Source organism: Enterococcus songbeiensis, from assembly GCF_005405265.1.
In the GTDB taxonomy this organism is placed as follows: domain Bacteria; phylum Bacillota; class Bacilli; order Lactobacillales; family Enterococcaceae; genus Enterococcus_C; species Enterococcus_C songbeiensis.
On the sequence record NZ_BJDS01000003.1, the window covers coordinates 57672 to 113713 of the forward strand.

The following is a 56042-nucleotide window of genomic DNA, read 5'->3' on the forward strand; positions in this document are numbered from 1 at the left end:
TCGACAGTTGGTCCTTCGCCGATATTTACCATGATTTCGGTACAATAACCGAATTTGATGTCTTCTGTTGCTAATTGTCCTTGGACGCTGCGGTGATGCTCGGCATTTACCATTTCATCCATGGCAGCTGGGGAAGGTTCAAATGTTTCATCTGCTTGATACTCTCCTGTCAAAGCAGCCAAAAAGCCTTCATAAATATAAATCAGTCCTTGACCGCCGCTGTCTACTACGCCGACTTCTTTTAAGACCGGCAATAAATCCGGCGTTTTTGCCAAGGCACGTTTGCCTCCGCGTAAAACCGCCGTCATCACTTCGATACAATCATCACTTTCGCTGGCTTTGCGTTCGCCGTATTCCGCCGCCACTCGGGCAACCGTCAAAATCGTTCCCTCAACCGGCTTCATGACAGCTTTATAAGCAGTTTCTACGCCATGACTAAAGGCTTGCGCTAATTCTTGTGGGTTTAATGTCGTGACGTCAGGGATTTGTTTTGAAAATCCGCGAAACAATTGCGACAGGATAACACCGGAATTTCCTCGCGCCCCCATCAATAGTCCTTTAGATAAAACCGTCGCTAAATCGCCGACTTTTTCAGAAGCGGAATCTGCGACCGCTTTGGCACCGCTGGTCATCGATAAATTCATATTCGTTCCAGTATCCCCATCAGGAACCGGGAATACATTCAACGAGTTGACATACTCCGCATTTGCTTGCAGACGATTGGCACCAGCCTGGACCATTTCTTGAAATTGACTCGCGCTGATATTCGTTACTTTCACTGATAATCCTCCTTCGAATCGCTGTAGTTACACAGCATCGCTGCCTAATCAGGCAGTACACGTACACCTTGAACAAACACATTTACTGAATTGGCGGCAACGCCCAGCATTGTTTCAAGATTATATTTGACTTTTTCTTGGACATTTCGCGAAACTTCCGAAATTTTTGTCCCATAGCTTACGATTGTGTAAACATCCACCGCAATGCCGTTTTCTTCTTGACGTACAACGACGCCCCGTGAATAATTTTCTTTTCTTAAAATCTCATTGATGTTATCTTTGATTTGATTTTTGCTTGCCATCCCTACGATACCAAATACATCGGTTGCTGCACCGCCGACGACAGTTGCGATCACTTCATTTGTAATTTCGATAGTTCCTGATGCCGTTTTAATTTTTACAGCCATGATAAGCCTCCTTAACAGGCAATTTTGCCTATTTTCTACTACAATAGTTTATCATAGCTGACCCTTAAATAAAAGAAGGATCTACAGAAACAAAAACAGGCGCACCCTTTCACAACGTTGTATAATTTACATGGTTTGCAGGAAAAAGTCAATGTTTCACAGAAAATAAGCTTGCAAAATTACTGCGTTTATGGTAAATTCGTTTAGTATGAGCCAAATAAGCGCTCCAAGATCAAGGCAAAGGAGGAAATAGTCACATGGCAAAGGTTTGCTACTTTACAGGTCGTAAAACAACAAGTGGAAACAACCGCTCTCACGCAATGAACTCAACAAAGCGTACCGTAAAACCTAATTTACAAAAAGTACGTGTTCTTATTGACGGAAAACCTAAAAAAGTTTGGGTGTCAGCTCGTGCTTTGAAATCAGGAAAAGTTGAGCGCGTTTAATCACACAACTACTCAAACCGTTCGTTCATCGAGCGGTTTTTTGTTTTCTCAAAAATCAAAACAAGGCGGCCTCTTTGAAAAGGATCGCCTTGTTTTTTTCTTAAATTTTCTATGTGCCGCTTCAACAAAAGCGAGGAAATATGTTCTTTTACATCTAATAAAAAACTACATTATTGATAACAAGGTGTCAATACCATAACGATAATTTATCTGATATTGTTTATATTTTACCAAATAAATTAAAAACTAAAAATAACGATGTGAAATAAAACATTAAAAACTTTGGTTATTTTTTAATCAAAGACTTCCTTCTTCTTTTTTCATTGTTTTTGGAACTATGGTAAAATAAAAATCATTATGAAAGAAATTTGGTGGACTTATGTTTTTGACAATCAAACAATTTTGCAAACAACACGCCCGATATATGCTGGCTAGCTTTTTTATCCCACTGGGTATTATGGCCTTCATCTATTTGACGATTGGAATTTTCCCCGGCAGCAGCCGCAGTATTTTAGCCAGTGATGCCTTTTCCCAATTTTCCAATTTCCATGCGAGCTTTCGCAATGCATTACTGGGGAAACAAAGCTTCCTTTACACGTGGAATGCTTCTTTAGGATTGAATTACCTTTCTTTGGTTTCTTATTACCTAGGCGGCCTTTTCACGCCCCTTGTCCTGCTGTTTCCCAATCAATTGATGCCAGATGCCCTATATTTTTTGACCCTGCTGAAAATCGGCAGTGCCGGACTGGCTTTTTGGTTTTATGCTCGACAAACTTTTCATATCGAAAAATGGCAGCACGTGACTCTTGCCGTTTCTTATGCCCTGATGTCTTTTATCACCGCTCATTCTGAAATCATTATGTGGCTGGATGCTTTCGTGTATTTACCTCTTATTATCATGGGTATCGACCGCTTAATCCAACAGCACAAACCGAAGCTGCTGTTTTTCAGCTATCTGCTATTATTTCTCTCCAGCTTTTATATGGGTTTTATGATTGCCATTTTTTCGGCACTGTATTTTTTGGTCCGCTTATTGGACAATTGGCGACAAACAAAAAAAGTGATTGTTCCTTATGGGCTAACGGCTTTGCTGTCAGGCGGCGCTTCCATGATTATCATTTTGCCGGCAATTTTAGATCTGCGGGCAAACGGGGAAGAATTAAGTAAAATCACCACCCTAAAAACCGAAGCAACTGATTTTCTCGATCTTGTCCTAAAAAATCTCGTGGGCGTTTACGATACCACCAAATACGGTTCGATTCCCTTTATTTATGTGGGTTTGCTGCCGTTGGTCCTTTGTCTTTTTTACTTTGTCTCTAAAGCACCCTTGAAACAAAAACTGCTGTATGCCGGCTTTTTTGCCCTGTTGACTGCTAGTTTTTATCTGGTACCTCTGAATTTATTTTGGCACGGTATGCACGCTCCAAATATGTTTTTATTCCGCTATGCCTACCTGTTTTCTTTTCTGGTTATCATGTTGGCAGGTTACGGGTGGGAACGAGTGGATCAAAAATCCAACGGCAAACTACTGGGAGTCATTCTGATTCAAATGGCGTTGTTTTGCTTGGCCTTTGGAATTCGTCCTGCTGGTAGTTATGAATATATCAAATTTTCTTCCTTTGCCGTCAGCATTTTTTTCCTATTGCTCTACTTATTGGCCTTTGGTTTGTACCGACTACGAAGCTATCCTAAGCATTTATTCGTAGTGTTAATTCTGCTTGTAGTAAGTTTTGAAGCCATCGTGAACACCAATGGCATGGTGCGGGGAATTTTGAACGATTGGAATTATGCCTCCCGCAGTTTGTATACCGAACCTTATCCTGCCATCGATGAATTGGTTCAAAAAACCAAATCTGCGGATTTTTCTCGAGTGGAAAATCTTGATCCGGTTTCTTCCAATGACAGCTTTAATTATGGGTACAGCGGTGTCAGCATGTTTTCTTCCATCCGCAACCGCCATTCTTCCAGCTACTTGGATCAGTTGGGCTTTCGTTCACGGGGAACCAATCTAAACATCCGCTACCCCAACAATACGTTGTTGATGGACAGTTTTTTAGGAATCAAATACAATCTCAGCAAAACACCGATTAATAAATACGGCTTTACAGAAACCGCCCGCTCGAAGGATTATCAATTGTACGAAAACGAAAATGCACTGCCTCTGGCTTTTCTAGCGAATCCGGACGCCGCAAAGGTTCCTCAACCGTCAAATGACAATTTGACCAGTCAAACCAATCTAATCAACGGTTTAGCTGATCTGCAACAGACTTATTTTCAATTTTGGCCGCTGACGATTTCAGAAACGGATAACACAACGGTCACCTATGACGGAATGTACACGATTTTTACCGAAGAAAAAGGCAATCTCGCCAAGGAAGTAACATGGAAAGTCGCCGTTCCCGCTCATTCTCAGGCATACCTTAGTTTGTATCCGCAAGATTTTGCACAATTGGAAAGCTCGACAGCCACGATTACTGTCAACGGAGAACAGCGAAAGTCTCAAATCAACATTACGGGGCAATATTACGACCTCGGGTATTACGAACAAGCAACTGAAATTGAATTTACCGCCAGCTTCTATGGCACACAAAAAGTCGGCTTCCAAAATCCACAAGTGGTCACTTTGAACACCGAAGCCTATCAATCCGCCATGGATCAGATCAAGGAACAAGGTGTGAATCTAAATGTCGGCAAACGCTCCGCAGAGGGGCAGGTAACGACGAAAGAAGAACAACTGCTCGTTACGACGATTCCATACGAAAAGGGCTGGCAGGCAACCGTAGACGGCAAAAAAGTCCCTGTCTCCGCCTTTCAAGATGCTTTTGTCAGTTTGACGCTTCCAAAAGGCAAACACACCATTCGCTTGTCCTATTTGCCACAAGGATTTTTACCGGGGGTACTGCTCTTCTTCAGCTGTCTTCTTCTCTTCTTCCTATTTGATTATTTCTACCGCAAACAAAAAAGATAAAAAAATACCGAACAAGCCCTCTGACTTGTTCGGTATTTTTTAGGCTTTTGTTTCATAGCTAACTTTCATTAAGTAGAGCCCTTCTGGATGAGCAGTGGGTCCTGCCAAATCACGATTTTTCGCTTCAATAATTGCTGGAATACTGTCGGCCGGCATCCGACCATTGCCGATTTTCAGCAACGTACCCATCATGATCCGAATCATTTTATACAAAAACCCGTTCCCACGAAAAGTAAACACCAACTCGTCATCTGCTACCTGTTCCACCGTCGCTTCATAAATCGTTCGTACTTTGTCCTCCACTGAACTGCCGCTGGCGCAAAACGATGTAAAATCGTGAGTACCCAAAAAATCTGTCAATGCCCGCCTTATTTTTTCTAAATCTAAAGGATAAGGATAGTAGCTGGCATAATGCCGCAAAAATGGACTACGGGGTTTGCCAATATTCAATCGAAATTGATAGGTTTTTTCCTGTACAAGATAGCGGGCGTGAAACGTGTCATCCACGATTTCCACCGATTTGACCGCAATATCCTCCGGCGATTGGGTATCCAAGGCAAAACGCATTCTTTCTAACGGACGTTCTTGGGGATAATCAAAATGGATGACCTGTCCCACTGCATGGACTCTTGCATCCGTTCTTCCTGAACCATGAACTTCGATAAATTGCCCATTCGCCATTTTTTGTATTGTTTTTTCTAATTCTCCTTGGACTGTCCGGCCAGTTTCCTGTCGTTGAAAGCCATTAAAATTTGTTCCATCGTAAGCAATGATTGCTTTGTAACGCACCACTGAAATTCCCCATTTCCTTCTTTTACTAAAACAAAAAGAAGCAGAAACGCTGCATCGCTGCTTGTTTCTGCCTCACAAAATCAGCTCTTTAAAAAAATCAAGATTGCTGTAACTGCCGCAAAAATCACTACGACCCATGTATCACGGGTATGCCAAGCCAGCTTGCGGTATTTGGTCCGTCCTTCACCGCCAGTATAGCCGCGAGCTTCCATGGCGGTAGCCAGATCCTCCGCCCGATTAAAACTGCTGACAAACAGCGGAATCAGCAAAGGAACCACTGCCTTCATTTTTTGGATCAAACTGCCTTCCCCAAAATCGACCCCGCGAGCTCGTTGTGCGTTCATGATTTTTTCCGTCTCATCCATTAACGTAGGAACGAAACGCAACGCAATTGACAGCATCAATGAAACTTCATGAACCGGAAATCGAACCGCTTTTAACGGTCGCAAAATATATTCGATTGCATCGGATAATTCTAAAGGAGCAGTGGTCAGTGTCAGTAAGGTAGACATGAAAATAATCAAAATAAAACGGCAAAAAATGAAAATCCCATTCATCACGCCAAACTCCGTGATATTAAAAATTCCCCATTGCCAATAAACCGCCCCACCAGTAGTAAACAGGACCTGCAATGCAACGGTAAATAAAATCAGCCAAATCAGCGGCTTGACGCCACGGATAAAGAACTTCAGCGAAACCCCAGACAAAAGAATACTGCCCAAAGTAAAGATACCTAAAAACAAATAGCTTTGCCAATTATTTGCTAAAAAGATAATACCAATAAAATAGAAACTGGCAAGTAATTTTACCCGCGGATCCAGATTGTGAATAATGGAGTCCCCAGGAATATAACGACCAAAAATCAATTTATTCATCATGGGCAATTCCTCCTTGCGCCACGATTTGATTTGCCAATTCATCAGCGGTTATTGGCAACTGCTCAAAGGAAAAGCCCTTTTTCGCTAACTCTAAAGCAAAGGATGTCGCAGTTGGCACACCGATTTTTTTCTCATTTGCCCACTCGACTTCTTGAAAGACCGCTTGCGGTGTTCCGCTTTTAACCAGGTGGCCTTTTTCCAGAATGTACATGAAATCTGCATATTCAGCGACATCATCCATTAAATGAGTTACCAAAATGATGGTCATTTTTTTGTCTCGATGAAGACGATCAAACATTTCCATCATATCCTTGCGGCCTTTAGGGTCCAAGCCGGCTGTTGGTTCGTCTAAAACGAGAACTTCCGGTTCCATTGCCAAAACACCGGCAATCGCCACCCGTCGCATTTGCCCCCCAGATAGATCAAAAGGGGAACGATTCAAATACTGGTCATCTAATCCCACCAAATTCAAATATTCCTTCGCTAAAGCCATCGCTTTTTCTTCCGGTACACCAAAATTCTTTGGTCCAAAGGCAATGTCTTTAGCCACTGTTTCTTCAAACAACTGTGCTTCAGGAAATTGAAAAACAATCCCGACTTTTTTTCGAATGGGTTTCAAATTTTTATTGTCGGTTTCCGGTGTAATGGTGCGTTCACCAATCGTCACTGTTCCATCTGTGGGCTTTAACAAAGCATTCAAATGTTGCAGTAAGGTAGACTTGCCACTGCCGGTATGACCAACAATCGCCGTATAGGTTCCTTCTTTGATAGCTAAATCAATCGCAAACAATGCCCGCTGTTCAAAAGGTGTGTGGGGCTGATAAGTAAAATCTACTTTTTCAAAACGGATGTCCATAACCAGTCCACCATCCTTTCTTCAGTCAAGTACTCACTTGGCACCGTAATGCCCCGTGCTTTCAATGCCGCCTTTAATTTTTCAGGAAAAGGCAAATCCAAGCCCAGTTCGATCAATTTCGGTCCCGCAGAAAAAATCTTCTCCGGTGTTCCTTCATCCACCAATTGTCCCTGACGCATAACCAAGACACGATTGGCATTGGCAGCTTCATCAATATCGTGAGTGATGGATAAAACAGTCAAATTATTTTGTTCCTTGATTTTTTTGATAGTAGCCAATACTTCTTCCCGACCTTCCGGGTCCAGCATGCTGGTGGCCTCATCCAAAATAATGATATCCGGACGCAATGCAACGATACCGGCAATTGCTACCCGTTGTTTTTGTCCACCAGAAAGACGGGCAGGTTCCCGTTTCTTGAATTCCGACATTCTTACCTGTTCTAATGCCTCTTGTACCCGAACCAGCATATCTTCCCGGGGGACGCCCTGATTCTCCATACCAAAGGCAACATCATCTTCCACTGTTGATCCGACAAACTGATTGTCAGGATTCTGAAAGACCATGCCCACCATTTTTCGGATATTCCAAACGTTTTCTTCATTTAATGCCAGCTCACCGACAGAAACGGTTCCTTCTTGAGGTAAAATCAATCCATTGATGGTCTTAGCCAAGGTGGATTTCCCCGAACCATTATGACCAACGATCGCCACCCATTCCCCTTTCTCAATCGAAAAAGAAATGTCATTTAAAGCCGGTTGCGGTTCATCTGGATCATAGCTGAACTTGATATTGTTTAATTCAATAATTGGCTTCATGTTTGCTCCCTATCTCTGTTTTCATTCTTACTAAATCTATCAAAAAAACTTAGAGATTTCAATCATTCTTATCCTTTGTTTTTCTTTTACGCGCCATCAACTGTCAAGACAGTTGATCGAGGGTAAAAAAAAAGCACTTTATGATGAGTGCTTGCACCCCGAAAGAATCGGGATGCAGCGCTGAGCTAGACTCGGAAGTTGCCCTCCAACATCATAACACTCTTAAAAGAACATCTATAAAGTGATGAAAAGTGTGATTTTAAACAAGTTCTAGGATAACCATTGGTGCAGCATCTCCGCGTCTTGGTTCTGTTTTCAAGATACGAGTGTAGCCACCTTGGCGATCTGCATAACGAGGTGCGATATCACTGAACAACTTTTGTAAAGCTGATTCAACGACAACTTCTTCGTTTTCTTCACGAACACTTGCTACTTCGTTACGAACGAAAGCTGCAGCTTGACGACGTGCATGTAGATCTCCGCGTTTTCCTAAAGTGATCATTTTTTCAGTAGTTGAACGAACTTCTTTCGCACGTGCTTCAGTCGTCACGATACGCTCGTTAATGATTAAATCAGTTGTTAAATCACGCAACATCGCTTTACGTTGGCTAGATGTACGTCCTAATTTACGGTAACTCACGTGGGTTTCCCTCCTTCGTTTTCACTCCGTATACAGTTTATCCTTTGAAAAGGGCAAACTAGCATCCTTCGTAAACAATCTTAATCGTCTTTGCGTAAGCCCAAACCAAGATCATGTAATTTTGCCTTCACTTCTTCAAGTGATTTACGGCCCAAGTTACGTACTTTGATCATTTCTGGTTCAGATTTATTTGTCAATTCTTGTACAGTATTAATACCTGCACGTTTTAGACAGTTGTATGAACGAACAGATAAGTCTAATTCTTCGATTGTCATTTCCAACATTTTTTCTTTTTGTGTTTCTTCTTTTTCAATCATGATTTCCGCGTTTTTCGCTTCATCCGTCAGATTCACAAAAATATCCAAATGTTCAGTCATGATTTTCGCAGCTAAACTCATTGCTTCCAATGGTAAAATGGAACCATCTGTCCAAATTTCCATTGTTAGTTTATCGAAATCATCTCGACGACCGACACGAGTGTTTTCTACTTGGTAGTTAACACGGCGAACAGGCGTATAGATTGAATCAACTGGAAGAACACCGATCGGCATGTCTTCTTTTTTGTTTTCATCCGCTTGAACATATCCACGGCCAGGTTTTACAGTTAAACGAGCATGGAATGTCGCACCTTCAGAAACATTGCAGATGTACATATCTTTATTCAAGATTTCTACATCGCTGTCAACAATAATGTCGCCAGCTGTTACATTGGCTGGACCGGTAATATCGATTTCAAGGGTTTTTTCTTCTTGCGTGTACATCTTTAATGCAAGACCTTTAATATTCAAGATAATTTGAGCAACATCTTCTCGCACACCTTTAATGGTTGAGAATTCGTGTAACACACCATCGATTTGAATACTAGTGATCGCTGCACCAGGTAAAGAAGATAACAAAATACGACGTAGGGAATTCCCTAAAGTAGTCCCGTAGCCTCTTTCAAGAGGTTCGACGATGAACTTGCCATAATCTTTTTCTTCATCAATTTTTACGATTCTTGGTTTTTCGAATTCAATCATTCTTATCTTTTACCCCTTTCAAAACGAAAAGTGTCTTGTTCAATGACGTAATTGTAAAACTCAAAATGAGCAGCACTCATTAAACACGACGGCGTTTTGGAGGGCGGCATCCATTATGAGGAACTGGAGTCACGTCACGAATTGCAGTCACTTCTAAACCTGTTGCTTGTAAGGAACGAATTGCTGCTTCACGTCCGGAACCAGGTCCTTTAACTGTTACTTCAACAGTTCTCAATCCGTGTTCCATTGCTACTTTTGTTGCAGTTTCTGCTGCCATTTGAGCGGCAAAAGGTGTTGATTTTTTGCTTCCTTTGAAACCTAATGCACCAGCTGATGACCATGATAAAGCATTCCCATGAGTATCAGTGATCATTACGATTGTATTGTTGAATGTTGAATGGATATGCGCGATACCCGCTTCAATATTCTTTTTCACACGGCGTTTACGACTCACTTTTTTTGCTGCCATGAAGTTTTAACCTCCTTCACTTAGGAATTATTTTTTCTTGCCTGCCACTGTTTTAGACGGGCCTTTACGAGTACGTGCATTGTTCTTTGTGTTTTGTCCGCGAACAGGCAAGCCACGACGATGACGGATGCCACGGTAAGAACCGATTTCCATCAAACGTTTGATGTTCAGGTTGACTTCACGACGAAGGTCACCTTCAACTTTTAATCTATCTACTTCCGCACGGATCGCGTCTGTTTGTTCATTCGTTAAATCACGAACGCGAACTTCTTCAGAAACGCCAGCGTTTGCTAAAATCTTTTGAGCAGTCGTGTTACCAATACCATAGATATAAGTAAGTGAAACGACTACTCGTTTATCACGAGGAATATCTACTCCTGCAATACGAGCCATATTTTGTTACACCTCCGATTATCCTTGACGTTGTTTGTGTTTTGGATTTGCTGGGCAAATCACCATAACGCGCCCTTTACGACGAATTACTTTACAATGTTCGCACATTGGTTTTACTGATGGTCTTACTTTCATGATAATACCTCCTGTGGTTTTACGGAGTACAATTATTTAAAGCGATACGTGATACGGCCACGAGTTAAATCATAGGGAGATAACTCAACGGTTACTTTATCGCCAGGTAAGATACGGATGTAATGCATACGAATTTTACCTGATACGGTAGCAAGAACTTGGTGTCCGTTTTCTAGTTCGACTTTAAACATTGCATTCGGCAAAGTTTCGACGACTGTACCTTCGACTTCAATCATATCTTCTTTTGCCACGCACAGTACCTCCTTGTACTTGTGATTTTCACACGATAAAACGGCGGAAACTGTCTGTTCCCACCTAAGTTTCTCAAAAAATGCTTCTAGGTGAAAGCCTAAAAGTCGGACTGACACATTTTATCATAATTTGTCATACTTAGCAAGAGAAAGTTTCAGCGCTGCAAGTCGGTTACGGGCAATCATTTCGTTACTCGATGATTTTCTTAACATCTGAAAATACAGCATCGATCTCACGATTACCATCAATAGACTGCAGCAAACCTTTTTCTTTATAGTAAGCTAAAATTGGTTCACTACCTTTTACATTGACAGCTAGACGATTTTTGACCGTCTCAGGCTTATCATCTTCTCGTTGGTAAAATTCGTGTCCGCCACAGCGATCACAAGTTCCTTCAACTGTAGTTGGGTTGAAGATTTTATGATACGTTGCACCGCAATTGCGGCAGATAAAGCGACCAGCTAAACGTTCAACGAGTATTTCTTCAGGGACATGGATTTCAACAACGTGATCCAATTTCTTTCCAAGTTCATTAAGCATTTGGTCCAGCGCTTTGGCTTGTTCCAAAGTCCGAGGAAAGCCATCTAATAGAAAGCCTTTGTCGGTATCCGGTTCAGCCAAGCGTTCTTTGACGATGCCGTTCGTTACTTCGTCAGGAACTAGTTCCCCATTGTCCATGTATGATTTTGCTTCCAGGCCAAGAGTTGTTTTGTTTGCCATTGCGGCACGAAACATATCACCTGTTGAAATATGCGGAATTTGGTAAGCAGCGACGATTTGTTCTGCTTGCGTTCCTTTTCCAGCTCCGGGTAATCCCATTAAAACGAGGTTCATACTTACTCCTCCTGTAAAGTTGTAGAACGGTGTTGAGGAGATCCTCAACACACCTTCTTCACTCTAATTGATAAAACCAGTATATTTTCGTTTCAGCATTAGTCCTTCTAGCTGTTTCGCTGTTTCAAGAGCAACACCGATAACGATCAATAAACTCGTTCCGCCTAATCCGATTGATTGCGGCAAGTTCCAAACCATTTGCGCAACGATTGGAAGCAGTGCAACTAGTCCTAAGAACAGTGCACCAACAGCACTTAAACGCATCAATAGATGTGAGACGTATTCTTCCGTTCCTTTACCAGGACGGACACTTGGAATGTAACTTCCTTGTTTTTGCAAGTTTTCCGCTAATTTTTCAGGATTGACCTGAACAAACGCATAGAAAAATGTAAAGGCAACGATTAATACAGTATAGATTGCTGCACCAGGAATAGTGCTGTAATCAAAGATCTGCATCAATGTATCATACCAGCCAACTCCACGGTACGAACCGCCCAATGCTTGTAAAATCGCATTAGGAGTTGCAATAAAGGAACTAGCAAAGATAACTGGGATTACTCCGGCAGCATTTACTTTTAACGGTAGATAACTGCTTGTTGGCGCCCCAGCCACTCGTTTAGTATATTGAATCGGAATTTTACGTTCTGCTTGTTGCACAAAGGTTACCAATGTCACAACGACCAAGATCGCAATCAGCAAGACGAGGATAAAAATCGCCGACTTCCAGATTTCAGATGATTCAATATTGATAAAGTAATCTTCTACTATTTCTTTTACGCCGTTTGGCAAACCGGAAATGATCCCTGCGAAGATGATCATCGATACGCCATTACCAATACCTTTTTCAGTGATTTGTTCTCCCAACCAGGTAACAAACATGGTACCGGCAGTCAAAACCAAACCAATAACGAAAAATGTATTGATGCTAGGATTTTCAACAAAACCTAATTGCGTCCACGCATTAAATCCTGCGGTAATCCCGATTGATTGAACAAAAGCAAGAATCAGCGTTAATACGCGGGTCGCTTGATTTAACTTCTTACGACCGACTTCTCCTTGTTTTGACCATTCAACAAATTTTGGTACAATGTCCATTTGTAACAATTGGACGATGATCGAAGCAGTGATGTATGGTGAAACTCCCATTGCAAAGACAGAGAAATTTTGCATGGCGCTTCCGCTGACCATGTTCAACATACCTAAGAATGGCAAATCAGCCAAACTCAGCAAACGGCTCGCATTTACGCCCGGCACAGTGATCTGCGCACCCAGACGAAACACGAACAGAGCAAATACGGTGAAAAAAATTCTTGATCGAATGTCTTTTACTTTGAAAGAATCTTTCAGTAATTTAAACATTAAATCACCTCGATTGATCCACCAGCAGCAACGATTGCTTCTTCGGCTGCTTTAGAGAATTTAGCTGCTTTCACAGTTAACTTCTTAGTTAATTCTCCATTGGCTAAGACTTTGATTCCAGCTTTTTCGTTTTTAACGATTCCAGCTTCAACTAAAGCAACTGGTGTTACTTCAGCTCCATCTTCAAAGCGATTCAAAGCATCTAGATTAACGACTGCATAGTCTTTACGGTTCACATTTGTAAAGCCGCGTTTTGGTAAACGACGGAATAATGGAGTTTGACCCCCTTCAAATCCTAAACGAACACCACCGCCTGAACGTGCTTTTTGTCCTTTTTGACCGCGTCCAGATGTTTTACCGTTGCCAGATGATGTCCCGCGTCCAACACGGTTCCGTACTTGACGAGAACCTTCTGCAGGTTTTAATTCATGAAGTTTCATAGGTTTGGCACCTCCTTAATCAGAGTAACTTTTTGTTGTTTCTTAGATTTCTTCAACGTCCACTAAATGAGAAACAGTGTTGACCATACCTTTGATTGCTTCATTGGCAGGTTTCACTACGCTGCTATTCATTTTTTTCAGACCCAACGCTTTAACTGTGTCCCGTTGGTTTTGAGGACGTCCGATAATACTGCGCTTTAAAGTAATTTTTAATTCAGCCATTATTTTTGTCCTCCTTATCCGATTAATTCTTCAACTGATTTGCCGCGAAGTTCTGCAACTTCTTCTGCACGTTTCAATTGTTTCAATCCTTCAACAGTTGCGCGAACAACGTTGATTGGTGTGTTTGAACCTAATGATTTAGATGTGATATCAGCTACTCCAGCTAATTCTAAGACGGCACGAACTGGTCCACCAGCAGCTACCCCAGAACCTTCTACAGCAGGTTTCATCAGGATACGTCCACCACCGAATACACCGATGACTTCGTGAGGGATTGTTGAACCAACCATTGGCACTTCAACTAAATGTTTTTTAGCGTCTTCGATTGCTTTACGGATTGCTTCTGGAACTTCTTGGGCTTTCCCAGTACCGAAACCAACGTGTCCGTTTTTGTCTCCTACAACGACTAAAGCTGCGAAGCGCAGACGACGTCCACCTTTAACAACCTTAGTGACACGGTTGATCGCAACCACGCGGTCTTCTAATTCCAAGTGTTTTGGATCAATATAAACCATGAATGGTGTTCCTCCTTTTCCTAAAATTCTAGTCCATTTTCGCGAGCTGCTTCAGCTAAAGCTTCTACACGGCCATGGTAAAGGTATCCACCACGGTCAAAGACTACTACTTTAACATCTTTTGCTGCTGCACGTTCTGCGATTAATTTACCGACAGCTTGTGCTTGTTCTGTTTTTGTTCCACCTGAAATTTCTTTATCCAAGGCAGAGGCACTTGCTAGCGTCACACCCGCTACGTCATCAATGACTTGCGCGTAGATGTTTTTGTTAGAACGGAAAACGTTCAAGCGTGGGCACTCAGCAGTACCAGAGATTTTGTTACGGACACGACGATGTCTCTTTTGACGTGTTTTGTTTTTATCTGGTTTTGTAATCACAATTGTCACCTCTTTATTTAAGCTGGCCTAAGCCGCAAATCGTAGTTGCCTACGATTATTTACCAGTTTTACCTTCTTTACGGCGTACATATTCGCCAACATAGCGGATACCTTTGCCTTTATAAGGTTCTGGAGGACGAACGGCACGAATGTTAGCAGCTAATTCGCCAACGTTTTCTTTGTTTGCCCCTTTAATCATTACTTGTGTATTTGATGGAACTTCGATCGTTACGCCTTCTGGAGCTTCGATCTCAACTTGGTGAGAATAACCTACGCTCAAGACAAGTTTTTTGCCTTGCAATTGCGCACGGTACCCAACCCCGATAAGTTCTAATCCTTTTTGGAATCCTTCGCTGACTCCGACAACCATGTTGTTGAAGTTTGCACGGGTCGTTCCGTGGATTGTTTTCATTTCTTTGCTGTCATTTGGACGAGTGAAAGTTACTTCATTTCCTTCGATATTCATTTTGATATCTGCAGAAAATGTACGAGTTAATTCCCCGTTAGGTCCTTTAACTGTAATGACATTGCCATCTTGCTTGACTTCAACGCCAGCAGGAAGAACGACGATTTTATTACCGATACGACTCACTTGAAGACACCTCCTTGTGTATTATTTAAAATTACCATACATAAGCGACAACTTCGCCGCCGACATTTTTTGCTCGTGCTTCTTTGTCAGTGATAACACCGTCAGAAGTTGAGATGATTGCGATACCTAAACCATTCAATACTTTAGGCACTTCGTCAGCTTTAACGTAAGCACGTAAACCTGGTTTAGAAATACGTTTCAAGTTAGTGATAACACGTTCACCATTTTTTCCGTATTTAAGGAATACGCGGATCACGCCTTGTTTGTCATCTTCGATATATTCAACATCGCGGACAAATCCTTCTTTTTTAAGGATTTCAGCAATGTCGCGTTTGATTTTTGAAGCAGGTACTTCTAATGCTTCGTGTTTTACCATGTTGGCATTACGAATGCGAGTTAGAAAATCTGCGATTGGATCTGTCATGACCATTAGATGATTTACCTCCTTTATGCGAGTTTACTTGTTTACCAGCTAGCTTTCTTCACGCCGGGAATTTGACCTTTATAGGCAAGTTCGCGGAAGCAAATACGGCAAAGTTTGAATTTACGATAAACTGAATGTGGACGGCCGCAACGTTCGCAACGTGTGTATTCTTGTGATGAGAATTTTGCAGGACGTTTGTTTTTAGCAATCATTGATTTTTTAGCCACGTAGTTCGCCTCCTTTTTTTATTTTTGGAATGGCATGCCTAATTGTGCCAACAATTCACGAGATTCTTCATCTGTGTTTGCAGTTGTTACAATAACGATATCCATCCCACGGACTTTATCTACCAAATCATAATCAACTTCTGGGAAGATTAATTGTTCTTTGATACCTAATGTGTAGTTTCCACGTCCATCGAACGCTTTTTTACTTACACCATGGAAGTCACGTACACGTGGTAGAGAAACTGATACCAATTTATCTAAGAATTCAAACATTCTTTCTCCACGAAGAGTAACTTTTGCACCAATCGGCATTCCTTCACGCAAGCGGAAGCCGGCGATTGATTTTTTAGCTTTAGTGATCAATGGTTTTTGACCGGAGATCAAGGTTAATTCTTCAACAGCTTTATCTAAGTTCTTTGCATTTGAAACGGCATCACCCACACCCATGTTGATAACGATTTTTTCAACTTTTGGTGCTTGCATGACAGAACTGTAGCTGAATTTTTCCATTAATGACGGAACAACTTCTTTAGTATATTTTTCTTTAAGGCGGTTCATTCAGTAAGCCCCTCCTTCCTTAATTTGATTATTTGTCTAACACTTCGCCGGTTTTCTTAGAAACGCGGACTTTTTTACCGTCAACTTCTTTGTAGCCAACCTTAGTAGCTTCGCCGTTTGAAGGATCAATCACCATTACATTAGAAACATGAATTGGTGCTTCCATTTCAACGATTCCGCCTTGAGGAGCAGCTTGAGAAGGTTTTTGGTGTTTTTTAACGATGTTCACACCTTCGACAACAACTTTATCTTGCTTAGGAAACGCTGATAATACAACGCCTTCTTTGTTCTTGTCTTTGCCAGTGATAACTTTTACTTTATCGCCTTTTTTAACAAACATTATTGTTTCGCACCTCCTTTGATAATGAACGACTGGTTATAATACTTCTGGTGCTAGGGAAACGATCTTCATGAAATTGTTTTCGCGTAATTCGCGGGCAACAGGTCCAAAGATCCGAGTTCCACGTGGGCTCTTATCGTCACGGATAATAACCGCAGCATTTTCATCAAATTTAATATAAGAACCGTCAGTACGACGAGCTCCTGATTTTGTACGAACGATAACGGCTTTTACAACGTCACCTTTTTTGACAACCCCACCTGGCGTTGCTTGTTTAACCGAAGCAACAATCACGTCTCCGATATTCGCTGTCTTACGGCCTGAACCGCCAAGAACTTTGATCGTCAAGATTTCACGAGCGCCTGAGTTGTCAGCAACTTTTAATCGACTTTCTGTTTGGATCACGATGTGTATCCTCCTTTCAGATTTTGCAATTCAATCTACCTAGGAAAATCTCGTGTGATTAAATAATCACTGCTTTTTCAATGACTTCTACTAGACGGAAACGTTTAGTAGCTGATAATGGACGAGTTTCCATAATTTTCACGATATCGCCAATTTTTGCTTCATTGTTTTCATCGTGGACTTTGTATTTCTTCGAATAGTTCAGACGTTTCCCGTAGATAGGGTGGTTTTTCTTTGTTTCGACAGCAACTGTAATGGTTTTATCCATTTTGTCAGATACCACGCGACCTTGGTAAACTTTGCGTTGATTTCTTTCTTCAGTCATACGCTAATGGCCTCCTTCCACTTTTACTTAGCTTGTTCACGCAATACAGTTTTGATGCGTGCAATCGATTTACGTACTTCTTTGATACGTGCAGTGTTTTCTAATTGACCTGTTGCTAATTGGAATCTAAGATTAAACAATTCTTCTTTTAATTGTTTTTCTTGATCAAGCATTTCGGCAGTGGTTAATTCTCTGATTTCTTTAACCTTCATTCGATTCACCACCCATTTCCTCACGTTTTACGATCTTAGTTTTCATTGGTAATTTGTGAGAAGCAAGACGTAATGCTTCACGAGCAACTTCTTCAGGTACACCCGCAATTTCAAACATGATTTTTCCACGTTTAACTGGTGAAACCCAACCTTCAGGAGCCCCTTTACCTTTACCCATACGTACGCCGATGGCTTTACTTGTATATGATTTATGAGGGAAAATTTTAATCCATACTTTCCCACCACGTTTCATGTAACGAGTCATAGCCACACGGGATGCTTCGATTTGACGGTTTGTAATCCAGTGTGATTCAACTGCTTGTAAGCCGTATTCACCGAAAGCTACTTCTTTTCCGCCTTTGGCTTCTCCGCGCATTTTACCGCGGAATTCACGACGGTGTTTTACACGTTTTGGTACTAACATGTTTATTTCCCTCCTTTCTCAGTGTTCTTTTTAGTTGGAAGAATTTCTCCACGATAGATCCACACTTTAACTCCTAGTTTTCCGTATGTTGTATCTGCTTCTTCCCAAGCGTAATCAATATCTGCACGCAAAGTATGAAGTGGAACTGTTCCTTCTGAGTAACCTTCTGAACGAGCGATATCTGCGCCATTCAAACGGCCTGAAACTTGTGTTTTGATTCCTTTAGCGCCTGAACGCATCGTGCGTTGGATTGCTTGTTTTTGAGCCCGACGGAAAGCAACACGGCCTTCTAATTGGCGTGCAATTCCTTCGCCTACTAATTTAGCATCTAGATCTGGTTTTTTGATTTCCACGATGTTGATGTGGATACGTTTGCCAGTCAATTTATTTAATTCTTTTCTTAGGTTTTCGACTTCAGATCCGCCTTTACCGATAACCATACCTGGTTTAGCTGTATGGATTGAAACATTTACGCGATTTGCTGCACGTTCGATTTCAACTGTTGACACAGCGGCATCAGCAAGTTTCTTCGCGATAAATTTACGGATTCTTAAATCTTCGTGTAGAAAGTCGGCATAATCTTTTTCAGCATACCATTTTGCATCCCAGTCACGGATGATGCCTACACGCATTCCAATTGGATGTACTTTTTGCCCCACTGATTGTCCCTCCTTATTTTTCTGATACGACTACAGTAATATGACTTGTCCGTTTGTTGATAGGAGAAGCTGAACCTTTTGCACGTGGACGGAAACGTTTCATTGTTGGTCCTTCGTTAACATAAGCTTCAGAAACAACTAAATTTTCAACATCTAAATCATAATTGTTTTCTGCATTCGCTACTGCGGACATCAAAACTTTTTCGATGATTCCAGCAGATTTGTTTGGTGTGAACTTCAAGATAGCAATTGCTTCAGCAACGCTTTTCCCTCTAATTAAGTCAATTACAAGACGTGATTTGCGAGGAGAAGTACGAACTGTTTTCGCAACTGCTTTAGCTGATGTGATTTGTTCTGCCATTTGGTTATCCTCCCCTCAAATTAGCGTTTTGTTTTCTTATCGTCGGCAGCGTGGCCACGATAAGTTCTTGTTGGTGCAAATTCACCTAATTTATGTCCTACCATGTCTTCTTGGATGTAAACTGGTACATGTTTACGACCATCATAAACTGCGATAGTAAATCCAATAAAATTAGGAAAGACTGTTGAACGGCGAGACCAAGTTTTGATAACTTTTTTCTTTTCAACGCCTTCTTGTGCTTCGACCTTTTTCATCAAATGCTCATCGACGAAAGGTCCCTTCTTTAAACTACGACCCATGGTGAACCTCCTCTCAAAATATGCGATACATGGTCAGAGAAATTATTTAGTCTTACGACGAACGATAAGCTTGTCTGATTTTGCTTTCTTGTTACGTGTTTTGTAACCAAGAGCAGGTTGACCCCAAGGTGATACTGGAGCTTTACGTCCGATTGGTGCTTTACCTTCACCACCACCGTGTGGGTGATCGTTAGGGTTCATTACGCTACCACGAACTGTTGGGCGTTTACGCATCCAACGAGAACGGCCAGCTTTACCGATATTGATCAATTCGTGTTGTTCATTTCCAACAGCACCGATTGTTGCACGGCATGTTGCCAAGATCATCCGAACTTCGCCTGAATTCAAGCGAATCAATACGTATTTGCCTTCTTTACCAAGCACTTGTGCGCTGGTACCAGCTGAACGGATTAATTGTCCGCCTTTGCCAGGTTTCATTTCGATATTGTGGATAACAGTACCAACTGGAATGTTTTCTAGTGGTAGTGCATTTCCGACTTTGATATCCGCATCTGAACCAGAAACGACAGTCATGCCAACTTCTAATCCTTTAGGTGCTAAGATATATGCTTTAACCCCGTCTTCATAATGAACTAACGCGATGTTAGCAGAACGGTTTGGATCGTATTCAATCGTTTTAACAGTTGCAACAACATTGTCTTTGTTACGTTTGAAGTCGATCACGCGGTATTGACGCTTGTGTCCGCCACCTTGATGACGTACAGTGATACGACCGTTGTTGTTACGACCGGCGTTGTTTTTCAATGGTTCTAACAAAGTTTTCTCTGGAGTTGCTGTAGTGATTTCAGCAAAGTCAGAGCTTGTCATGTTACGACGACCATTTGAGGTAGGTTTGTACTTTTTAATCGCCACGTCTGTTTCCCTCCTATTTAATAGTAGAATTCAATGCTTATTCCGCATCAAAAATTTGGATTTCTTTTGAATCTTCAGTTAATGTCACAACAGCTTTGCGACGTTTTTTGGTATAACCTGTATATTTGCCCATGCGTTTGAATTTAGGACGCACGTTGATGATGTTCACGTTAGAAACCTTCACATCAAAGGCTGCTTCGACAGCTTGTTTTACTAAAGTTTTATTTGCTTTTGTGTCTACTTCAAAAGTGTATTTCTTGTCATCCATGGCAAGCATTGACTTTTCAGTGATCACTGGGCGTTTGATTACGTCTAGTAAGTTCATTATGCAAGCACCTCCTCAATTTGAGTAAGAGCAGTTTGAGTTGCTAACACTTTCTCGCTGGAAACAAGATCTAAAACACTCATGTTTGTAGCAGTCGTAACAGAAACGTTTGGAAGATTACGAGCAGATAATGCTGCAAAATCATTTTCGTTTTCTAGAACTACCAATACTTTAGAGTCAATAGACAAGTTTGCAAGAACTTGTTTGAATTCTTTTGTTTTTGGTGCGTCAAAGCTTAATGCATCAACAGCAACCAAGTTGTTTGAAGCAACTTTTTCTGACAATACAGATTTCATTGCTAAGCGACGAACTTTTTTAGGAAGTTTGTAGCTGTATGAACGTGGTGTTGGTCCGAAGACGATACCACCTCCACGCCATTGTGGTGAACGGATTGAACCTTGACGGGCACGACCTGTTCCTTTTTGGCGCCATGGTTTACGTCCACCGCCACGAACAGCGCTACGATTTTTCACAGCGTGCGTTCCTTGTCTTAATGAAGCGCGTTGCATTAGAATTGCATCATACACAACACTTTCATTTGGTTCGATTCCGAAGATTTCTTCATTTAATGTCAATTCGCCATTTTGGCTTCCATCTTGTTTAAATAATGCTACATTCGGCATTCCTTAGTTCCTCCTTTCTACCTATCTCATTATTTAGCTTTTACAGCTGATTTGATTGTAATCAATGATTTTTTCGCGCCAGGCACGTTACCTTTGATCAAGATAACATTACGTTCAGCATCAACACGAGCGATTTCCAAGTTTTGGATCGTTACGCGATCGCCACCCATACGGCCAGCAAGATGTTTGTTTTTGAATACACGGTTAGGTGCAACTGGACCCATTGATCCAGGACGACGATGGTAACGAGATCCGTGAGCCATTGGTCCGCGGCTTTGTCCGTAACGTTTGATAACGCCTTGGAATCCTTTACCTTTTGTAGTTCCGGTAACATCAACGACGTCTCCAGCTTGGAAAACATCTACTTTAATTTCTGATCCTACTTCTAACCCCTCAAGCTCAACATCTTTGAATTCGCGAATGAAGCGCTTAGGAGCCGTGTTTGCTTTTGCAACATGACCTTTCGCAGGTTTGTTCGATAAAACTTCACGCATATCTTGGTAACCGACTTGAACAGCTTCATAGCCGTCGTTTTCCATTGTTTTCAATTGTAGAACTACGTTTGGCGTAGCTTCAACAACAGTTACTGGAATCAATTCCCCAGATTCAGTGAAGATTTGTGTCATTCCCACTTTTTTCCCTAAGATTCCTTTGGTCATGATTACACCTCCATCTTAATTTAGTTTTATAGTTTGATTTCGATATTCACACCGGACGGCAAGTCAAGCTTCATTAAAGCATCAACTGTTTTTGGTGTTGGGTTCACAATGTCGATTAGACGTTTGTGTGTCCGCATTTCGAATTGTTCGCGTGAATCTTTGTATTTATGTGTCGCACGGATCACAGTGTAAAGACTGCGTTCTGTTGGTAATGGAATTGGACCAGACACGCTAGCTCCAGTTCTTTTTGCAGTTTCTACGATTTTATCCGCGGATTGGTCTAAAATACGGTGTTCATACGCTTTTAAACGGATACGAATTTTTTGTTTTGCCATTTTTTTCCCTCCTTCGCCTATTTTGAAAAGTAGACATAGCTCCACGAAAATTTTCCGTCACGCTCGTCCATGGCAAAGCGTCCGGGCGTGTCGCAACCTCTCGTTTCGTAGCCGGCAGAATTTTTCTTTTCTACCAGTGTGATTTACACTTGAATGTAAACAGCACCTTTATGATTATAGTATAGATGAAACTTGATAGCAAGCATTTTTTATTGAAATTCCAAGGTTTTTCTACTTTTATTTTGGGAGGGTTTTCAAAAAGGACGAAAAAAAATCTCAAGAAATTTTTCTCGAGATTTTTTCTTCCTAGACAAAGGAATGTTTGAATGTTCGATCCATTGCTTGCTTCAGTGGAAAATACAGCAGTGTCACGATAACAATCGTGGTAGCCGTATTGATCAGCGTTGCCGGCAATTTCGTCAACGCCGCCGCAAAGGCACTGGTAAAATCACTACCGACAATCAGCAGCATCACGGTATTTTTGATTTGAGTCATGATAATTTTAGCGATTCCCGTGCCGAATGCGATGACAACAATCTGCCAAATTTTTGTCGGACGCTTTTTAAACAACAGAATCAATCCGTAGGCCACACCGCCAACGATAAAACTTTCTAAAATAAAATAAGGGGCCTCGGTCACATAGCCATTTAACACATCAAAAATTGCAAAACCAAGTCCACCCGCCAACGCACCGCGGAAATACCCCAGCAGCAAAACAGCTAAAAGCAAAACAGCATTCCCTAAATGGACAAAGGCTCCCGGCATCGGAATCTTGATGGTGGTGGCAACCACCGTCAAGGCAGTAAATAAAGCAATAAGGACGATACTTTGAATTCGTCGATCCATTTTTACGCCTCCATTCTTTTTTCTGCGTGATTGTATGCTCCGTGCCAAACGTGACCAACATAAGGATTTACCCGCACACCTTCTTGGATTCCTTTGGCAACAAAGGCTTTGGCAGTCGTGACTGCTTTTTCAACAGAGAATCCTTTGGCTAACCCAGCTGTGATTGCCGCTGCAAATGTGCAACCAGCTCCATGATTAAAATCAGTGGCGTACAATTCATTTTCCAATACGTGAAAATGAAGTCCATCAAACAGCACATCGATGGCTTTTTCCGTTCCTAAACGATGTCCGCCTTTGACTACGACATTTTTCGCTCCCAATTGATGGATTTTTTTCGCCGCTTGTTTCATCTCTTCCACCGAGGTCAAATCTCCCATTTCTGACAAGATTCCGGCTTCCACTAAATTCGGCGTCGTTACCAACGCTTGAGGCAAAAGATATTTTTTAATCGCCTCCACACTTTCAGGCTGTAAAATTTCAGCGGTTCCTTTGCAGGCAATTACCGGATCAATCACGATATTCGCAACTTCATACGGTTGGATAAATTCACTGGCAGTTTGAATGTTTTCTTCATTTCCCATCATTCCGGTTTTCAAAGCATCGACTGCTCCACCAGCAAAAACAGATATCAGTTGTTTTTTTAGCAAGTCCGCCGGCAATTCTGTCACTTCATGGGACCAGCCAGCTTCCGGGTCCATCGTCACGATGGAAGTAATACTTGAGAAACCGAAGACCCCATATTCTTCAAACGTTTTTAAATCAGCTTGCAGACCAGCGCCACCTGTTGAGTCAGACCCAGCAATCGTTAATACTTTTTTCATTGCACAACACTCCTTAAATTCAAAATCCCCATAAAATTTCGGATTTTTTCTTCTTTAGAGTAGTATAGCGAAACTTTTTCTTGACGAAAACGACCAATTGGTTTATTTTCAAACCAACCAATTAATTTTGAAAGGAAGGATTCTATGTGGCTTTTAGACAAAAAAGAAAAATTGCCCTTATTTCAGCAGATCATCAATCAAATTATCGAGTATATCCAAAACGGTACTTTGACTGCTGGTGATAAACTGCCGCCGGAACGCAAATTAGCAGAACTGTATCAGGTCAATCGTTCAACAGTCAATCACGCATTAGAAGAACTGGTCAGCTTAGGCTGGATCACTCGTCGTCAAGGAAGTGGAACTGAAGTCGCAGCAGGGCGTTGGGGAAGTCGTCAACAGCCAATCCAGCAATGGCGCAAATTATTGACGCATTCCATTAAACCTGATCCTTTTATTGAAGGACTTAATTTGCTAAAAAATACTCCGGATGTGTTGGATGTTTTCACCGGAGATTTACCAACGGAATTGATTCCGGATTTTCAATTTCCTGCAATTACTTGGGAGCAAGTGATTGGCGAGGAAGCCATTCTCACCACCACCGGCTATCCTCCACTAAAAGAATACATTAAAAAAAATCTGCAGGAAAATTTTTCCCTTGACTTGAAAGGACAGGAACTTTTGATTACCTCCGGCTCGACACAAGGAATCATGCTGTTATTGCAGACCTTACTGCAAGCAGGCGATCGTATCGCAACAGAGGAACCCTCTTTTTTGTTTTCTTTGCCGCTTTTTCAATTTTTAGGAATTCGCGTAGAAGGGATTCCTTGTGATAGTGAGGGCATTCGTCCAGAAGTTTTGGAAAAACAAATTTTGGCAAAAAAAATAAAGTTGCTTTATTTAAATCCCAGTTTTCAGAACCCCACTGGTGGCAGTATGTCCTTAAAGCGACGACAAGAGGTTTTGGCACTTTGCCAAAAGTATTCGCTGCCGATTGTCGAAGATGATGTTTTCAGTGAATTGGCTTTTGATGAACAGTTGCCAAAATTAAAAAAACTTGCTCCCCAACAAGTCATTTACCTTGGTTCCTTATCCAAAATTTTTGGTGCTTCCATCAAAATTGGCTGGCTGTCAGCACCAGCTCCGCTTATTGCAAACTTAGCAGATGCCAAACAGCGCATCGATGCCGATACCACTATTTTTTCACAATTATTGGCAAACACCGCTTTGCGTGCACCGGATTATCAGCAACAACACCAGTTCCTGCTGAAAGAATTGCAGCACCGTAGTCAGCTTTTTTATCACAGTATGCAACAACTTTCCGAGGACTGGCGCTATCAGCCGATCCACGGCGGCTTGTATTATTGGCTAACCTGGAAGCACAAGAACCTCACCCGTTCTTCTTGGCAAAAATTTCTTGACGAAAAACTGCTGGTGGCGCCGTCTTTTCTTTTTAGCGACGACAGCCTATCGATGCGGATCAATTATACCCGAATGAACGAAGCCCAACTAAAGATTTTTACTGCCCGCCTGCAAAAAATTTCTCAAGAATGGAAAAAGAAGAAATGAAAAAAAAAAGCAAAATCCGCAAGGGATTTTGCTTTTTAATTTTCTTAATATAATCTGAGATTAGCTTAAGATTGAAGATACAACGCCTGAACCAACAGTACGTCCGCCTTCACGAATTGAGAAACGAGTTCCGTCTTCGATAGCGATTGGGTGGATTAATTCAACTTCCATTGTTACGTTATCGCCAGGCATAACCATTTCAGTTCCTTCTGGCAGATCAACAACACCAGTTACGTCTGTTGTACGGAAGTAGAATTGTGGGCGGTAGTTAGTGAAGAAAGGAGTATGACGTCCGCCTTCTTCTTTAGTTAAAACATAAACTTCCGCTGTAAATTTTGTATGTGGAGTGATTGTTCCTGGTTTAGACAATACTTGTCCACGTTGGATGTCTTCACGAGCAACCCCACGTAGCAATGCGCCGATGTTATCCCCAGCTTCTGCGTAGTCTAACAATTTACGGAACATTTCAACACCAGTAACAGTTGTTTTTGCTGTTTCTTCAGCGATACCAACGATTTCTACTTCGTCCCCAACGCGAACTTGTCCACGTTCAACACGACCTGTAGCAACGGTACCACGACCAGTGATTGAGAATACATCTTCGATTGGCATCATGAATGGTTTGTCATGATCGCGTTCTGGAGTTGGGATATATTCGTCAACTGCAGCCATCAATTCTAAGATTTTTTCTTCGTATGAAGGGTCGCCTTCTAAAGCTTTCAATGCTGAACCAGCGATAACTGGAGTGTCATCTCCTGGGAAACCATATTCAGTCAATAGGTCGCGAACTTCCATTTCAACTAATTCTAATAATTCTTCGTCGTCAACCATATCCATTTTGTTTAAGAAAACAACAATGTAAGGAACGCCAACGTTACGTGACAATAGGATGTGTTCACGTGTTTGAGGCATAGGGCCATCAGCAGCAGAAACTACTAAGATAGCTCCGTCCATTTGAGCAGCACCAGTGATCATGTTCTTAACGTAGTCCGCGTGTCCTGGGCAGTCAACGTGAGCATAGTGACGGTTTTCTGTTTCATATTCAACGTGAGCTGTTGAAATAGTGATTCCGCGTTCGCGTTCTTCTGGAGCGCCATCGATTTGATCGTAAGCTGAAGCTTGAGCCAAACCTTTTTTAGATAGTACAGTTGTGATAGCAGCTGTAAGAGTAGTTTTACCATGGTCAACGTGTCCGATAGTTCCGATGTTTACATGGGGTTTAGAACGGTCAAATTTTTCTTTTGCCATTTTAAAATGTTCCTCCTAATAAATACATTTTTGTTTTTTTCTGATAGGTAAGCAACCGTTGCCGATTGCTCGCCCTTATCATTCGTTAATTATTGTACACGAAACTTTTCAAAAAATACAGTTCTTTTAAGAAAATCTAAGCTTTCAAACTATTCAGCTTTTCCGCCGTTTTTCTTAATGATTTCTTCTTGAACAGATTTCGGTACATCTTCGTAGTGGTCGAAAGTCATTGTAAATACGCCACGACCTTGTGTTGCAGAACGCAGTGTCGTTGCATAACCAAACATTTCAGCCAGAGGAACCATCGCACGGACAACTTGCGTATTACCGCGAGCTTCCATACCTTCAACTCGGCCACGACGTGCGGTTACGTGTCCCATTACATCACCTAAGTAATCTTCAGGGGCAACGATTTCTACAGACATGATTGGTTCAAGGATCACAGGGTTTGCTTTTTTCGCAGCGGCTCTCAACGCCATCGAAGCAGCAACACGGAAAGCTGTTTCACTTGAATCGACATCATGGTAAGAACCATCATGAAGTTTTGCTTTGATATCAACCATAGGATAACCGGCAAGAACACCGTTTTCCATAGAATCTTTCAAACCAGCTTCAACAGCAGGGATGTATTCACGAGGAACGACCCCACCGACGATGGCATTTTCAAATTCAAATCCAGCGCCTTCTTCATTTGGCGTAAATTCGATCCATACGTGACCGTATTGACCTTTACCACCAGATTGGCGTACGAACTTACCTTCTGCATCCGTTGAAGAACGGAATGTTTCACGGTAAGAAACTTGTGGTGCACCAACGTTCGCTTCAACTTTGAATTCGCGACGCATACGGTCAACGATGATATCCAAGTGAAGTTCACCCATTCCGGCAATGATTGTTTCGCCAGTTTCAGGGTTTGTTTCGGCACGGAAAGTTGGATCTTCTTCAGAAAGTTTTTGCAAAGCGATACCCATTTTATCTTGGTCAGCTTTTGATTTTGGTTCAATAGCAACTTGGATAACTGGTTCTGGGAATTCCATTGATTCAAGGATAACTTGATCCTTTTCATCACAAAGGGTGTCCCCAGTTGTTGTATCTTTCAAACCAACTGCCGCTGCGATATCTCCAGCATATACTTCAGAGATTTCAGAACGAGAGTTAGCATGCATTTGCAGGATACGACCAACACGTTCGCGTTTGTCTTTCGTTGCGTTACGGATGTAAGAACCGGATTCTAGAACACCAGAGTACACACGGAAGAATGTCAAACGACCAACGAATGGGTCTGTCATTACTTTAAATGCTAAAGCTGAGAAAGGTGCGCTGTCGTCGGCTGGACGTTCAACTTCTTCGTCAGTTTTAGGATTGATCCCTTTGATTGCAGGGATATCTAATGGAGATGGCAAGTAATCAATAACGGCATCCAATAATAATTGAACCCCTTTATTTTTGAAGGCTGAACCACAAAGAACTGGGTAGAATTCTACGGCAGTCGTCGCACGACGGATACCTTCTTTAAGTTCGGCTTCGGTGATTTCTTCACCTTCCAAATATTTCATTGTTAATTCTTCATCAGTTTCAGCAACTGCTTCAACTAATTTTTCACGCCATTCTTCAGCCAATTCACGGTATTCTTCAGGAATCTCAGTTTCTTCGATTTCTGTACCAAGATCGTTGGTGTACATTTCAGCTTTCATCTTCACTAAATCAATGATTCCTGTGAAGTCGTCTTCTGCACCGATCGGAATTTGGATTGGATGCGCATTGGCTTGTAGACGGTCATGTAACGTTGATACAGAATATAAGAAATCTGCACCGATTTTGTCCATTTTATTGGCAAATACGATACGAGGAACGCCGTAAGTTGTTGCTTGACGCCAAACAGTTTCTGTTTGAGGTTCAACACCAGATTGTGCATCAAGAACGGTAACCGCACCATCAAGTACGCGTAATGAACGTTCTACTTCAACTGTGAAGTCTACGTGTCCTGGGGTATCGATGATGTTGATTCGATGACCTTTCCATTGTGCCGTAGTCGCAGCGGATGTGATCGTGATTCCACGTTCTTGTTCTTGTTCCATCCAGTCCATTTGTGAAGCTCCTTCATGAGTTTCACCAATTTTATGGATTTTACCAGTATAGTACAAGATACGTTCTGTTGCAGTCGTTTTACCAGCATCGATGTGGGCCATGATACCGATATTACGAGTGTTATGAAGAGAAAATTCTCTGGTCATGCTCCTTTTGTCTCCTCTCTTTTTATAAGGTACCTAGAGTATTGCTTGCCTTCTGCTGACAAAAATGTCCCACGCAGAGAGGATCTTACCAGCGATAATGAGCAAATGCACGGTTGGCTTCTGCCATTTTGTGTGTATCTTCGCGTTTTTTCACAGAAGCACCAGTGTTATTGGCAGCATCCATGATTTCTTTTGCAAGACGTTCTTCCATTGTGTGTTCGCCACGCAGACGTGCGTAGTTAACCACCCAACGAAGACCTAAAGTCGTACGACGTTCAGGGCGAACTTCAACGGGAACTTGATAGTTTGAACCCCCAACACGACGAGCTTTAACTTCTAAAACAGGCATAACGTTTTTCATTGCTTGTTCGAAAACTTCCAATGGATCGTTACCTGTAGATTCTTTGATAATGCCAAATGCATTATAGATAATGTTTGAAGCAATCCCACGTTTTCCGTCAACCATTACGCGGTTGATTAAGCGAGTTACTAATTTTGAGTTATAAATAGGATCTGGTAAAACATCACGTTTTGCAACAGGACCTTTACGAGGCATCCGTAACTCCTCCTTCCGAAATATTTCTTCTATAAAATAGTTTCATTTGAATAATTTTTTGAAGCGAATTAAGCTTTAGGTCTCTTCGTACCATATTTTGAACGAGATTGTTTACGATCATTCACGCCGGCAGTATCTAATGCACCACGAACGATATGATAACGTACCCCTGGTAAGTCTTTCACACGTCCACCACGTAACAAGACAACACTATGTTCTTGCAAGTTGTGGCCAATACCTGGGATATAAGCTGTTACTTCAATCAAGTTAGACAAACGAACACGCGCATATTTACGTAAAGCGGAGTTCGGTTTTTTAGGCGTCATAGTACCCACACGTGTAGCTACCCCACGTTTTTGAGGTGAGTTCACGTTTGTTTGAGTCTTCTTGAAGCTGTTATATCCTTTGTTCAATGCAGGTGAATTTGATTTTTCAACCTTGGATTTACGAGGTTTACGTACTAATTGGTTAATTGTAGGCATCCCTAGTTTTCCTCCTTCCTTGATTCGCTAGTCTAGTCCCACACATCCAGGTGGTCCTTTTTTTGCGATAAAAAATAATGCAATCGCTGCATCTATTATCAGTTGTACTTTTCTCACAGTCAGCACGTCCCAAAATCGGAACCTGTATACAAAGCACCTTTGATAGAATATCATGATTAAATCAAGGTGTCAACTGACTTTCCTTATTTTTCTGGTTTTCTTTTGGCAAACTTTTTTCTGGTTTTCTGCATTTAGCCACTGTTTTTTTTTGATGATTACCATTAGAATAGAAGCGACTCTGAAAAAAGGCGGGAAAACGATGAATTTGAAAAAAATGGTAGGGATCGAAGCGGCACGACAGATTGAAGACGGCATAATCGTCGGATTGGGCACCGGCTCCACAGCATATTATATGGTAGAAGAAGTTGGGCGTTTGGTAAAAGAAGAAGGCTTATCCATCACCGGAGTGACTACCTCCAACGCAACCAAGATCCACGCACAGAAATTGGGAATTCCCTTAAAAACTATCGACGAGGTTTCCCATGTCGATTTGACGATCGACGGTGCTGATGAAATCAGTCAGGATTTCCAAGGAATCAAAGGCGGAGGTGCAGCTTTATTGTTTGAAAAAATCGTTGCTACCTATTCCAGCAAAGTGATTTGGATCGTGGATCGTTCAAAAATGGTTACTGATTTAGGGGCTTTTCCCCTACCCGTAGAAGTAATTCCTTACGGCAGCCAACAAATCATGCGGATTTTTGAAGAAAAAGGCTACCATCCGGTCATGCGAATGAATTCAGATAGTGAATACTTGCGCACTGACAGCAATAATTACATCATTGATCTGCATCTAGAAAAAATCAGTGCTCCCCATGCTTTGGCCGCAGAATTGGAAAAAATGGTAGGCGTCGTGGAACACGGACTATTTTTGGATATGGTGGACACGGTTATTGTTGGGAACGAAGATGGGCCGAAACTCCTTTACCGTCCATGATTTCTTTTTTAGAAAAAAGATAAACCGGTTATTTTAGTCATAATAAACAAAAAAAATAGATTTTTTTGCGCTAAAAGGGTACCTTTTTGGCTGAAATTATGCTACATTCTTCTTAATTGAAAAAAGGTAAGAGGGGACAGATAATGAAACTTATTGGCTACGTAAGAACAACAATCAATGATGCTGTAACAGATACACAAACCGATATTTTATCAAATTACGGCTGTGACGAAATTTTTCTGGATACCTTTGAAAAAAATGAAACCGATGATCTCCACTGTGATTTAGATACGGTTATCTCCCAATTAACTACTGGGGATACTTTGGTGGTTTCAGATTTGCATCGTCTTGGACGTTCCACCCGGCAATTAACTGACTTGACCCGGCAGTTTCAAGAACGCGGCATCCACTTGGTAAGTATCAATGAAGGTATCGATACCCGCGAACCGATGGGAATGATCTATTTCCGATTGATGGACGGTTTAGCCAACATGGAATGTGCGTTAATCAAAGAACGGACCCTTGTCGGTTTGGATAATGCCCGTAAAAAAGGAAAAATCGGCGGACGACCAAAGATTGATCCAAAAACCGTTAGAAAAATTCGTCGGCTTTATTATGAAAAGAAAGAAACGATTCAATACATTTCTGCAAAATGCGGCGTTTCTGTCGGTACTTGCTACAAGTACATCAATTTACCGGACGAAGAAGTTTTGAAAATCGTCGACTAAATAAGCAGCGGATTTCCCTCACTATCCTGTGAGAAATCCGCTTTTTTTCTGTTTTCAATGGAAATCTCCCCGAAAACATTGTACAATAAACAAGAAATTGAAAATTTCAGAAACTAGAGAGATAAAGGAGAGTTTTTTCATGCCAAAATTAGTTTTTTCTCGTCATGGATTAAGTGAATGGAACAAATTGAACCAATTTACTGGCTGGGCTGATGTTGACTTGGCTCCAGAAGGTGTCGAAGAAGCCATCGAAGGCGGACGTAAAATCAAAGAAGCCGGCATCGAATTCGATGTTGCGTTTACTTCTGTTTTAACTCGTGCCATCAAAACATGTAACTTGCTTTTAGAATATTCTGATCAATTATGGGTACCTCAAATCAAATCATGGCGCTTAAACGAACGTCATTATGGAAAATTGCAAGGCTTGAACAAAAAAGAAACCGCTGAAAAATACGGTGACGAACAAGTTCATATCTGGCGTCGTTCCTATGATGTTTTGCCTCCATTGATGGATGCAGAAGATGAAGGTTCTGCAGCTCAAGATCGTCGTTACGCAATGTTGGACCCTCGCGATGTACCTGGTGGGGAAAACTTGAAAGTAACTTTGGAACGTGCCTTACCATTCTGGCAAGACCAAATCGCTCCTGCTTTGAAAGACGACAAAACTGTCTTAGTTGCTGCTCACGGTAACTCTTTACGTGCTTTAGCAAAACATATCGAAGGCATTTCTGATGAAGATATCATGGATCTTGAAATTCCAACAGGCAAACCGCTTGTTTATGAATTGAATGATGATCTGACCGTTATCAAAAAATATTACTTATAAGAAGTAACTAAAAAACATTCGTCTGCTGGCGGAATGTAAGACTTTTGTCTTGCCTCCCACAGCGATGAATGTTTTTTTTAGCTGTTGATGTCTTTATGGCGATAATGATACCACGTGATTCCCAGAAATAGTGTACACCCCATAAGAAATAGCAGCAAATACGCCCCTTGGATTTTTCTTTCGACCACCAAATCCTTGGTATTAAAATAGCTGAAGGGTGTCAAAAAGTGGAAAAACGCCAACTTTTCTTGTAACGCTGGAATCAGGCTAATGACATATAAAACCAGAATGCTCCCTAGAACAAGGGAAAGACTCGTTTTGATTGAAATCGTAAACCCAGAGATAAAAAAACCGATACAAGCAAAGAAAAGGTGTAGCAACCAAGTGCCCAGTGTCAGCCAAAGAAAGCTGTCCATTCTAAAATCCGTAAGCTGAAATAGACGTAGTAATACAAAATTACTGAGTGCAAATATCCCGTTGAATAGCGTGACTAACACAACGACACTGGCAAATTTTCCCATCAGAATATTTCCTCTACTGATAGGTTTAGCCAACAAAAATTCGCTTGTCTGCTCACTTTCCTCTTTCGTAAGCATGGTAGCTCCCAAGATTCCTGCAAAAGCACTCCCTAAAATAGCAGTCAGTAATTGAGCCCGACTGGCATAAAAATGCAGCACATCTGTCATCTCCAATACATCTAAATGCAGTGCTTGGATAAACTCTTGCGGGTACTGCGCCAAAAATGCCTCTGTTGATTGCGCCAGCTCCGCCGTTGCCTGAAAACTGGTCAACAGCAAGATGTTACAAACAATCAGCAAAACCAGCCAAATCAGCGTTGAAAAATAATTTTGTTTCAATTCCTGAACAAAAAGTGTCATTTTTCCTCCCGCCCTTCATAATACTGCATGACAACTTCTTCAAGAGACGGCTCCGTAATCTTTAAATCAAGCAGTCCGGGTTGATTGATTGTTGCTAAAAGAAACGGTAGTTCTCCTTCATATAAAAAAGTCGCTGAATTTTTTGTTTGTTGGAAGTCACTTTTTTTCAAATCAGAAAAATCCGGTAATTCCTGGTACCTCACGTAGATTCGTTTAAATCGACTCCTTGTCAATTGTTCCATCCTCTCGACTTTCAACAACTGACCATTTTGAATAATCGCCACTCGATCACAAATCCGTTCCACTTCGCTCATCACATGTGAGGAAAACAAGATCGTTACCCCTTTTTTCTTCTCCTCTGCCAACAAATCAAAAAATTGATTTTGGATAAAAGGATCCAGCCCACTGGTGGGTTCATCAAAAATCAAAACATTGGGTTCATGCTGCAATGCTTGAATAATTCCGACTTTTTTCTTGTTGCCGCTAGATAAGGTTTTGATTTTTCTTGTTAGATCCAAATTCAGCCTTTCAGCCAATACCATCATTTTATTGGCGCAGTCTTTCCGATAAAATTTTGCCGAATACCGCAATAGTTCTTCCGCCGTCATCTGTTTATAATAATTGACCGTTGCCGGTGTGTACCCTATCAACTGTTTTACCTCACGACTTTGTGTAAAACAATCTTTACCGTCAATCATTGCCGTACCACTGGTAGGAAAAAGCATCGCCAACAGCAACCGGATCGTTGTAGATTTTCCTGCACCATTTGGACCAATAAAACCAAAAATCTCGCCTTTCTCCACGGATAAGGTGATATCTAAAATCCCCCGCTGTTTCCCATACATTTTTGTCAGCTGTTGCGTCTGAATCATCGCCATAGTTTACACCTCCGTTTTCTTGACACCAATGAAAGCGTTATCTATTTTAAGTATACGTGCTCTGTAAGGTCTCCGGCAAAAATCGTGCTTACAAAAAAAGCCGGAATCAGGATTCCGGCTTTCTCTCGTATGTTCCTTTCGTTGTTACCCAATTGCTGTTTCCAATCCAACTTCGATCATTTCATTAAAGGTGGTTTGACGTTCTTCCGCAGATGTTGCTTCGCCGGTCACAATATGATCACTGACGGTGCAAATTGCCAACGTTTGTACATGGAATTTTGATCCTAGGTAATACAAAGCTGCGGCTTCCATTTCCACTCCCATGACACCCAATTCTGCCAGTTGCAAGGTTTCCGTCATATCATCTTTGTAGAACGTATCTTCAGACAAAAGATTTCCTACATGTGTCGTATAGCCTTTTTCTTTTGAGATTTCGTATGCTTTTAACAGCAAATTAAAATCAGCAATAGGGGGGTAATGGAAACTAGAAAAGTTTTTGGCAACCATGGAAGAACTCGTTGCTGCTGCTTGTCCAATGACCAAATCCCGAACGTGGACATCTTTTGAAATTGCACCGCAAGTACCGACACGAATCAATTTTTTCACCCCATAAGAAGTGATCAGCTCTTGCGCGTAGATACTTGCTGAAGGCATACCCATCCCTGTTCCTTGAACCGAGATGCGCTCTCCTTTATAAACACCGGTATATCCCAACATCCCCCGGACATTGTTGTAACAAATCGGATCTTCCAAAAATGTTTCAGCAATATATTTCGCCCGCAATGGATCCCCTGGTAATAATATTTTATCGGCAATCTCGCCTGCTTTTGCTTCAATATGAACGCTCATAAAAATCTCCCTTCTACAATGCCGCCAAAGTTTCTTTGATCAACGCTTTGAATTCTGCCTTCACACGAGTGGTTGTTTCCACAACTTCTTCATGATTCAAACTTGCCTGCATACCGGCAGCTAAATTGGTAATGCAAGAAATCCCAAGAACTTTTAGTCCACTGTGGACCGCAACAATAACTTCCGGAACAGTAGACATCCCAACCGCATCTGCTCCTGCGATTCGGGCAAAACGAACCTCTGCCGGAGTTTCATAAGTTGGTCCAGAAAAGCCCATATACACACCTTCGCGAAGATGTAGTTGGCGTTTTTCAGCAACTTTTTTTGCTGTTTCCCGGTAAGTCAGCGTATATGCTTGACTCATATCAGGAAAACGAGGGCCGATTTTTTCGTCATTACTGCCGATCAACGGATTATTTCCGGTGAAATTAATTTGATCGGTAATCAGCATCAAATCTCCCGGTGTGAAGGTTTCATTTACACCGCCACTGGCATTGGTTACTACCAATGAGTGTGCGCCCAGCGCTGCCATCACGCGAACCGGATAAGTAACTGTTTGCATCGAGTGACCTTCATAATAATGGAAACGTCCTTGCATAGCTAAAACTTTTTTCCCTGCTAGTTCACCATAAACCAATTGTCCGGCATGTCCCACGACTGTTGAGACAGGAAAATGTGGGATTTCTTGGTAAGGAATTTTGATTGGATCGGTGATTTCATCAGCTAATTCACCTAAACCCGAGCCTAAAATCAAGCCAAAGTCTACTTCTTTGACTCCCGCTTCTCGGATAAATTCAATTGTTTGTTTAATCTGTTCAGACATTGCGCCACTCCTTGTTCATTTTAAAGTATTCATTTTTCTGATAGAAAAATGAGTTTGATTTTCACGCCGTATATCATTTCGCTAGACTACTTGGTAAAAGCGAAACTGACATCCTTGTTCAGTTTAAAGTATTCATTTTTTTAATAGAAAAATGAGTTTGATTTTCACGCCGTATATCATTTCGCTAAACTGCTTAATAAAAGCGAAACTGACATCCTTGTTCATTTTAAAGTATTCATTTTTCTGATAGAAAAATGAGTTTGATTTTCACGCCGTATATCATTTCGCTAAACTGCTTAGTAAAAGCGAAACTGATATTTTTTCTTAGCTAGCTATAGTTTATTTCAAAAATTTCAGGAAGCTGTTGCCGTTTTCTGTGGCTGGTACGCCAAAGTTGTCAGCGATAGTTGCTGAAATATCTGAGTAAAACCCTTGAGGTAATGCTCCTTGTTCTGTCATTTTTTTACTGTAAACCAACAAAGGTACATATTCGCGGGTATGATCCGTTCCTGGGAAGGTTGGGTCATTGCCGTGATCGGCAGTAATCATCAACAAATCATCTTCTGCCATGGCATCAAACAATTCTGGCAGACGCAAATCAAAATCTTCAATTGCGTGGGCATAACCGACAACATCCCGACGATGACCATACAATGCATCAAAATCAACAAGGTTGGTAAAACTCAAACCAGTAAATTCTTGCTTCATCACCTTCAGCAATTGATCTACACCATCCATATTGCTCTTCGTGCGGATTGCTTGGGTCATTCCTTGTCCATTAAAGATGTCATTGATTTTTCCAACAGCAATCACATCATTTCCGTTTTCTTTTAAAGAATCCAAGACGGTTTTGCCAAAAGGATCCAAGGCATAATCGTGGCGATTGCTGGTGCGAGTAAAGTTTCCTGGTTCACCTACGTATGGACGCGCAATAATACGACCAATCATGTAAGGTTCATCTTTCGTAATATCACGCACATATTGGCAAATTCGATAAAGCTCTTCTAATGGAATGATTTCTTCATGGGCAGCAATTTGCAAAACAGGATCGGCTGACGTATAAACAATCAGATCTCCAGTTTTCATTTGATGTTCGCCGTAATCATTAATCACTTCTGTACCAGAGTAAGGTTTGTTGCAAACTACTTTACGTCCAGAGAAGTCTTCGATTTGTTTTAATAAATCATCGGGAAATCCATTTGGAAAGACGCGGAATGGTTTCTTGATGTTCAAGCCCATAATTTCCCAGTGTCCTGTCATCGTGTCTTTTCCGACAGAAATTTCTTCTAATTTTGTTGCATACCCTTTATGGGTGTCGACTGCTGCAACACCTTCTAAAGGACGAATCGTTCCTAAACCTAGATTTTCTAAATGAGGGATCGTTAAGCCGGCCTTTTCCGCAATGTGTCCTAAAGTATCTGCCCCAACATCACCGAATTTTTCCGCATCTGGTGCTTCACCGATTCCGACTGAATCCATTACAATCAAATGTACACGTTTAAACATTCTATTCCCTACTTTCTTTATTTGTTATACGTCTATCTTACTAAAGATTGACGAAATTGACTTGTTTGACCATTTACCTCGTACTTGTTCGCTCCGCATACCGTGCAACTAGTTTCTTCTTTAAAGTTGCACTTGCAATCCTCTACTCTATCTTGCTCTGCAAGCCAATCGCAGTGATTCGAATGAAGGTAACTACGCTCTTTTCATTCGCCTAGTACTGTTCGCTTCGCATACAGTGCAACTAATTTCTTCTTTAAAGTTGCACTTGCAATCCTCTACTCTGCCTTGCTCTGCAAGCCAATCGTAGTGATTCACAGCAAAAGGGCAGGACGAAGAAACATTGTCCCTTAGTCCCACCCTTGAATACGAATTGCTTATTTGGATTTGATATAATTTTTTCCGTTAGCTTTTGGTCCGGAGGCTTTGCCTAGGAAGATGACCAACACTAAAATCGTTAATACATATGGTGCTGCTTGTAAATAAACATCTGGGATTGAGGAAATCAGCGGCAGTTTTGAACCGGCGATACTGATGTTTTGCGCAAATCCGAAGAAGAGGGCTGCACCCATTGCACCTAATGGATTCCATTTACCGAAGATCATTGCAGCCATTGAGATAAATCCTTGTCCGGCAATCGTAGTTACCGCAAAACGACCAGAGATTGATTGGGCAAATAATGCGCCCCCCATTCCTCCTAGAAAACCAGAAATCAAAACGCCGGCGTAACGCATTGCATAAACATTGATTCCCAACGTATCTGCTGCTTGAGGATGTTCTCCCACAGAACGCAAACGCAAACCAAATTTTGTTTTAAAAATAATGAACCAAGCAATCACTGAAATCAAAATTGCTACATAAGCTGGCAATAAAGTATCCGTGAAGAAAATACGACCGATGATTGGGATGTCCTTCAAAATAGGGAAACTATAGTAGCCAAAAATTTCCGTGATATTATCCGTTTGACCTTTGCCATAAATCGCCTTGACTAAGAAAATTGCTAAGGCTGGCGCCATCAAGTTCATTACGGTCCCACTGATAATATGATCTGCTCGGAAATTGATTGTAGCTGCTGCGTGGAGGATTGAAAAAATCATTCCCACAACACCGCCGACCAACACACCAACCCATGGTGTCCACGAGCCTAATTGATCCGCCATTTCGATGTTGAAAACAATCGCGGCAAAAGCTCCCATAACCATGATTCCTTCCAAACCAACATTGACGATCCCGCTTCGTTCTGAGAAAACTCCCCCCAAAGCCGTTAAAATCAATGGTGCAGCGTAAACCAACGTTTGGGTCACAATCGAGGCAATTAAATTAATATCCATTAGATAGCTCCCCCTTCTTTATCTTGGTCGCTAGGTTTTGCTTCTACTTCTTTTACAACGGCAACTTCTTTTTTCGTACCGAAAATTTTTGCCAAAGCAAAACGAATCACAAAACTGATTCCTACAAAGAAAATAATGATGGCGATATCCACGTCCACCAATTCAGACGGAATACCGGCAAATTGCATTCCTTGTCCACCAAGTTTCAAGACACTGAACAACAATGCAGATAACAAGATTCCGATTGAGCTGCCGCTTCCCAACAAGGAAACCGCCATTCCATCAAATCCAATACTCAAAGAGGTTCCTTGAACAAAGAAGTTTTGGAAAGTTCCTAATCCTTGAACAACACCGCCAAGACCCGCCAACATTCCTGAAATAACCATCGAAACGATGATCGTTCGTTTGCTGCTCATACCGGCATATTCAGAGGCAAATGGGTTCAGCCCTACTGAACGGATTTCATATCCTAATGTTGTTTTCTTCATCAAGAACCAAACAAGAACGAGAAAAATAAGTGCTAAGAAAATACCCATATTTAGTCGTGAGCCATTACTCAATTGACTTAACCAAGATGCCCGCAATGATCCGTTGGCACCAATCATTTTGGTAACACCTTTATTGCTCATCAGATTTTCGTTCATCACATTATTTACAATATGAGTACTGGTATATAACAAAATGTAGTTCATCATAATTGTTACGATGACTTCACTGGTTCCAAATACCGCCCGTAAAATCCCGGGGATTGCTGCTGCAATCGCTCCAGAAACAGCGCCGGCAATAATCGCTAAAGGCAATACAACAGCTTTTGGTGCATCCGGCATCGCTAGTGCGACCCAAATACTTGCTACCCAACCGCACAACGCTTGCCCAGAAAGCCCGATATTGAAAAAACCGGCTGAGTTAGCGACAGAAAAGCCTAATGCGGTAAAAATCAGCGGTCCGGCTGTAACAAAAATTTCACCGATATTTTTAGGATTTAATGCTTTCGTCTGAGGATTTAAAAAGACGGTTTCAATCATTCGTTGATACCCGGCAATCGGACTGTAACCAAATGCCGCCATAATGATTCCACCAATCAAAAAGCCCATTAAAACAGCGATGACCGGGACAAGAATATTTCTAATTTGTTCTGAACGTTTATTCAACTGGCTCACCCGCTTCCGCTTTTTCTAATTCTGCACGAGCTTCTTCTAAGGAATATCCTGCCATCAATAAGCCCAATTCATTTTCGGTGGTTTCTTTCGGATCAACAACTCCGACGATTTCTCCGGCATGAATAACTGCAATGCGGTCAGAAACATTTAAAATTTCTTCCAATTCAAAACTGATTAGTAGAACGGCTTTAAATTTATCACGTTGTTCAATCAACCGTTTATGGATAAACTCGATTGCTCCCACATCCAGCCCTCGAGTAGGATTGGCAACGACCAGCAAATCAGGATCACGATCAACTTCTCGAGCGATGATAGCTTTTTGCTGATTTCCGCCAGATAGCGCTTTGGCTGGGACTAATTCGTTGGTTGTCCGAACATCAAATTCGGCAATCAAGTCACGTGCCTTTTCATTCATTTCACCATAATCCAGCACACCATGTTTGCTGATTGGTTCACGATAATAGGTTTGCATCGCCATATTTTCTGACAAAGTCATTTCTAAAACTAAACCGTACTTGTGACGATCTTCCGGTACGTGACCGACGCCACTTTCCGTGATTTGTCTTGGTTTTTTATTGGTGATGTCGTCTCCATTGAGCTTGATCGTGCCACTTTCAACTTTTCGCAGTCCTGTCAATGCCTGAACCAGTTCTGACTGACCGTTTCCATCAATTCCGGCAATTCCTAATACCTCACCAGCACGAACTTCCAAACTCAGGTTCTTCACTGCTTCCAAACCACGGCTTTCCTTTACAACCAACTGATCAATTGCCAACACAACTTCTTGCGGATTGGCTTCTTTTTTCGGTGTTTTAAAGGAAACTGCCCGACCGACCATCATATCCGCCAATTGTTGAGAAGTCACATCTTTCACATCAACAGTACCGATACCTTTTCCGCGACGGATAACCGTACAGCGATCAGCAACTTTTTTGATTTCATCTAATTTATGGGTAATTAAAATAATCGATTTACCTTCTTTGACCAGTCCCTGCATGATATCGATTAATTCTTCGATTTCTTGCGGCGTCAATACTGCAGTTGGTTCGTCAAAGATCAAAACATTAGCACCACGGTATAAAGTTTTCAAAATTTCTACCCGTTGCTGCATCCCCACGGAGATATCCCGAATGTACGCATCTGGATCAACGGAAAGCTTGTACTTTTCAGAAACCCGTTTGATTTCTTCCCGTGCTTTTTTACGGTCGATAAACCCTAGATGACTCGGCTCACTTCCTAAAATAATGTTTTCAGTGACCGTAAACGCATCCACTAACATGAAATGCTGGTGGACCATCCCGATTCCCAGTTTATTGGCAGCCGTCGGACTTGTGATGGCAACTTTTTTGCCATCCATAAAAATGTCGCCGGAAGTTGGCTCCAATAAGCCTGACAAGACATTCATCAAGGTCGATTTTCCGGCACCATTTTCTCCCAGCAGTGCGTGAATCTCACCAGGTCTTACCTTTAGGTTGACATCATCATTGGCCTTGAATGTCCCGAACGCTTTGGTAATGTGTTGCATTTCGATGACATAGTTCTCTTCTTGAGCCAAATTTTTCACATCCTTACTTTTTTCTCTATTCACAACGGTCAAACGTCTAATTTTTGGTTCGTTCTCAAGGAAAATAGTTTCCTTATGAAAAAGCGTTCCGCTCGTTCTTTCATAAAGAACGATTTTCATGAGAACTATGATCTTGCTTTTACAAGCAAGACCATAGATACACGTTGATTCTTAAGGTTTTTCTGGAACTTCAACTTTTCCATCGATAATTTCTTGTTTTGCCGTTTCAATGGCTGATTTTGCATCATCTGAAAGGTAGCCTTCTGTTAAATCAACACCGCCGTCTTTCAAACCGTAAATAAGATGTTCCCCACCAGGGAATTTATCTTCCAACGCACGCGTTGAGATATCTTGTACAGCTGCCCCTACTCCTTTAAGAGTAGAACATAAAGTGAAGTTATCGTCTTTGCCATCTGCTGTTTTGTATTTTCCTTCAGCATCTTGGTCGCTATCTACACCGATAACCCAAACTTTCTTTTCGTCGCCTTCATTTAGTTTTTGGTTGATAGCTTTTGCTTCTTGGAAGACACCCGCACCTGTACCGCCTGAAGCATGGAAAATCACGTCCGCGCCACCTTGGAACATTGCTGCGGCTAACGCTTTCCCTTTAGCAGGATCACCAAATGATGCAGCGTATTCAACGCTTACTTCAATTTCTTTGCCTAATTTTTTCGCAGTGTCTTCAACACCTAAAACGAATCCAGCTTCAAAACGGTCGATAACGACCCCTTCTTCACCACCGATAAAACCAACTTTGTCCGTTTTTGTCGTTTCAGCAGCCGCAACACCTGCTAGGTAAGAGGCTTCATTGTCTTTAAATGTTGCAGATACAACATTGTCTTTGTCAGGAATTTCTGAGTCGATGATCCCGAAGTTTGTATCTGGGTTAGCATCAGCTGCTGTTGCGATTGAATCTGCTAGCAAATAACCAATACCAAAGATGGTATGGAAACCATTTGATACAGCAGAGTCAATGTTTGTTGTGTATTCTGATGCATCATTTGATTGGATGTAGTCATATCCGCCAGTACCGCGAGCGATATCATGATCTTTCCCCCATGCTTGCAAACCTTCCCAAGCAGATTGGTTAAAGGAACGGTCATCAACACCACCGATATCGGTAACGATGGCTACACTGTGTTCAGCATCTGATTTGCCTTCTGTGTCGCCGCCGCCTGTTGAATCTGTTGATCCGCCGTTACCGCCGCCGCATGCGCCTAGAACTAATGCACTTGCTAAAGCGATTGTCCCAAGACCAAATAATTTTGCTTTTTTCATTTCTGTAAAACCCCCTAAAATAGTTTTTTATTTTTCAACAGCCATGATGACTGAATGAACCTAGGTTATAAATCTTTGTCTGTAAATGCGTAAGGTAGTAACCCTCTCACGGTCGTTTCTTTTGTCGCGCCATCATCGCCGACTAAAGTTACCGGCATCTCCGGGTCACAAAATTCTGCCATCACTTGGCGGCAAGCACCGCAAGGAGAAATAGGATGTGGGGTATGCCCCGCAACAACCAAATGGCTGAATTCCTTTTCGCCTTCAGAAACGGCTTTGAAAAAAGCGGTCCGTTCTGCGCAATTTGTCAAGCCAAACGAAGCATTTTCGATGTTGATTCCCTGATAGGTTTTTCCCTCTTTGGTTACTAGACAGGCCCCCACTGGAAAATGGGAATAAGGAACATACGCTTTGTCCAGTGCATCGGTTGCAATCTCAATCCATTCTTTCTTTGCTTCCATCATTTTCTCCTTCAATACATTTGTTTAATAGCCAGTACCCGTTGATCCAGTAACGATTGCCACACTGGCACTCACACCTAAACGGGTTGCTCCAGCTTCTACCATTGCCATTGCTTCTGCTTCACTGTGGATTCCGCCAGAGGCTTTCACACCCATTTCTGGACCAACCGTTTGACGCATCAAGCGAACATCGGCTGCAACTGCTCCCCCCGTAGAAAAACCAGTCGATGTTTTAACAAAATCGGCACCAGCCGCTTTGGCTAATTCACAAGCTTTTACGATTTCTTCGTTATCTAACAATGCTGTTTCAATGATGACTTTGACCAATGCACGATCTTTTGCCGCTTGAACGACTGCTTCGATATCGCTTTGTACTTTTTTGTATTGTTTTGATTTTAAAGCACCGATGTTGATGACCATGTCTACTTCATCTGCACCGTTATTGATAGCGTCGGTGGCTTCATAGGCTTTCACTTCAGAAGTGTTTGCCCCTAAAGGAAATCCGATTACCGTACATACTGCAATTGGTTCGCCGGCTAATTTTTCAGCGGCTAATTTTACCCAAGTTGGATTAATACATACAGAGTAAAAATGATATTTTTTTGCTTCCTCGATAATTCGCAATACGTCTTCTTCTGTTGATTCTGGTTTTAAAATTGTGTGGTCGATCATTCTGTTTAATTCCATTTTTTCCACTCCTATTCTGTTATTATATCATGGATCAATGGTGGTTCATCCCCATTTTCACCAATTTCGATATTTTCATACAGTAATTTTTCTACTTCGCTGATTGTTTCCCGATTGCTGTAAATCGTCAGCAGTGATTCGCCCTTTTTGACAGCATCGCCAATCTTCTTATGAAGCTTTAATCCAACTGCGTGATCAATGCTGTCTTCTTTGGTCTGACGACCAGCACCAAGCATCATCGCCGCAATCCCAATTTCATTGGCAATCAGTTTGGTAACTACTCCGTCTTTTAAGGCAGGCAATTCTATTTCATAGCTTGCTGTCAAAAGTTCTTCTGGATGATCGATTACCCGTGTATCTCCGCCTTGGTTGCGAACCATTTCTTTGAATTTTTCAAGGGCTTGCCCAGAGGTCAATGCTTCTTCCAACATCTTCCGTGCTTCTTCCAGATTTGCCGCTTTTTTCGCTAAAACTACCATTTGACTGCCTAATGCGTAACACATTTCCACCAAATCAGCCGGACCTTTGCCTTGCAACGTTTCGATTGCTTCCACGATTTCCAAACTATTTCCGATTGCTTCGCCTAATGGTTGAGACATATCAGAAACCACCGCCATGGTTTGCCGCTCCGCAAGTTTTCCGATTCGAACCATGGTATGCGCCAATCGCCGGGCATCTTCAATGTTTTTCATGAAGGCGCCGTCACCGGTAGTCACATCTAGCACGATGGCATCGGCTCCAGCCGCAATTTTTTTGCTCATAATCGAGCTGGCAATCAGCGGAATCGAATTAACGGTTGCTGTAACATCTCGCAAGGCGTAGAGTTTTTTATCCGCAGGGGCCAAATCACCGGACTGTCCAATGACTGCTACCTTGCTTTCGTTCACGATTTGGATAAAGCGTTCTTCTGAAATTTCTATTTTAAATCCTGGGATTGATTCTAATTTATCCAACGTACCACCGGTAAATCCCAATCCTCGTCCTGACATTTTCGCGACCGGCACGCCGACACTTGCCACTAACGGTGCTAAAATCAAGGTTGTGGTATCGCCTACGCCACCCGTTGAATGTTTGTCAACTTTAATTCCTTCGATTGAAGAAAGATCGATGACTTCCCCGGAATAGGCCATTGCCAACGTCAAGTTTGTGATTTCCTCATCCGTCATATCTTGATAGAAAATTGCCATTAATAACGCGCTCATTTGATAATCAGGAATCGTTCCCGCCGTATATTCAGTAACGATAAAATCAATTTCTTCTTTAGATAACACTTGACCGTCACGTTTCTTTTCGATCAAATCCACCATTCGCATTTTTTTGCCCCCTACTCTTCTTCTCTAGTATACAACAATATTTTATCCGGTAAACCACTTTAGTAAACTAGTTTACCTAATATATTCTTTTTGTTAAAACGCTTACAAAAGGACTATACAGGATTCTTATTCGGTTGTCAACACCGCTACGCTCTCACGAATAATTAATTTAGTATCGAACACTTTATTGGGTACCCGTTTTTCCGGGAACTCAATGGCATCTACTAAAAATTTTGCTGCGTGAAAACCAATGTCAAAACTCGGTTGAAAAACAGTCGTTAATGGCGGAATCACATACTCGGAAAGGCTGAGACCGTCAAACCCCACAACGGAAATATCCTCGGGAACTTTTTTTCCTAATTCGTAAATTGCTTGATAGCACCCAATCGCCATCGCGTCATTTCCGCAAAAAATCGCCGTAATCTCTTTTTGTTTCAATAATTCTTTAGCGGCTTGGTATCCGCCGTTTACAGTCAAACTGTCGGCAACGATATATTTCCCTTTGTAAGGAATGCCATGATCTTTCAAGGCGTGGCGATAACCGTTGTAGCGCTCTTCTAATTGGTAATACCCGGTGCTTTCCTTCAACATTCCAATATGGCGATGGCCGCTTTTTATGAGATACGAAACAGCTTGATAGGAGCCTTCGTAATCTTTGACAATCAATCGCCCACTTTCCCGCTGATTGATTCCCCGATCGATCAAAATCATCGGCATTTTATGATAAAACGGACTGCCCAACTCATAGCCTTCCGCTAATTTATTTGGGGTTGCCAGTAAAATACCATCCACTGAACGGTGACTCAATTCTTCGAGATAACTGATTTCTTTTTCCTGATCGTGCTGAGAATTGCAAAGAACAATCATGTACCCCAACGGATTGACGTAGCGCTCGACCCCTTCAACAATTTTGGAAAAGAAAAAATCCGTTACATCCGGTACGATCATTCCAATCGTTTTTGAATGACGATTAATCAAATTAGACGCAAAAAAATCCGGCTTGTACTGATACTTATTAACGATTTCCCAAACGCGTCGCCGGGTATCATCACTAAATCGCGTGCCTTTATTATTTAAAATCTGTGAGACCGTTGTTACGGAAACGCCTGCCATTTCGGCAATCTGTTTGATTGTTAATTTCATTGATTCACCCCTTTTCTTCACGCATTCAGTGTACCAAACTTCTTTCAAAAAAAATAGTTGCTTTTGAAAAGCAACGGGACTGTTGGCGTTGAAAACAAAATTACGTCAACAGTCCCTCAAAGTGTCCTTTCTGTCTTTTCATTGAGCTACTCTTTTACGCTTTGGATGATGTAATAGCCCTTATCTTTATGGATGATGGCCGCATTTCCAAAAACTTCGGTCATTTTTGCTTTGGCGCTGGGTGCCCCTTGTTTTTTCTGGATCACGATTGTCAAAGTTCCTGCTGGCTTCAACAGGTCATACGCTCCTTGTAAAATCTCGTGGACGACTTGCTTGCCGGCACGAATCGGCGGGTTACTGACAATGGCTGCGTAATCTGTTTGATGCAGTGTTTCATAAATATTTGATGAATGAATATCAACGGAATCGATGCCATTGCGCTTAGCATTTTCCTGGGCTAAATGGACTGCCCGTTCATTGATATCCACCATTTCTACCGGACGCTGAAAAGCGGCCGCCAAAGCCAAACCAATCGGTCCGTACCCACAGCCCACATCCAACAATGTCCCATCTGGCAACTCTTCTGCCGTCATCGCGTCAATCAGCACCCGTGACCCATAATCCACCGTTTTTTTTGAAAAAACACCGCTGTCGGTAACAAAGTGAAACAGCTTGCCTTTCAATTCAAATTCCCATTGATCAAAATTGTGCGCCGTGTCCGGACGCTCCGTATAGTAGTGATTGCTCATTTTTTTATCCTACCCATTTATTTTTTATATTACGAGCGATCAACGCCCCTAGTAATTCATACCCAAATTTTGACGGATGCAACCCGTCTTCTTGCAAATATTCTGTTGGCGCCGGATAAACCGTCATGTGGTGATACATATCGATGAAATCCACGGCGGTATTTGAAGCCACTTTTTTAGCCGTTGCGATATACGTTTGCAAAATTTCAGAATCTGCCTGTGTTTTCTTACGACTATCCACAAAGCTGGGACCAACAAAAATAACTTTTTCTGCTGGAAAAGCGGTGAGGATTTTTTGTAAATTTTGTTCATACTGCGTTTGATTGTCCCGCAGATTAATGGCATCATTGATTCCCACGTTTACGACGATACTATCCGGTTCTTCTTGCACAGCCAGCGAAAGTTCTGCCAAAGCAGACACAGTGGAGGCACCGCGTTTTCCAAGATTGACGACTTGAAAATCAGAAACGCCCATATTATTGAGGGTCTTTGCAATTGATGTATCTAAAAGAGTCGATTCTTTCCCTTCAAACAATCCGGCGGCAATGCTGTCACCGTAAATTACGATTTTTTTCATTTACTGCCTTCCTTTCTTTTGCTTTTATCTTAGCACGAAGACAATTTCCCTGCATTAATTTCCTGTTCCAAGTCATGTTGAAGGACTTTTTGTGTTAAAATATTCGCGAGTATGGGTAGTGAGAATCGGAAGGGCTTTGAAAAATCCTTTCCTTAGACGAACGAAGGAGCACCATTTAATGGATGATAAAATGAATTTTTACCGGATTCCCCGCGAACAGTGGCAAGGATTTTATACTAATGGCAACATGCCGCTGACACAAGCCGAGTTAGATAGCATCAAAAGTTTGAACGACCGCATTTCCATGCAGGATGTAGAAGATGTTTACATCCCGCTGTGCCATTTGATTCACTTATATATGAAAGAGTTTGAATCACTGACTTTAAGCAAAGGCTTATTCCTGCATCGCTACGTCAAAATGCCACCCTTCATTATTGGCATCGCCGGTTCTGTCGCTGTAGGAAAATCAACCACTGCCCGTTTAGTCCAAACATTATTGGATCGCTTATTTCCCCGCCGCAATGTACAACTAATTACAACAGACGGTTTTTTGTATCCAAATCATGTTTTAGAAGAACGGGACATCATGGATCGCAAAGGATTTCCCGAAAGCTATGACATGGAACATCTGATCCAATTTTTAAATGAAGTCAAGTCCGGTAAACCAAAAATCGATATTCCGATTTATTCTCATAGTGTGTATGATATTATTGAAGGCGAATATGAAACCATCGAACAACCGGACATTTTAATTGTTGAAGGGATTAATACATTACAATTACCGGCAAATCAACAAATTTATATCAGCGATTTTTTTGATTTTTCAATTTTTGTTGATGCCGAACCAAAACTGATTGAGCATTGGTATTTGGAACGGTTTGAACAGCTATTGGATACTGCTTTTCAAGATCCGGAGAATTATTATTATCAATTTGCCACTGGAGATCGCCAAGTTGCGTTGCAAATGGCAGATCAAGTGTGGAAAAATGTGAATTTGAAGAATTTAAAGGAGTATATCTTGCCTACTCGCAGCAGAGCCGATATAATTTTGCATAAAACCACGAAGCATTTGATCGATGAGATCTATCTTCGTAAATACTAAGCTGTTGAGAAAGAGTCATCTTTCATTCAATAAATCTAATAAGGAATAGAGGTAATCATTGTGACAAACGTTGACAATTTGCCAAACGTTGAAAAAATTATCGTACTTGACTATGGTAGCCAGTACAACCAGCTGATCACTCGCCGCATTCGTGAATTTGGGGTTTTCTCAGAATTATTAAGCCACCGAATCACCGCCGAAGAAGTCAAAGCCATGAACCCGAAAGGAATCATTCTTTCTGGTGGACCAAATAGTGTCTACGATCAAGACGCATTTGGTATCGATGAAGAAATCTTCAATTTAGGTATTCCAGTATTAGGTATCTGTTACGGAATGCAACTGATCACCTATAAACTAGGGGGAAAAGTTGAACCGGCAAAAAACCGGGAATACGGCAAAGCAGAGCTTGAAGTTCTTTCTGAAAATGCAGAATTATTCGCCTCTACACCAAAAAAACAAACGGTTTGGATGAGCCATGGTGATTTAGTTACGCAAGCTCCAGAAGGGTTTGACGTGGTTGCCACCAGCAAGGACTGCCCAATCGCTTCTATCCAAAACCATGAACGAAAAATGTACGGTATCCAGTTTCATGCCGAAGTTCGTCATTCAGAATACGGCAATGCTTTGTTGAAACACTTTGCCATTGACGTATGCCAATGCAAAGGCGACTGGAGCATGGACAATTTTATCGATATGCAAATTGCAAAAATCCGAGAACAAGTCGGCACAAAAAAAGTCTTGCTTGGTCTTTCCGGCGGAGTAGATTCCAGCGTAGTCGGCGTCTTGTTGCAAAAAGCAATCGGCGATCAACTGACGTGTATCTTTGTTGATCATGGTCTGTTGCGGAAAAATGAAGCCGATCAAGTAATGGAAAGCCTTGGCGGAAAATTTGGTTTGAATATCATTAAAGTGGATGCCAAAGATCGTTTCCTTAATAAACTAAAAGGCATTTCCGATCCTGAACAAAAGCGGAAAATTATTGGGAATGAATTCGTTTATGTATTTGACGATGAAGCAACCAAGCTAGCTGGAAAAGAAGGTGTCTCTTTCTTAGCACAAGGTACTCTTTACACCGACGTGATCGAGTCTGGAACCGAAACTGCTCAAACCATCAAATCCCATCATAATGTGGGAGGACTGCCTGAAGACATGCAATTTGAACTAATCGAACCTTTGAACACCTTGTTCAAGGATGAAGTTCGAGAATTAGGTACCCAACTTGGCATGCCTGATGCCATCGTTTGGCGCCAGCCTTTCCCAGGACCTGGTTTAGGTATTCGCGTACTTGGTGAACTGACCGAAGAAAAATTAGAAATCGTCCGTGATTCTGATTTGATTTTACGAGAAGAAATTGCTAATGCCGGTCTTGACCGTGATATTTGGCAATACTTCACTGTTCTGCCTGGTATCCGCTCGGTTGGTGTTATGGGGGATGGTCGTACCTATGACTACACGGTCGGCATCCGCGCAGTCACTTCCATCGATGGCATGACTGCTGACTTTGCCCGCATTCCGTGGGATGTCTTACAAAAAATCAGCGTCCGCATCGTAAACGAAGTCGCTCATGTAAATCGTATCGTGTATGATATTACAAGTAAACCACCTGCTACGGTGGAGTGGGAGTAGTTGTAGGAGAGCCAGAAATCCTTGTTTATCAAGGGTTTCTGGCTCTTCTTATTTTTTTACTGCACTTTTATTGCACTTTTTTCATTTCTTTGTTTCGCAAGTAGTCTACAGTAAATTGATTCTTTGGTGAAGTATCATAATTTTGTTTTGCTTCTTTAAAGGAAATGGCTCCATTTAATTTGTTAGCTACCTCAAAATTACTGTTAGGATAAAGATGTCCATACGTTCCTAAAGTCGTCTCAATATCTTCATGTCCTAAACGGTCTTTAATGATGAGTGGGTTTTCTCCCATACTGATTAACAAGGAAGCATGCGAATGCCGTAAACCATGAATTCTGATTCGATGAATACTAGCCAGCTTAGCATAGCGTTCAATAGCATGTGCTAGCGTATGTTTTTGGGTAGGAATACCGTTATAGCTCATTACAAAGTCTGTCTGAATTAGATTTTGTTGTGCTTTCTTCCATTCGGATAGATAATTTAGAGTACATTCATCTAATACAATATGACGAACACTCGCCTTTGTTTTTGGTTCAACAAATCTATAATCCGATTGATTCTTGTAATAAAGTGTTTTGTTGATGGTTAGTACTCCAGAGTCAAAATCAATATCTTCCCATTGAATGGCAGTAGCTTCACCAATTCGCATTCCAGTCATAAATAAAAACCACAGAGAGATAAATAAAAAGTGTTGATAGTAATCTTCTTTATAAATTAGAGAGATTACTTTTTCAAATTCTTCTTTTGTCCAAAATTCAATTTTAGACTTTTGCTTTTTCACATTGCCAATAATCTTAGATGGATTTGTGGTGGTTATCCCAAGGACAATTGCTCGATCCATAGCAACTGAAAATAGTCCTTGAACAGCTCTCACATAAGAAGACTTACATTTCTTTGATAATTTTAGTTGCCAATTTTGCACATCAATAGGCTCAATATCGGAAACAGCCATTTTATCAAAATAAGAGAAATGTTTCTTAATAGTTGGTAAGCGATTTTCATATGTTCTGAGCTTTACCTGTGTCTTATACCATGGAAGAAAAATTTCAAAGATATAATGATTAAACGTCATTTTATCCTTATTCTCACTTAATTCTTCTGGTTTCATCAGTAGTAGTTTTGAATATTCTTCTCTTGCTTCTTTTTTAGTAGTGAATCCACTAAGATATTTTTGAATTTTTTTTCCTTTAGAATCATAACCTAGATTTGCACGAAAATAATAGGTTCCATTCTTTGCTTTTTTTATTGGGTCTTTAACCATAGTTTTTACTCCTTACTGTGCAAAAACTACTCAGACCTGTTTTCATTTGAAAACCGAATTCCTAGAATTTCTTCAACAGCTTCACGAGGGACTCTATCTAACTTTCGAGATTGATAGTAGGTATGCCCTTTTGTAATCATCAATTCTTTTGCTTTTTTTATGATGTCTGCTGAAAAAGAAGTTCCATATCCTAGCTCAACTAAATCTTTTTTTGTGACCGTTATCATTATTACTCCTTTCCCATTATAGGCTAGGAAAACTCCAATATTCACCTATAATTATATCAAATATTTTTATGATAATACATTGACAAGAGAAGAATATCCCAGCAATCGAACAGCTCTAGCAAAGCTCACGGGCATTTCACCCCTGCATGATTTTCATGTAGCCGTACCCATTGTCTGCGACGCTACTAACGCTCGGACTGTGGCTATACGGGAGTATCATTATCACGATAAGAAAGTCATGGCAACAATCCTGCTAAAGATTGTTTACGAAGTTTTAACATGAATCGCTCGCTATCTTCATAGATCATGGCGTGTTAGTTCGTTGGCTCTTTTCTTATCGAAACGTATTCGATTGGCTTTATTCAATTGTCAAAGAACGTTTGGCTTGTTAGCCTATCAAAACATACTGAACATACAGTAGGCTTTGATGGAATAACAAACCTCCCAAATCGGGAAGCGTGGAACGGTTCAACACGCTTCCACGAAAAAATGAGATTATTTAATTTCGAACGCTAAAATCTTGGTGATGAGTTTTGTTTCCATTCTGCCACGTAGGGTTTCATCAATAACCATATGAGAATTGCCATATTCGTCTGTCATGCGACGCAAAGAACGTTTTGAGGTATACCCTCGATAATGTTTAACAATCTGATTAATTGCTTCCACGTCGCCATCTGTCGCCTTTACAATGAGGGGGAAGGGAACCCTTGGATAGGCTGTTTTCATTCTTTACACTCCTTCATGAATTCTTTAATCATGGCTAGTCCACTTATTCGATGACGATAAACTGTTGAACGATTTACATTTAGTAATTCTGCAATTTCCACATCACTCATATCCATAAAATAATGAAGTAAAATGATGTTCCGCTTGTTCTCTGGAAGGTGGCGTAAGGCTTCGCTTAACAAATCACTTTCAACATTGATTCTTAATCCATACAATGTGAATAGTTGAAAATCAGTGACATACGTATCAACCGTAGAAAAAGAGGTGACAAGGTAGTTATCTATTTCAGAAAATGAAACTTCTTTTTTGGACAGTCTGCTTAGATGTTTGAAATAATCTTTCCGTTCATCTTCAATGGCTTGTTTGCAGATATAGTCAAACTGATTTTCTATGGTTTCTTGAAAAGAAGATGGTTTCATGTTTTTCACCCCCTTTCTGTCGTGAAAGGGAGTGGCATGTACTTCTTTATCTCCCTTCATACTAAGTCCCGACACGAAAGGGGGATTTGTTGCATAAGTGAAGAAAAATCTTAAAAGATATTCACGAAGTAGCCAAAAAAACACATAAACAGATTGTTTTCTCTGTTCATGTGCTTCAATTGTTCTGTCTATACGATTTGTAAAACCACATTGATGGTCATATTTATCTAGTGTAGGTGGGTAAGTTTTTTTGATAAGAACCTAATTAAGAGAATTAGATAGTGACGTATCTTTTTCATGGCGACTGTGACCTCCATTCAGTCGCCAATTTTATCTACTTTTTAGCAGCATAACTAAATTTTATATAGTTGTATGGGTAAATAAAATCAGCGACCTTTCTATTTGAGATTGGATTTATCACATTCATAAGCATAATAGCGCTCTTAAAAGAACTCACAAACTACATAACACGTTTTTCTATACCTGTTTCCACTTGGATAGGAACAGTAAAATGTATAGAGGTGGTTTATTATGCGTAAAAAAGAAGATAAATACGATTTTAGAGCCGTTGGTCTAGCGATTAAAGAGGCTCGAATAAAACGTGGTCTCACCCGTGAACAAGTAGGAACAATCATTGAAATTGACCCACGTTATTTAACAAATATAGAAAATAAAGGGCAACACCCAAGTACACAGGTGCTTTATGATCTTGTATCATTACTCCATGTGTCTATTGATGAATTTTTCTTACCTACAGATAATTTGATAAAAAGCACTCGAAGGCTACAGATAGAAAAATACATGGATAGCTTTACAGACAAAGAACTATCCTTAATGGAAGCACTAGCAAAAGGTATCAATGAAGCAAGAAATATTGAAGGCTAGTCAGTAAAATTCAGATAAACAAAAAGAGCCGATAAGATGAGAGTTTCATTTCTCAAATTATCGGCTCTGCGTCTTGGCGTCTGGCTCTTTGATTGTTATTATATTCATTTTTTGAACATTAATTAAAGTTTCGTTCTTACATTTGGGGCAGTATAAAGGGAAATTTTTAAGTATAGTATCCACTCGTATTCGTAGTCTTGTTTTATTTCCACAAATAGGACACAATATCCACTTGTAGTTTATAATAACAATCTCCTCCTTTCCACTTTAATTCAAATCTATATTAAAGAATATTTCATCTTATTTAATAAGAAACCATATTTATATAACAACATAAAACGCACTAAGTTATTTTATTGAACATATATCTTACTTTATCTATCCGACTATTTAGACGACGGGTCTGGCAAACAGGTTCGCCAGTGGTAACCTGATATCCTTTTAGCTCTGCTAAACAAACACTAAGCCCATTTGTAAAAAAAGTTAAATCATTGCGATAATCTTGAATACATCGAGCAGGAATTTCTCCAATAATAATGACCTCATTATTTTTCAGTTGAGTATTTACGATATTTGCACAATATTTGGGAGCATCGTTATATGCCCGTGAAAGATATTCCTGTGGTGCATAAACTTTAAAACTAAGATATGGCTCTAACAATTCTGTTCCAGCTTTTCTAAAGGCTTGCTCCAGTACAATAGGAGTAAGCATCCGAAAATCTGCTGGAGTACTAACAGGGCTATAGTATAAACCGTACTTAAAACAGATTTTACAATCCGTCACATTCCAACCATATAATCCTTGTTCGCAACCATAGCGTATCCCTTCCATAACTGCATTTTGAAATGATTGATTTAAGTATCCAAGAGAAACCGAGCTCTCATACTGCATTCCACTTCCCAACGGAAGCGGTGATACAGATAAACCAATGGAAGCCCAGAAAGGATTTGGCGGCACTTCGATGTGAATGGTATATTCTGCATTTTTTAACGGTCTCTCCATATAAATGACTGTAGGCTCTTTTAGTTCTATCTCCACATGATACTTTTCTTGCAACAGTGCACTAATCACTTCCATTTGTACTTTCCCTAAGAAAGAAAGTATAATTTCATGTGTCGTAGAATCCACGTAATATCGTAGAAGCGGATCACTATCTGAGATTTCCAAAAGGGCATCAAGCAACATTTCTCTCTGTTCAGGTTTACTCGGTTCAACAGTTGTTTGTAGTAGAGGGTGCGGATTTTCAATCTTTTTTCTCTGTGGCAATAGTTTTGTATCTCCAAGAACACTATTTAACTTCAAAAACTCATTTTGCAAAATAACAATTTCTCCAGAATAAGCTCTATCAATCTTACATAATTCACCATTTATTGAAGTATACATTTCTGTAACTTTTATTTTTTCTTTTTCTGATACTCTAACCGAATCTCGTAAATGTAGTACTCCACTATAAAGGCGTATATATGCAAGACGTTGTCTTTTTTTTGTATATTCAATTTTGAAAACATTTCCGCAAAGTTCAGACGGACCTCGATGTGTTGATGAATAAAATTTATTAGTAATAACTTCTATAAGGTTATCAATCCCTATATTACTTTTTGCACTTCCATGATAAAGAGGGAACAGAGAACAATTCTGAAATCTTATGCTTTCCTCTTGTTCGAGTTCCAATGCTTCTAATGATTTACCGGACATATATTTCTCTAAAAGGTCATCGTTTCCCTCTATTACCGTATCCCATTGTTCAGATTCGGTAAAGTTCGTCACACACATATTAGGATACAGTTCTACCTTCTGTTTGATTACAATTTCGGCAGAAAGTTTCTCTTTAATATCCTGATAAACCGTTGATAAATCAATTCCATTTTGGTCAATCTTATTGATAAAAAAGATTGTGGGAATCCCCATTTTCCTAAGTGCATGAAATAATATACGAGTTTGTGCTTGTACGCCATCTTTTGCAGAAATCAGTAGAATTGCCCCATCTAAAACTGATAATGAACGATATACTTCTGCTAAGAAATCCATATGTCCTGGCGTGTCTATGATGTTCACCTTCGTAT

71 protein-coding genes (2 of these 71 cut by a window edge) are annotated in these 56042 nt (G+C 41.0%); 9 read left to right on the top strand and 62 right to left on the bottom strand.

Annotated features, from left to right (window positions below):
* Together FFM66_RS02095 and FFM66_RS02100 are read right to left on the bottom strand one after the other, a co-directional pair.
* On the bottom strand, positions 1-779 hold the start of the coding sequence (locus FFM66_RS02095) for a DAK2 domain-containing protein (protein WP_137604903.1). Its footprint begins 898 nt before the window's first position; only the first 779 of its 1677 coding nucleotides appear in the window; the start codon lies at positions 777-779; the stop codon falls past the left edge of the window.
* A gap of 44 nt (positions 780-823) precedes the next feature.
* A complete protein-coding gene (locus FFM66_RS02100; protein WP_048603340.1) occupies positions 824-1186 on the bottom strand; it encodes an Asp23/Gls24 family envelope stress response protein in 363 nt (120 codons plus the stop codon).
* Positions 1187-1443: 257 nt separating this feature from the next.
* On the opposite strand from FFM66_RS02100, the gene rpmB reads away from it, so the two are divergent.
* A complete protein-coding gene (rpmB, locus tag FFM66_RS02105; RefSeq protein ID WP_048603339.1) occupies positions 1444-1632 on the top strand; it encodes a 50S ribosomal protein L28 in 189 nt (62 codons plus the stop codon).
* A gap of 379 nt (positions 1633-2011) precedes the next feature.
* On the top strand, positions 2012-4600 hold the full coding sequence (locus tag FFM66_RS02110; protein ID WP_137604904.1) for a YfhO family protein: 2589 nt from the start codon (positions 2012-2014) through the stop codon (positions 4598-4600).
* Between the two features lie 39 nt (positions 4601-4639).
* Here FFM66_RS02110 and truA read toward each other — a convergent pair whose 3' ends face one another.
* From truA to thiD, 35 genes are all read right to left on the bottom strand, one after another.
* The gene (gene truA / locus FFM66_RS02115) at positions 4640-5392 is read right to left on the bottom strand and encodes a tRNA pseudouridine(38-40) synthase TruA (protein ID WP_048603337.1); all 753 of its coding nucleotides are present in this window, start codon (positions 5390-5392) and stop codon (positions 4640-4642) included.
* 80 nt (positions 5393-5472) lie between these two features.
* Positions 5473-6270: an energy-coupling factor transporter transmembrane component T family protein gene (locus tag FFM66_RS02120; protein WP_048603336.1), complete on the bottom strand. Its 798-nt coding sequence runs from the start codon at positions 6268-6270 to the stop codon at positions 5473-5475.
* On the bottom strand, positions 6260-7126 hold the full coding sequence (locus tag FFM66_RS02125) for an energy-coupling factor ABC transporter ATP-binding protein (protein ID WP_048603335.1): 867 nt from the start codon (positions 7124-7126) through the stop codon (positions 6260-6262). Before FFM66_RS02125 ends, FFM66_RS02120 begins: the two co-directional genes overlap by 11 nt.
* Positions 7102-7941: an energy-coupling factor ABC transporter ATP-binding protein gene (locus tag FFM66_RS02130; protein ID WP_137604905.1), complete on the bottom strand. Its 840-nt coding sequence runs from the start codon at positions 7939-7941 to the stop codon at positions 7102-7104. Before FFM66_RS02130 ends, FFM66_RS02125 begins: the two co-directional genes overlap by 25 nt.
* Positions 7942-8200: 259 nt before the next feature.
* Positions 8201-8581: a 50S ribosomal protein L17 gene (gene rplQ, locus FFM66_RS02135; RefSeq protein ID WP_048603333.1), complete on the bottom strand. Its 381-nt coding sequence runs from the start codon at positions 8579-8581 to the stop codon at positions 8201-8203.
* An 80-nt stretch (positions 8582-8661) separates the two neighbouring features.
* Positions 8662-9600: a DNA-directed RNA polymerase subunit alpha gene (locus FFM66_RS02140; protein ID WP_048603332.1), complete on the bottom strand. Its 939-nt coding sequence runs from the start codon at positions 9598-9600 to the stop codon at positions 8662-8664.
* A 79-nt stretch (positions 9601-9679) separates the two neighbouring features.
* On the bottom strand, positions 9680-10069 hold the full coding sequence (gene rpsK, locus FFM66_RS02145) for a 30S ribosomal protein S11 (RefSeq protein WP_048603331.1): 390 nt from the start codon (positions 10067-10069) through the stop codon (positions 9680-9682).
* 27 nt (positions 10070-10096) lie between these two features.
* A complete protein-coding gene (rpsM, locus tag FFM66_RS02150) occupies positions 10097-10462 on the bottom strand; it encodes a 30S ribosomal protein S13 (RefSeq protein WP_048603330.1) in 366 nt (121 codons plus the stop codon).
* An 18-nt stretch (positions 10463-10480) separates the two neighbouring features.
* Positions 10481-10597: a 50S ribosomal protein L36 gene (gene rpmJ, locus FFM66_RS02155; RefSeq protein WP_002288710.1), complete on the bottom strand. Its 117-nt coding sequence runs from the start codon at positions 10595-10597 to the stop codon at positions 10481-10483.
* A gap of 32 nt (positions 10598-10629) precedes the next feature.
* Positions 10630-10848 (bottom strand): translation initiation factor IF-1, encoded by a 219-nt coding sequence (gene infA / locus FFM66_RS02160; RefSeq protein WP_002356224.1) that lies wholly within the window; start codon positions 10846-10848, stop codon positions 10630-10632.
* A 190-nt stretch (positions 10849-11038) separates the two neighbouring features.
* Complete coding sequence (locus tag FFM66_RS02165; protein WP_048603329.1) at positions 11039-11683, bottom strand: adenylate kinase; 645 nt, start codon at positions 11681-11683, stop codon at positions 11039-11041.
* A 63-nt stretch (positions 11684-11746) separates the two neighbouring features.
* A complete protein-coding gene (secY, locus tag FFM66_RS02170) occupies positions 11747-13042 on the bottom strand; it encodes a preprotein translocase subunit SecY (protein WP_048603328.1) in 1296 nt (431 codons plus the stop codon).
* Complete coding sequence (gene rplO / locus FFM66_RS02175; protein ID WP_048603327.1) at positions 13042-13482, bottom strand: 50S ribosomal protein L15; 441 nt, start codon at positions 13480-13482, stop codon at positions 13042-13044. Before rplO ends, secY begins: the two co-directional genes overlap by 1 nt.
* A 42-nt stretch (positions 13483-13524) precedes the next feature.
* On the bottom strand, positions 13525-13704 hold the full coding sequence (gene rpmD / locus FFM66_RS02180; protein ID WP_048603326.1) for a 50S ribosomal protein L30: 180 nt from the start codon (positions 13702-13704) through the stop codon (positions 13525-13527).
* A 14-nt stretch (positions 13705-13718) separates the two neighbouring features.
* Positions 13719-14219, bottom strand: coding sequence for a 30S ribosomal protein S5 (gene rpsE / locus FFM66_RS02185; RefSeq protein ID WP_048603325.1), 501 nt, complete (start codon positions 14217-14219; stop codon positions 13719-13721).
* Between the two features lie 20 nt (positions 14220-14239).
* On the bottom strand, positions 14240-14596 hold the full coding sequence (gene rplR / locus FFM66_RS02190) for a 50S ribosomal protein L18 (RefSeq protein ID WP_137604907.1): 357 nt from the start codon (positions 14594-14596) through the stop codon (positions 14240-14242).
* Positions 14597-14651: 55 nt separating this feature from the next.
* Complete coding sequence (rplF, locus tag FFM66_RS02195; RefSeq protein WP_048603323.1) at positions 14652-15188, bottom strand: 50S ribosomal protein L6; 537 nt, start codon at positions 15186-15188, stop codon at positions 14652-14654.
* Between the two features lie 31 nt (positions 15189-15219).
* Positions 15220-15618 carry a 30S ribosomal protein S8 gene (gene rpsH, locus FFM66_RS02200; protein WP_137604908.1) on the bottom strand — a complete coding sequence of 133 codons (399 nt, stop codon included), beginning with the start codon at positions 15616-15618 and terminating at the stop codon, positions 15220-15222.
* Between the two features lie 35 nt (positions 15619-15653).
* Entirely contained in the window at positions 15654-15839 is a 186-nt protein-coding gene (locus FFM66_RS02205) for a type Z 30S ribosomal protein S14 (protein WP_010754753.1), read from the bottom strand.
* 18 nt (positions 15840-15857) lie between these two features.
* Positions 15858-16397: a 50S ribosomal protein L5 gene (rplE, locus tag FFM66_RS02210; RefSeq protein WP_048603321.1), complete on the bottom strand. Its 540-nt coding sequence runs from the start codon at positions 16395-16397 to the stop codon at positions 15858-15860.
* Positions 16398-16425: 28 nt separating this feature from the next.
* Positions 16426-16737 (bottom strand): 50S ribosomal protein L24, encoded by a 312-nt coding sequence (gene rplX, locus FFM66_RS02215; RefSeq protein ID WP_048603320.1) that lies wholly within the window; start codon positions 16735-16737, stop codon positions 16426-16428.
* A gap of 36 nt (positions 16738-16773) precedes the next feature.
* The gene (rplN, locus tag FFM66_RS02220) at positions 16774-17142 is read right to left on the bottom strand and encodes a 50S ribosomal protein L14 (RefSeq protein WP_048603319.1); all 369 of its coding nucleotides are present in this window, start codon (positions 17140-17142) and stop codon (positions 16774-16776) included.
* A 58-nt stretch (positions 17143-17200) separates the two neighbouring features.
* Positions 17201-17467 (bottom strand): 30S ribosomal protein S17, encoded by a 267-nt coding sequence (gene rpsQ / locus FFM66_RS02225; protein ID WP_048603318.1) that lies wholly within the window; start codon positions 17465-17467, stop codon positions 17201-17203.
* A 23-nt stretch (positions 17468-17490) separates the two neighbouring features.
* Positions 17491-17679, bottom strand: coding sequence for a 50S ribosomal protein L29 (gene rpmC, locus FFM66_RS02230; protein WP_002288664.1), 189 nt, complete (start codon positions 17677-17679; stop codon positions 17491-17493).
* Entirely contained in the window at positions 17669-18103 is a 435-nt protein-coding gene (gene rplP / locus FFM66_RS02235) for a 50S ribosomal protein L16 (RefSeq protein ID WP_048603317.1), read from the bottom strand. The genes rpmC and rplP overlap by 11 nt, the downstream gene beginning before the upstream one ends.
* Before the next feature lie 2 nt (positions 18104-18105).
* On the bottom strand, positions 18106-18762 hold the full coding sequence (rpsC, locus tag FFM66_RS02240) for a 30S ribosomal protein S3 (protein ID WP_048603316.1): 657 nt from the start codon (positions 18760-18762) through the stop codon (positions 18106-18108).
* A gap of 13 nt (positions 18763-18775) precedes the next feature.
* The gene (gene rplV, locus FFM66_RS02245) at positions 18776-19123 is read right to left on the bottom strand and encodes a 50S ribosomal protein L22 (RefSeq protein WP_048603315.1); all 348 of its coding nucleotides are present in this window, start codon (positions 19121-19123) and stop codon (positions 18776-18778) included.
* A 20-nt stretch (positions 19124-19143) separates the two neighbouring features.
* Positions 19144-19422, bottom strand: coding sequence for a 30S ribosomal protein S19 (gene rpsS / locus FFM66_RS02250; RefSeq protein ID WP_048603314.1), 279 nt, complete (start codon positions 19420-19422; stop codon positions 19144-19146).
* Positions 19423-19464: 42 nt separating this feature from the next.
* Positions 19465-20295, bottom strand: a complete 831-nt coding sequence (rplB, locus tag FFM66_RS02255) for a 50S ribosomal protein L2 (RefSeq protein WP_048603313.1) — start codon at positions 20293-20295, stop codon at positions 19465-19467.
* 37 nt (positions 20296-20332) lie between these two features.
* Complete coding sequence (locus FFM66_RS02260; RefSeq protein WP_048603312.1) at positions 20333-20620, bottom strand: 50S ribosomal protein L23; 288 nt, start codon at positions 20618-20620, stop codon at positions 20333-20335.
* Entirely contained in the window at positions 20620-21243 is a 624-nt protein-coding gene (gene rplD, locus FFM66_RS02265) for a 50S ribosomal protein L4 (RefSeq protein WP_048603311.1), read from the bottom strand. Before rplD ends, FFM66_RS02260 begins: the two co-directional genes overlap by 1 nt.
* 29 nt (positions 21244-21272) lie before the next feature.
* Entirely contained in the window at positions 21273-21902 is a 630-nt protein-coding gene (rplC, locus tag FFM66_RS02270) for a 50S ribosomal protein L3 (RefSeq protein ID WP_048603310.1), read from the bottom strand.
* A gap of 26 nt (positions 21903-21928) precedes the next feature.
* Positions 21929-22237 (bottom strand): 30S ribosomal protein S10, encoded by a 309-nt coding sequence (gene rpsJ / locus FFM66_RS02275; RefSeq protein ID WP_005880808.1) that lies wholly within the window; start codon positions 22235-22237, stop codon positions 21929-21931.
* 306 nt (positions 22238-22543) lie between these two features.
* Positions 22544-23083, bottom strand: coding sequence for an ECF transporter S component (locus tag FFM66_RS02280; protein WP_048603309.1), 540 nt, complete (start codon positions 23081-23083; stop codon positions 22544-22546).
* A gap of 2 nt (positions 23084-23085) precedes the next feature.
* Entirely contained in the window at positions 23086-23904 is an 819-nt protein-coding gene (gene thiD, locus FFM66_RS02285) for a bifunctional hydroxymethylpyrimidine kinase/phosphomethylpyrimidine kinase (protein ID WP_137604909.1), read from the bottom strand.
* A gap of 144 nt (positions 23905-24048) precedes the next feature.
* Between thiD and FFM66_RS02290 the strand changes: the two genes are divergently transcribed.
* Entirely contained in the window at positions 24049-25470 is a 1422-nt protein-coding gene (locus FFM66_RS02290; protein ID WP_137604910.1) for an aminotransferase-like domain-containing protein, read from the top strand.
* 60 nt (positions 25471-25530) lie between these two features.
* Here the strand turns inward: FFM66_RS02290 and tuf are convergent, their stop codons facing one another.
* From tuf to rpsL, 4 genes are all read right to left on the bottom strand, one after another.
* The gene (tuf, locus tag FFM66_RS02295) at positions 25531-26718 is read right to left on the bottom strand and encodes an elongation factor Tu (protein ID WP_048603306.1); all 1188 of its coding nucleotides are present in this window, start codon (positions 26716-26718) and stop codon (positions 25531-25533) included.
* Between the two features lie 149 nt (positions 26719-26867).
* The gene (fusA, locus tag FFM66_RS02300) at positions 26868-28952 is read right to left on the bottom strand and encodes an elongation factor G (protein ID WP_048603305.1); all 2085 of its coding nucleotides are present in this window, start codon (positions 28950-28952) and stop codon (positions 26868-26870) included.
* Between the two features lie 85 nt (positions 28953-29037).
* Positions 29038-29508 (bottom strand): 30S ribosomal protein S7, encoded by a 471-nt coding sequence (rpsG, locus tag FFM66_RS02305; protein WP_048603304.1) that lies wholly within the window; start codon positions 29506-29508, stop codon positions 29038-29040.
* A gap of 68 nt (positions 29509-29576) precedes the next feature.
* The gene (gene rpsL / locus FFM66_RS02310; protein WP_010734475.1) at positions 29577-29990 is read right to left on the bottom strand and encodes a 30S ribosomal protein S12; all 414 of its coding nucleotides are present in this window, start codon (positions 29988-29990) and stop codon (positions 29577-29579) included.
* 319 nt (positions 29991-30309) lie between these two features.
* Here rpsL and rpiA point away from each other — a divergent pair, with 319 nt between their 5' ends.
* From rpiA to gpmA, 3 genes are all read left to right on the top strand, one after another.
* Positions 30310-30984 carry a ribose-5-phosphate isomerase RpiA gene (gene rpiA, locus FFM66_RS02315; RefSeq protein WP_137604911.1) on the top strand — a complete coding sequence of 225 codons (675 nt, stop codon included), beginning with the start codon at positions 30310-30312 and terminating at the stop codon, positions 30982-30984.
* Positions 30985-31127: 143 nt separating this feature from the next.
* On the top strand, positions 31128-31712 hold the full coding sequence (locus FFM66_RS02320) for a recombinase family protein (RefSeq protein ID WP_048603302.1): 585 nt from the start codon (positions 31128-31130) through the stop codon (positions 31710-31712).
* A gap of 139 nt (positions 31713-31851) precedes the next feature.
* Positions 31852-32538: a 2,3-diphosphoglycerate-dependent phosphoglycerate mutase gene (gene gpmA / locus FFM66_RS02325; RefSeq protein ID WP_048603301.1), complete on the top strand. Its 687-nt coding sequence runs from the start codon at positions 31852-31854 to the stop codon at positions 32536-32538.
* Between the two features lie 77 nt (positions 32539-32615).
* On the opposite strand, the gene FFM66_RS02330 is transcribed toward gpmA, so the two are convergent.
* From FFM66_RS02330 to FFM66_RS02400, 15 genes are all read right to left on the bottom strand, one after another.
* Positions 32616-33416 (bottom strand): ABC transporter permease subunit, encoded by an 801-nt coding sequence (locus FFM66_RS02330; protein ID WP_137604912.1) that lies wholly within the window; start codon positions 33414-33416, stop codon positions 32616-32618.
* A complete protein-coding gene (locus tag FFM66_RS02335) occupies positions 33413-34294 on the bottom strand; it encodes an ABC transporter ATP-binding protein (protein ID WP_137604913.1) in 882 nt (293 codons plus the stop codon). The genes FFM66_RS02330 and FFM66_RS02335 overlap by 4 nt, the downstream gene beginning before the upstream one ends.
* Positions 34295-34438: 144 nt before the next feature.
* Positions 34439-35143: a purine-nucleoside phosphorylase gene (gene deoD, locus FFM66_RS02340; protein WP_137604914.1), complete on the bottom strand. Its 705-nt coding sequence runs from the start codon at positions 35141-35143 to the stop codon at positions 34439-34441.
* 13 nt (positions 35144-35156) lie between these two features.
* Positions 35157-35966: a purine-nucleoside phosphorylase gene (locus FFM66_RS02345; RefSeq protein WP_137604915.1), complete on the bottom strand. Its 810-nt coding sequence runs from the start codon at positions 35964-35966 to the stop codon at positions 35157-35159.
* Positions 35967-36305: 339 nt separating this feature from the next.
* On the bottom strand, positions 36306-37472 hold the full coding sequence (gene deoB, locus FFM66_RS02350; RefSeq protein WP_137604916.1) for a phosphopentomutase: 1167 nt from the start codon (positions 37470-37472) through the stop codon (positions 36306-36308).
* Positions 37473-37846: 374 nt separating this feature from the next.
* Entirely contained in the window at positions 37847-38800 is a 954-nt protein-coding gene (locus FFM66_RS02355) for an ABC transporter permease (RefSeq protein WP_048603295.1), read from the bottom strand.
* A complete protein-coding gene (locus FFM66_RS02360) occupies positions 38800-39951 on the bottom strand; it encodes an ABC transporter permease (RefSeq protein WP_171000778.1) in 1152 nt (383 codons plus the stop codon). Before FFM66_RS02360 ends, FFM66_RS02355 begins: the two co-directional genes overlap by 1 nt.
* The gene (locus FFM66_RS02365; RefSeq protein ID WP_137604973.1) at positions 39944-41485 is read right to left on the bottom strand and encodes an ABC transporter ATP-binding protein; all 1542 of its coding nucleotides are present in this window, start codon (positions 41483-41485) and stop codon (positions 39944-39946) included. The genes FFM66_RS02360 and FFM66_RS02365 overlap by 8 nt, the downstream gene beginning before the upstream one ends.
* Positions 41486-41695: 210 nt before the next feature.
* Positions 41696-42802 carry a BMP family lipoprotein gene (locus FFM66_RS02370; RefSeq protein ID WP_048603293.1) on the bottom strand — a complete coding sequence of 369 codons (1107 nt, stop codon included), beginning with the start codon at positions 42800-42802 and terminating at the stop codon, positions 41696-41698.
* Between the two features lie 65 nt (positions 42803-42867).
* Complete coding sequence (locus FFM66_RS02375; RefSeq protein WP_082147224.1) at positions 42868-43266, bottom strand: cytidine deaminase; 399 nt, start codon at positions 43264-43266, stop codon at positions 42868-42870.
* A gap of 21 nt (positions 43267-43287) precedes the next feature.
* Positions 43288-43950 carry a deoxyribose-phosphate aldolase gene (gene deoC, locus FFM66_RS02380; RefSeq protein ID WP_048603291.1) on the bottom strand — a complete coding sequence of 221 codons (663 nt, stop codon included), beginning with the start codon at positions 43948-43950 and terminating at the stop codon, positions 43288-43290.
* An 11-nt stretch (positions 43951-43961) separates the two neighbouring features.
* Positions 43962-45263: a pyrimidine-nucleoside phosphorylase gene (locus FFM66_RS02385; protein WP_137604918.1), complete on the bottom strand. Its 1302-nt coding sequence runs from the start codon at positions 45261-45263 to the stop codon at positions 43962-43964.
* Between the two features lie 126 nt (positions 45264-45389).
* A complete protein-coding gene (locus FFM66_RS02390; RefSeq protein ID WP_137604919.1) occupies positions 45390-46406 on the bottom strand; it encodes a LacI family DNA-binding transcriptional regulator in 1017 nt (338 codons plus the stop codon).
* A 146-nt stretch (positions 46407-46552) separates the two neighbouring features.
* Positions 46553-47155 (bottom strand): class I SAM-dependent methyltransferase, encoded by a 603-nt coding sequence (locus FFM66_RS02395; RefSeq protein WP_137604920.1) that lies wholly within the window; start codon positions 47153-47155, stop codon positions 46553-46555.
* A 4-nt stretch (positions 47156-47159) separates the two neighbouring features.
* Positions 47160-47732, bottom strand: coding sequence for an SGNH/GDSL hydrolase family protein (locus FFM66_RS02400; protein ID WP_137604921.1), 573 nt, complete (start codon positions 47730-47732; stop codon positions 47160-47162).
* Positions 47733-47910: 178 nt separating this feature from the next.
* Between FFM66_RS02400 and coaA the strand changes: the two genes are divergently transcribed.
* Both coaA and guaA read left to right on the top strand, forming a co-directional pair.
* Positions 47911-48834: a type I pantothenate kinase gene (coaA, locus tag FFM66_RS02405; protein WP_137604922.1), complete on the top strand. Its 924-nt coding sequence runs from the start codon at positions 47911-47913 to the stop codon at positions 48832-48834.
* Positions 48835-48894: 60 nt separating this feature from the next.
* Complete coding sequence (gene guaA / locus FFM66_RS02410; protein ID WP_137604923.1) at positions 48895-50460, top strand: glutamine-hydrolyzing GMP synthase; 1566 nt, start codon at positions 48895-48897, stop codon at positions 50458-50460.
* Positions 50461-50527: 67 nt separating this feature from the next.
* Here guaA and FFM66_RS02415 read toward each other — a convergent pair whose 3' ends face one another.
* The 4 genes from FFM66_RS02415 to FFM66_RS02435 form a co-directional block, all read right to left on the bottom strand.
* Positions 50528-51721: a site-specific integrase gene (locus FFM66_RS02415; protein ID WP_137604924.1), complete on the bottom strand. Its 1194-nt coding sequence runs from the start codon at positions 51719-51721 to the stop codon at positions 50528-50530.
* A gap of 26 nt (positions 51722-51747) precedes the next feature.
* Positions 51748-51948: a DUF3173 domain-containing protein gene (locus tag FFM66_RS02420; protein WP_000633909.1), complete on the bottom strand. Its 201-nt coding sequence runs from the start codon at positions 51946-51948 to the stop codon at positions 51748-51750.
* A gap of 495 nt (positions 51949-52443) precedes the next feature.
* Positions 52444-52674 (bottom strand): helix-turn-helix domain-containing protein, encoded by a 231-nt coding sequence (locus FFM66_RS02430; protein ID WP_000845144.1) that lies wholly within the window; start codon positions 52672-52674, stop codon positions 52444-52446.
* Positions 52671-53093: an RNA polymerase sigma factor gene (locus FFM66_RS02435; protein WP_000804878.1), complete on the bottom strand. Its 423-nt coding sequence runs from the start codon at positions 53091-53093 to the stop codon at positions 52671-52673. The genes FFM66_RS02430 and FFM66_RS02435 overlap by 4 nt, the downstream gene beginning before the upstream one ends.
* 531 nt (positions 53094-53624) lie before the next feature.
* On the opposite strand from FFM66_RS02435, the gene FFM66_RS02440 reads away from it, so the two are divergent.
* Positions 53625-53978 carry a helix-turn-helix transcriptional regulator gene (locus FFM66_RS02440; RefSeq protein ID WP_001227349.1) on the top strand — a complete coding sequence of 118 codons (354 nt, stop codon included), beginning with the start codon at positions 53625-53627 and terminating at the stop codon, positions 53976-53978.
* A 57-nt stretch (positions 53979-54035) separates the two neighbouring features.
* Here FFM66_RS02440 and FFM66_RS02445 read toward each other — a convergent pair whose 3' ends face one another.
* Both FFM66_RS02445 and tet(M) read right to left on the bottom strand, forming a co-directional pair.
* Positions 54036-54203: a cysteine-rich KTR domain-containing protein gene (locus tag FFM66_RS02445; RefSeq protein WP_001803271.1), complete on the bottom strand. Its 168-nt coding sequence runs from the start codon at positions 54201-54203 to the stop codon at positions 54036-54038.
* Positions 54204-54321: 118 nt separating this feature from the next.
* Positions 54322-56042, bottom strand: the 3' portion of a protein-coding gene (tet(M), locus tag FFM66_RS02450; RefSeq protein WP_000691737.1) for a tetracycline resistance ribosomal protection protein Tet(M). Its footprint extends 199 nt past the window's final position; the window shows 1721 of its 1920 coding nt (coding positions 200-1920); its start codon lies off the right edge, out of view — the gene reads right to left on this strand; its stop codon occupies positions 54322-54324.

Excerpts from the sequence above, each read along its gene's own strand:
- FFM66_RS02100 (WP_048603340.1), bottom strand. The coding sequence starts at position 1,186 with ATGGCTGTAAAAATTAAAACGGCATCAGGAACTATCGAAATTACAAAT.
- rpmB (WP_048603339.1), top strand. The coding sequence starts at position 1,444 with ATGGCAAAGGTTTGCTACTTTACAGGTCGTAAAACAACAAGTGGAAAC.
- FFM66_RS02110 (WP_137604904.1), top strand. The coding sequence starts at position 2,012 with ATGTTTTTGACAATCAAACAATTTTGCAAACAACACGCCCGATATATG.
- FFM66_RS02120 (WP_048603336.1), bottom strand. The coding sequence starts at position 6,270 with ATGATGAATAAATTGATTTTTGGTCGTTATATTCCTGGGGACTCCATT.
- FFM66_RS02125 (WP_048603335.1), bottom strand. The coding sequence starts at position 7,126 with ATGGACATCCGTTTTGAAAAAGTAGATTTTACTTATCAGCCCCACACA.
- FFM66_RS02130 (WP_137604905.1), bottom strand. The coding sequence starts at position 7,941 with ATGAAGCCAATTATTGAATTAAACAATATCAAGTTCAGCTATGATCCA.
- FFM66_RS02140 (WP_048603332.1), bottom strand. The coding sequence starts at position 9,600 with ATGATTGAATTCGAAAAACCAAGAATCGTAAAAATTGATGAAGAAAAA.
- rpsK (WP_048603331.1), bottom strand. The coding sequence starts at position 10,069 with ATGGCAGCAAAAAAAGTGAGTCGTAAACGCCGTGTGAAAAAGAATATT.
- rpsM (WP_048603330.1), bottom strand. The coding sequence starts at position 10,462 with ATGGCTCGTATTGCAGGAGTAGATATTCCTCGTGATAAACGAGTAGTC.
- rpmJ (WP_002288710.1), bottom strand. The coding sequence starts at position 10,597 with ATGAAAGTAAGACCATCAGTAAAACCAATGTGCGAACATTGTAAAGTA.
- FFM66_RS02165 (WP_048603329.1), bottom strand. The coding sequence starts at position 11,683 with ATGAACCTCGTTTTAATGGGATTACCCGGAGCTGGAAAAGGAACGCAA.
- secY (WP_048603328.1), bottom strand. The coding sequence starts at position 13,042 with ATGTTTAAATTACTGAAAGATTCTTTCAAAGTAAAAGACATTCGATCA.
- rplO (WP_048603327.1), bottom strand. The coding sequence starts at position 13,482 with ATGAAACTTCATGAATTAAAACCTGCAGAAGGTTCTCGTCAAGTACGG.
- rpmD (WP_048603326.1), bottom strand. The coding sequence starts at position 13,704 with ATGGCTGAATTAAAAATTACTTTAAAGCGCAGTATTATCGGACGTCCT.
- rpsE (WP_048603325.1), bottom strand. The coding sequence starts at position 14,219 with ATGGTTTATATTGATCCAAAACACTTGGAATTAGAAGACCGCGTGGTT.
- rpsH (WP_137604908.1), bottom strand. The coding sequence starts at position 15,618 with ATGGTCATGACAGATCCAATCGCAGATTTTCTAACTCGCATTCGTAAT.
- rplE (WP_048603321.1), bottom strand. The coding sequence starts at position 16,397 with ATGAACCGCCTTAAAGAAAAATATACTAAAGAAGTTGTTCCGTCATTA.
- rplX (WP_048603320.1), bottom strand. The coding sequence starts at position 16,737 with ATGTTTGTTAAAAAAGGCGATAAAGTAAAAGTTATCACTGGCAAAGAC.
- rpsQ (WP_048603318.1), bottom strand. The coding sequence starts at position 17,467 with ATGACTGAAGAAAGAAATCAACGCAAAGTTTACCAAGGTCGCGTGGTA.
- rpmC (WP_002288664.1), bottom strand. The coding sequence starts at position 17,679 with ATGAAGGTTAAAGAAATCAGAGAATTAACCACTGCCGAAATGCTTGAT.
- rplP (WP_048603317.1), bottom strand. The coding sequence starts at position 18,103 with ATGTTAGTACCAAAACGTGTAAAACACCGTCGTGAATTCCGCGGTAAA.
- rplV (WP_048603315.1), bottom strand. The coding sequence starts at position 19,123 with ATGGCAGAACAAATCACATCAGCTAAAGCAGTTGCGAAAACAGTTCGT.
- rpsS (WP_048603314.1), bottom strand. The coding sequence starts at position 19,422 with ATGGGTCGTAGTTTAAAGAAGGGACCTTTCGTCGATGAGCATTTGATG.
- FFM66_RS02260 (WP_048603312.1), bottom strand. The coding sequence starts at position 20,620 with ATGAACTTACTAGACGTAATCAAACGCCCAGTGATCACTGAAAAGTCA.
- rplD (WP_048603311.1), bottom strand. The coding sequence starts at position 21,243 with ATGCCGAATGTAGCATTATTTAAACAAGATGGAAGCCAAAATGGCGAA.
- rplC (WP_048603310.1), bottom strand. The coding sequence starts at position 21,902 with ATGACCAAAGGAATCTTAGGGAAAAAAGTGGGAATGACACAAATCTTC.
- rpsJ (WP_005880808.1), bottom strand. The coding sequence starts at position 22,237 with ATGGCAAAACAAAAAATTCGTATCCGTTTAAAAGCGTATGAACACCGT.
- FFM66_RS02280 (WP_048603309.1), bottom strand. The coding sequence starts at position 23,083 with ATGGATCGACGAATTCAAAGTATCGTCCTTATTGCTTTATTTACTGCC.
- thiD (WP_137604909.1), bottom strand. The coding sequence starts at position 23,904 with ATGAAAAAAGTATTAACGATTGCTGGGTCTGACTCAACAGGTGGCGCT.
- FFM66_RS02290 (WP_137604910.1), top strand. The coding sequence starts at position 24,049 with ATGTGGCTTTTAGACAAAAAAGAAAAATTGCCCTTATTTCAGCAGATC.
- tuf (WP_048603306.1), bottom strand. The coding sequence starts at position 26,718 with ATGGCAAAAGAAAAATTTGACCGTTCTAAACCCCATGTAAACATCGGA.
- fusA (WP_048603305.1), bottom strand. The coding sequence starts at position 28,952 with ATGACCAGAGAATTTTCTCTTCATAACACTCGTAATATCGGTATCATG.
- rpsG (WP_048603304.1), bottom strand. The coding sequence starts at position 29,508 with ATGCCTCGTAAAGGTCCTGTTGCAAAACGTGATGTTTTACCAGATCCT.
- rpsL (WP_010734475.1), bottom strand. The coding sequence starts at position 29,990 with ATGCCTACAATTAACCAATTAGTACGTAAACCTCGTAAATCCAAGGTT.
- rpiA (WP_137604911.1), top strand. The coding sequence starts at position 30,310 with ATGAATTTGAAAAAAATGGTAGGGATCGAAGCGGCACGACAGATTGAA.
- FFM66_RS02320 (WP_048603302.1), top strand. The coding sequence starts at position 31,128 with ATGAAACTTATTGGCTACGTAAGAACAACAATCAATGATGCTGTAACA.
- gpmA (WP_048603301.1), top strand. The coding sequence starts at position 31,852 with ATGCCAAAATTAGTTTTTTCTCGTCATGGATTAAGTGAATGGAACAAA.
- FFM66_RS02330 (WP_137604912.1), bottom strand. The coding sequence starts at position 33,416 with ATGACACTTTTTGTTCAGGAATTGAAACAAAATTATTTTTCAACGCTG.
- FFM66_RS02335 (WP_137604913.1), bottom strand. The coding sequence starts at position 34,294 with ATGGCGATGATTCAGACGCAACAGCTGACAAAAATGTATGGGAAACAG.
- deoD (WP_137604914.1), bottom strand. The coding sequence starts at position 35,143 with ATGAGCGTTCATATTGAAGCAAAAGCAGGCGAGATTGCCGATAAAATA.
- FFM66_RS02345 (WP_137604915.1), bottom strand. The coding sequence starts at position 35,966 with ATGTCTGAACAGATTAAACAAACAATTGAATTTATCCGAGAAGCGGGA.
- deoB (WP_137604916.1), bottom strand. The coding sequence starts at position 37,472 with ATGTTTAAACGTGTACATTTGATTGTAATGGATTCAGTCGGAATCGGT.
- FFM66_RS02355 (WP_048603295.1), bottom strand. The coding sequence starts at position 38,800 with ATGGATATTAATTTAATTGCCTCGATTGTGACCCAAACGTTGGTTTAC.
- FFM66_RS02365 (WP_137604973.1), bottom strand. The coding sequence starts at position 41,485 with ATGCAACACATTACCAAAGCGTTCGGGACATTCAAGGCCAATGATGAT.
- FFM66_RS02370 (WP_048603293.1), bottom strand. The coding sequence starts at position 42,802 with ATGAAAAAAGCAAAATTATTTGGTCTTGGGACAATCGCTTTAGCAAGT.
- FFM66_RS02375 (WP_082147224.1), bottom strand. The coding sequence starts at position 43,266 with ATGATGGAAGCAAAGAAAGAATGGATTGAGATTGCAACCGATGCACTG.
- deoC (WP_048603291.1), bottom strand. The coding sequence starts at position 43,950 with ATGGAATTAAACAGAATGATCGACCACACAATTTTAAAACCAGAATCA.
- FFM66_RS02385 (WP_137604918.1), bottom strand. The coding sequence starts at position 45,263 with ATGCGAATGGTGGATTTGATCGAAAAGAAACGTGACGGTCAAGTGTTA.
- FFM66_RS02390 (WP_137604919.1), bottom strand. The coding sequence starts at position 46,406 with ATGAAATTAACAATCAAACAGATTGCCGAAATGGCAGGCGTTTCCGTA.
- FFM66_RS02395 (WP_137604920.1), bottom strand. The coding sequence starts at position 47,155 with ATGAGCAATCACTACTATACGGAGCGTCCGGACACGGCGCACAATTTT.
- FFM66_RS02400 (WP_137604921.1), bottom strand. The coding sequence starts at position 47,732 with ATGAAAAAAATCGTAATTTACGGTGACAGCATTGCCGCCGGATTGTTT.
- coaA (WP_137604922.1), top strand. The coding sequence starts at position 47,911 with ATGGATGATAAAATGAATTTTTACCGGATTCCCCGCGAACAGTGGCAA.
- FFM66_RS02415 (WP_137604924.1), bottom strand. The coding sequence starts at position 51,721 with ATGGTTAAAGACCCAATAAAAAAAGCAAAGAATGGAACCTATTATTTT.
- FFM66_RS02420 (WP_000633909.1), bottom strand. The coding sequence starts at position 51,948 with ATGATAACGGTCACAAAAAAAGATTTAGTTGAGCTAGGATATGGAACT.
- FFM66_RS02430 (WP_000845144.1), bottom strand. The coding sequence starts at position 52,674 with ATGAAAACAGCCTATCCAAGGGTTCCCTTCCCCCTCATTGTAAAGGCG.
- FFM66_RS02435 (WP_000804878.1), bottom strand. The coding sequence starts at position 53,093 with ATGAAACCATCTTCTTTTCAAGAAACCATAGAAAATCAGTTTGACTAT.
- FFM66_RS02440 (WP_001227349.1), top strand. The coding sequence starts at position 53,625 with ATGCGTAAAAAAGAAGATAAATACGATTTTAGAGCCGTTGGTCTAGCG.